Consider the following 56,128-nt stretch of genomic DNA (forward strand, 5'->3'; position numbering starts at 1 on the left):
GTGTGGGGATTACCGACCAGCACATGGGCTTCCACCATCCGCGAGGCTCCTTCAAGAGGTGATCAGGATCGGGTGCATCAGAACTGGGTCCATTTGCCGGGGGTCATGCCCTTCACGGCACGACCCGAGCCTTCGCAGGTCTTGCGCAGGCCTTCCAGCCCACCGGCGCCTGCATCGGCCAGGTAGTAGTGGCGCGAAATCACCACGTCGCCGCCCGGCGTCGTCACGTCGCATTTGGCCAGCGCACCCGGAGCGCAACTGGCCAGCATCGTGACCTTGGGCGGCGCCGCGCCTTCGAAGGGCGCGTGGCTGGCCTGTTCGCACCAGCTCTTGCCGACCTGCGCGGCCATGGCGCCGCCGCTGAAGCTGGCGCATTCGTGGATCTGGATCGGCTTGGGCGCGACGGGCGGCATGGCCGGCAGCGAGCCCTGCTGGTCGCAGGCCATCACCGGTGCCGGCTCGGCGGCCTGTGCGCTGCCGAGGCAGGCGACCAGGCCGGCCATCAGGCTGGCCATCAAGCTGGCGCTAGCGAGGAAGCGGCGGGAAAACATGGGGAACGAAGGGCGGGTGGTCATCGGGCGAATGTCTTTCAAGGTCCTGGGAATGCGGCGAGGCCGCAGCCTCGGACCATGCTAGCCAACATCGCGAGCAGGAGCCGTGCCCGGTGGTGACAGCAGCCGCACCAGCCAGCGCAGGCCCACCCCCATCAGGATCAAGGACAGCACCCACCAGCCCATGCCGATGTCGCCGTCGCTGCCGGGCGGCGGTGGCGTGTTGTCGCTGGCCAGCCAGGTGATCAAGCTGTTGTAGGCGACGTGCAGCAGCAGCCCCGGGCCAACCGAGCGGGTGCGCTCGTACAACCAGCCGGTCAACACGCCCAGCAGCAGGCCGACCATGAACTGGTAGATGTTCAGGTGCGCCACGCCAAACAGCACGGCCGAGCCGACGATGGCCGGCCAGGCGGCGTACTGCGCCAGGAAGCTGCGCAGGATCACGCCGCGGTACAGCAGCTCTTCGAGCACCGGGGCGATCAGGCAGGCCGTCAGCACGGTGGACAGCGAGGTGTCGCTCATGCGCTTGAACAATTCGGTGTCGTGGCTGGACAGCGGCACCAGGCGGACCAGGATGTCGTCCAGCGTCGAGATGCCCATGACCAGCCCCGGCGTCATCAGCAGCAGCGGTGCCGCGGTGACGCCCAGCGTGGCCATCGCCGAGCTCGGGCCGGCATGGAACAGCGCGCCGTAGCCAATGCCCTTGCGGTACAGCAGCACGCTGAACAGCAGCCCGTAGGACAGGATCAGCACCAGCGCCGTGACCTCAGGCTCCGCCAGCCCGAGGTCCTGGCTGGCGCCGTACAAGGCCTCGCCGATCAGGGCCTGCAGCAGCATCAGCACCAGCATCAACCAGACCGCACCGACGGCCGACGGAAAGCGCGCATCCCGCTCGGGCGGCGGTTCCAGCGGGGCGGGCGGGGGCAAGGGTTCAGGCATGAGGATGTGCCAAGCTTATCCGCATCCGGTGCCCGGCGTAGACTGACCGTTTGACCGCTGCCACAGTCTTTTGCGCATGACCAGCCGACTTCTTGCTGCCCATTCGTTGCCTCGCCGCTCCCTTTCAACCCGCTTGCTGCCTGCCGCCGTCGCCTCGCTGCTGGCGCTGGCCAGCCTGGCCGCCGCTGCCGACGAAGGCATGTGGACTTTCGACAGTCCGCCGCTGGCGGCGATCCAGCAGCAGCACGGTGTGGCACTCAGTGCCCGCTGGCTGCAGCAACTGCAGAAGGCGGCGGTCAACTTCGGCGGGGCCTCGGCCTCTTTCGTGTCATCGCAAGGCCTGGTGCTGACCAACCACCACGTGGCGCGCGGCTGCATCGCCCGGCTCTCCACGCCCGAGCGCGACCTGGACGGCCACGGCTTCCTGGCGCGCACGCAGGCCGAGGAACTGCGCTGCCCGGGCACGGTGCTGAAGGTGTTGCAATCCAGCGACGACGTGAGCGACAGCGTGCGCCTGGCCACCTCTGCCGCGGCCGACGACGACGCGACCCGCAACCAGTCCCGCAAGCGCGTCATTGCCAAGCTGGAGCGCGACTGCCAGCAAAACACCCGGCTGCATTGCCAGGTGGTGGCGCTCTATGGCGGCGCGCGCTACGCGCTGTACCGCTACAAGGAATGGGACGATGTGCGCCTGGTCTTCGCGCCGGATGCCCAGGCCGCCAACTTCGGCGGCGACGACGACAACTTCGTCTATCCGCGCTTTGCGCTGGATTTCGCGCTGGCCCGCGTTTACGAAAACGGCAAGCCCGCCAAGCCCAGCGGCGTGCTGAAGCTGGCCAGCAAGCCGCTGGCCGAGGGCGACCTGGTCTTCGTTGCCGGCCACCCCGGCAGCACCGACCGGCTGCGCACGCAGGCCCAGCTGCGCTTTGCCCGTGACGTGGACTACCCTCGCACGCTGGCCCGCCTGGAAGCCCAGCAGGCGCTGCTGCACGCGTACGCCAAGCGCTCGCCCGAGGCCGCGCGCCAGGCGGCGGACGCGATTGCCGGCGTCGAAAACCGCCTGAAGGCCAAACGCGGGGAATACGCGGCCCTGCGCGACCCGGAGGTGATGGCCCGCAAGGAGGCCGAAGAAGCCCGGCTGCGCGCTGCCTGGACCCAGCGCAACCTGCCCGGCGACCCATGGGCCCTGGTCGAAGCCAGCGTCGCCCGCCATGCCGAGCGCTTCGATGAACTGACCGCCACCGAATACACCTACGGCAGCTTGCTGTCGCTGGCCGGCCTGCTGGTGGACCTGGCCCAGCAGCGCCCGCTGCCCGAGGACCAGCGCCTGGCCGCCTGGCGCGACAGCGAGTTGGTGCAGAACGAGCGCAAGCTGCGCGCCAAGGCGCCGTTCTACCCCGAGCTGGAAACCGTGCGCCTGGCCTGGGCGCTGGGCGAGGCGAAGAAGGTGCTGGGCGACAGCCATCCCTTCGTGACCACTGCCCTGGGCAGCGACACGCCCGAGGCCGCCGCGCAGCGGCTGGTGCGCGGCACCCAGCTGGCCGACCCAGCCGTGCGCGAATCGCTGATGCGTGGCGGCCAGGCGGCGATCGAAGCTTCGACCGACCCGATGATCGTGCTGGCCCGCACGCTGGCGCCGCAGAGGCTGGCGCTGGCCCACTTCAAGGAAGAAGCGCTGGACACCCCGGCCGAAAAGGCTGCCGCGATGATCGGCCAGGCCCGCTACGCATTGGGTGGCGCCAACGTCCCGCCGGACGCCACCGGCACGCTGCGCCTGTCCTACGGCACGGTCAAGGGCTACAGCGAACGCGGCATCCGCACCCCGTGGAAGACCACCTGGTCCGGCCTGCTGGACCGCGCCGACAGCTTCGACGACCGCATGCCCTTCACGCTGTCCACTCCGGTGGCCACGGCCCGGGCCAAGCTCAACCCCCGCACTGCGCTCAACTTCGTCAGCACCGCGGACATCATCGGCGGCAACTCCGGCTCGCCCGTGGTCAACGCCAAGGGCGAACTCGTCGGCCTGATCTTCGACGGCAACCTCGCCTCGCTCGGCGGCCGCTACCTCTACCGCGACGAATCGGCCCGCGCCGTGGCGGTCCACATCGATGCCATCCTGCAGGCGCTGGAGACGGTGTATGGCGCGCCGCAGCTGGCGAAGGAAATTCGCGGCGGCAGGTAGCACAGGGCCCAATGCAACAGGGCCCCCGCGCCAATGGCTTGGGGGCCCTGTGCTCACCGCGGGGGCGAGTCCGTCAGGCGCCGGCCGAGGGCCACAGCACCTGCGGGTCAGGTCAATCGCTCAGATGCGATCGATCGCGTCCTTGACCTTTTCCTTGGCGTCGCCAACGGTGGCCTGGGTCTTGCCGGCAACCTGGTCCACGCGGCCTTCGTTCTTCAGGCGATCATTGCCCACGGCCTTGCCGGCGGCTTCCTTGATCTTGCCCTTGACGTCTTCGACACGGCCTTGCACTTGATCCTTGTTCATGATGATCTCCTTTGAGTCGGCGCCGCGGGGTTCGCAGCGCATGGGCTCACTGTGCCGCCGAGGCCGCGAGGCGTCTGTCGTCCCTGGTCTTGCGTGTCTGTAGGCCTGGTCTGGTGCTGGTGAGCTGTCTCAGCTTCCCGCGATGAAGCGGTCCACGCGCGCGGCTTCGGCCACCAGGTCGGCCCGGCCGTCCAGCAGGTCCACCGGCCGGCGATGGCGCAGCCAGGCGTTGGGCGAGGCGAACCACTGGGTCCGGCCCCAGCCGTCCAGTGCCCTGGGCAGCTCGGCCAGGATGCGCTGCACTTCGGGTCGCAGGGAAATGCCGCCGGCGCTGAACTGGAACATTGGCAGCCAGGTCCAGCCTGACCAGTCGAAGCGGACCAGCTCGGCGCTGCCGGCAACGGCAGGCCTCAGCTGGGTTTCCCGTGCCAGGCCGCCGGAGTGCCGGTAGGCGGACAGCAGCGCGATGAACTGGCTGTCCTCGCAAGTGCCGCTGGCGTCTTCCAGCTGCAGGGCCGGCCGCGGCCTGGGGACGGGCAGCGGCGCGCCGCCGAAAGCCAGCAAGGCGTTTGGCATGGCATTCGGAACGTTGACGGCAAGCGATGAGGCGATCACGGCGGGCTCCTGCAATCCAGTCGGTGGGCAGGCCCATGATCGGCGCCGCGCGGCCGGCGCGCACCCCTCAGGCTGCGGGGTGAGAGGCCCTACTTTTGGCTGAGGCCGAAAAACAGGGCCTGCAGGCGTGAAGCCTGCAGGCCAGCGGCAAATGCGCAGGCGCGACCGGGCGTCTTCGTGGTCATGGCGCCCTGGTCACGCTCCCTCTCACATGCCTCCTGGCCTGCGCGATGATGTAGCAGGGCACTCGCGACCTGCCGTCCTGCGCAAGATCGGCCAGGTGCGGTGCAGCATTGAGCTTTGTTACAGCGATGCCGGGGCCTGGTAGGCCATCGCCCAAGGTGCCGACGCGGTCAAGTCCTACGCAGCGGGGGAGGGCGCGGCGCGCATCCTGCTGGGACCGCGCCTTGGCGCCAACAGGAGCAGTCGCCCATGAACAAGATTTCCTTCAAGTCCCATCGCCCGGTCACCCAGGCCGCTGCGGCAGCGCTTGCCTTCGGCGCCTTGGTGGCAATGGCGCCGTTGGCCGGAGCGGCCGGCGCGCCGCCCACGCTGCGTCCCGATGGCGTCGGCCCGGTGCGCGTGGGCATGGACACCTTCCAGATTCGAGCCGCGCTCGGCGAGAAGACCGTCAAGCTGCCCGACAACGCGCCGGACGCGCAGTGCTTCTACCTGCGCGCCCAGCAATACCCCGAGCTGCGCTTCTTGATGGAAGGCGGCACGCTGCGCCGCATCGACACACGTGAGCCCGGCATGAGCACCGCAGACGGCATTCGCCGAGGCGACACGCTGGCCAAGGTGCAGGCGCTGTATGGCGAACGCCTGAAGACCGAATCCAGCAAGACCGGTGGCGGCAAGGACTGGACGCTGACCGTGCAGGACCCGGACGGCGTGCACGCCACCCGCTTCGAGACCCGCGACGGCTACGTCGAGCACATCGTGGCCGGTTTCACCGAGCAGGTGGAGAACCCCGGCTGCGTTTGACAGCCTGAGTTCAGCGCGGCGCCTTGAAGGCCGGCATGTGCTGGCCTAGCCGCGCGCCCATCTCGGCGCCCAGCGCCTGGAGTGCACTCGCAGGGCGCACCATCACCTCGAACTCGGTGATCAGGCCGTCCGCGTTGAAGCGGATCAGGTCCACGCCCTTGAGCTGCTTGTCGCCCACGCGGGCGCTGAATTCCAGCGTCACGTCCAGCCCTTCGTCGCTGGCGAACTGGCGGTGGTATTCGAAGTCCTCGAAGACCTGCACCACGGTGCGCAGCACCAGCTTCAGCGCCGGCGCGCCGGCATAGGGCTGGTGCGCCATCGGCGAGCGGAACACCGCCTGCGGGTGCACGATCTCGTCCAGCCCGCTCAGGTCCTGGGCCGCAACCATGCGGTGCCAATGTGCCAGCGAGCGGGCGGCTGAGGCTTGCAGATGGGCGGGGGCTGTCATGGTTTGTCTCCTGTTGGATTGAAATGCCTCAAATGGCGAGCAAATGGCGAGCAAAGGGCGTTCAAAGGGCGTTCAAAGGGCGGCGCCGAGCTGCGTGCCCTGCAGGATGGCGCGTTTGGCGTCCAGCTCGGCGGCCACGTCGACGCCGCCGATCAGGTGCGGCGTGATGCCGCGCGCCTGCAGCGCCGGCAGCAGCTCGCGCTGCGGCTCCTGGCCGGCGCAGATCACCACCTGGTCCACCGGCAGCAGGCGCGGTTCGCCGTCCATGCGCAGGTGCAGGCCCTCGTCGTCGATGCGCTCGTACTGCACACCCGCCGCCATCTCCACGCCGCGCGCCTTCAGCCCGGCGCGGTGGATCCAGCCGGTGGTCTTGCCCAGTTGCTCGCCCACCTTGCTGGCCTTGCGCTGCAGCAGGTGCACCTGGTGCGCAGGCACGGGCACTTGCGGCGCCTTCAGGCCGCCGGGCCGCGAGTAGGCGGTGTCCACGCCCCATTCGGCATGGAAGCGCTGTGGCGATGGGGCTTCGCCGTCACCTTCGTGCACCAGGTATTCGGCCACGTCGAAGCCGATGCCGCCCGCGCCGATCACCGCGACCCGCTTGCCAATCGACACATGGTCGCGCAACACGTCCAGGTAGCCCAGCGCCTTCGGATGGTCCAGCCCAGCGATGTCCGGCACCCGCGGCGTCACGCCGGTCGCCAGCACCACCTCGTCGAACCCGCCCGCGGCAAGCTGCGCTGCGCTTACGCGGGTGTCCAGCTTCAGCGCCACGTCCTGCAGCTCGATCTGGCGACGGAAGTAGCGCAGCGTCTCGTGGAACTCCTCCTTGCCCGGCACCTGCTTGGCGATGTTGAACTGCCCGCCAATCTCCGGCCCGGCCTCGAACAGCGTGACCGCATGGCCGCGCTCGGCCGCGGTGATGGCGCAGGCCAGCCCGGCCGGCCCGGCGCCGACGATGGCGATGCGCTTCGGCGCTGCCGTCGGCGCGACGATCAGCTCGGTCTCGTGGCAGGCACGCGGGTTGACCAGGCAGGAGGTGATCTTGCCGCCGAAGGTGTGGTCCAGGCAGGCCTGGTTGCAGCCAATGCAGGTGTTGATCTCGTCGGCCCGGCCCTCGCGCGCCTTGCGCACGAAATGCGGGTCTGCCAGCAGCGGGCGGGCCATCGAGACCATGTTGCAGAAGCCGTCGGCCAGCAGCTGTTCGGCCACTTCCGGCGTGTTGATGCGGTTGGTCGCCACCAGCGGGATCTGGACCTGGCCCATCAGCCGCTGCGTGACCCAGGCAAACGCGCCGCGCGGCACCTTGGTGGCGATGGTCGGCACACGGGCCTCGTGCCAGCCGATGCCGGTGTTCAGGATCGTGGCGCCCGCCGCCTCGATGGCCTTGGCAAGCTGGATGACCTCGTCCAGCGAAGAGCCGCCTTCGACCAGGTCCAGCATCGAGAGCCGGTAGACGATGATGAAGTTCGCGCCGACCCGCTCGCGCACGCGGCGCACGATCTCCACCGGGAAGCGCATGCGGCGCTCGTAGCTGCCGCCCCATTCGTCGTCGCGCTGGTTGGTGCAGGCGGCGACGAACTCGTTGATCAGGTAGCCCTCGCTGCCCATGATCTCCACGCCGTCGTAGCCGGCGTGCTGGGCCAGCGCCGCGCAGCGCACGAAGTCGTCAATGGTCGCTGCCACTTCCTCGCCGCTCAGCGCATGCGGCGTGAACGAATTGATCGGCGCCCGCAACGCGCTGGGTGCGACCAGCGTCGGGTGGTAGGCATAGCGCCCGAAATGCAGGATTTGCATCGCGATGCGCCCGCCTGCGGCATGCACCGCTCGCGTGACGAGTCGGTGCTTCTCGGCTTCCTCTTCGGTGGTGAGCATCGAGCCACCGCGCATCGGGCGGCCTCGTTCGTTCGGCGCAATGCCGCCGGTCACCATCAGCCCCACCTCGCCGCGCGCCCGCTCGGCATAAAACGCTGCCATGCGCTCGAATCCCTGTGGCGCTTCCTCCAGGCCCACATGCATCGAGCCCATCAGCACGCGGTTGCGCAGCGAGGTGAAGCCCAGTTCCAGGGGCTGAAGCAGGTGAGGGTAGGCGGTGGTGGTCATGGGCGGCGGCTTTATGCAACGGGTTGCAAACTCGATGGACCGCAATGTAGTGCGCCGCGCCTTTCAATGCAACTGGTTGCATAAATTGGCCAATTCCTCGGCTCGGATGCGGCTTCGGGCAAGATGCCGCCATGTCCCTGCCGCATGCCTTGTTGACCGCGCTGGCCGAGCGCCCCTGCTCGGGCCTGGAACTGGCCCGCCGTTTCGACCGCTCCATCGGCTACTTCTGGCACGCCACGCACCAGCAGATCTACCGCGAACTCGGCCGGCTGGAAGAAGCCGGCTGGGTGTTGTCCACCGCCGTGGCCCAGAGCCGTGGCCGCAAACGCAACTACAAGCTGCTGCCTGCCGGCAAGCGCGAACTCAAGCGCTGGGTCGCCGAGGCGGAAGACCCGAAACCCCAGCGCGACGAGCTGATGGTCAAGCTGCGCGCCGAAGCCGCCATCGGCCCGGCCGGGCTGGCGCCCGAGCTGCGCCGCCGCCTGGCGCTGCACGAGCAGAAGCTGGCGCTGTACCTGGAAATCGAGGCCACGGACTTCGCCGACCCGGACGCCAGCCGCGAGACGCAATTGCAGCACCTGGTGCTGCAGGCCGGCATTGCGCATGAGCGGCAGTGGATCGCCTTGAGCCAGCGTGCCTTGGCCTTGCTGGAGGTCAAGCGTGAAGAACAAGCTTCCTGAAGCCGCGCCCGCAGCGGGCTCGCCAGCCGAGCGGCGCAACAAGCCGCCGGTGCAGATGCCGGCGCCCAGGCCGTCGAAGGAAGAGATTGCGCTGCTGCCGCCCTACCAGGCGTTGCCGCCGAGCCGCATCCTGCTGGTCACCGAGGCCTCGCACCTGGCCTTTGTGGCGGCGGAGGTTGCGCGCGCCGGCATGGTGGGTTTCGACACCGAATCCAAGCCCATCTTCGGCGCAGGCCTGAAGTCCGACGGCCCGCACGTCATCCAGATCGCCACCCTGGACCACGCCTTCATCTTCCAGACCTTCCGCCGCGACACGCTGGCCGTGCTGCAAGAGATCCTGGAGTCGCCACACATCCTGAAGGTCGGCTTCGGCCTGAACTCGGACCGTGGGCCGCTGCAGGAGAAGCTCGGCATCGGACTGCAAAGCTGCATCGACGTCGCCCGCGCATTCCGCCCGCTGGGCTACCGAGAGGCCGTCGGCGTGAAAACCGCAGTCGCCATCGCCCTCGGCCAGCGCCTGCAAAAGTCCAGGAAGGCCACGACCTCCAACTGGGCGCTGCCGCAGCTTGCGCCTCGTCAATTGCAATATGCGGCAGACGATGCGCATGCGGCGCTGGCGGTGTTCATGGCGCTGGGGTGCCCGCAGAACCAGCCCGTGCGCGAAGCGAAGATTGAATAGGCGGCTCGGCAGCGGACGGGCGAGCACGACGGCCGGTCCTGAACCGATCGCCCGGTCAGGCGGCAGTGCGCGGCTTTTCGAGCAACTTGGCCACGTCGTCCGCGGTCTTCTGTTTGAAGTCCAGCCCGCCCAAGGCGGCGATGCTGCCGTCGCATGGTTGCACTCAGGCATCGCCCAAAGTGCGCGGCATGTGGCTCAATCGCAGTGCGCCGAATTCGTTTGACCTATCAGGAGGTTCAACATGCAAAACGTCTACCTGCCACTGCAATTGCCACTGCAGATGGCTCCATCCAGTCTGAGCCAGTCGATACTGCCGAATTGGTCGTTCAATCTGTTCAATGTCAACGTTGGCGCGTCTTCAAATGCCGCCGTCGAGCAAGAGGCACTGCAAACGGTGGGTAGCTACGGCAAGCAGATCGGCCACTTGGCTGAAGCCCTGGAGGTCGTCATTGGCCAGCTCAAGCTGCTCGAAGACCGGGCCCTTTCCCAGAAGGACAAGGATTCCCTTCGGATTTTCCTTGGCGATATCTCGGCCATCAGGAAGATCAAGACATCGTACGCATAGTCGTCTGGTTGGGTGAATGACATGAAGGCCGAGTACGACCTGTCGAAGATGAAGTCGCGTCGCAATCCGTATGCGTCGAAGCTGAAAAGGCCGGTCACACTGCGCCTCTTGCAGGACGTGGTGGGGTACCTCAAAGGTGTGGCTGCGAAGCTGGCACGCCTTCTCGGAGCCTGACCAATCTCTATCCCAGGGATCGCCTTGCCTAGAACCGCAAGATCGAGATCAGGTGGCCGGGCGCAGCGATGCGAGGCACGGCTGGATTCTTGGGACTCGGTTCGGGTTCGGTCAGGCGCTCGCGTCGATCTGCTCGACGCATCGGTGGTTCAAGCCAGCCTCGGCGGATGCCCTTTCGCTGAAATTTTGACTTCATGAATAAAAAACGTCTTGCCACTGCATCGGCCGCCTGGGGCCTCGCTATGTTTGTGGTCTATTGGTTCATGGCTGGATCGAAGGCCAACGCCCTTCTCCTGGCACTGGTGTTCTTGCTGTGCATGGTGGGCGGTGCTGTTTGGGGTGTCGGGATATACGCATTCAACAAACTGATCGTTCGCTATTCCGGACTACACGGGCAGCAGACCCGGCGAGCAATACAAACGCCCGCGCAGCGCAGACTTCAATTTGCTTCCATCGGGTTCAGCGTCCTGCCGGTGTTGTATGGGGTGTTCAACGACCCATTTCTTTGGCCGGCGCTGGCCGCTGCAGTGGGCCCTTCGCTCACCATGCTTCCGTTGGCTTCACGACCCGCGAGTTCGAGCCAAGTATGGGTTCGCTGTGGATGCGGCTTTCTATTGGGATTTATAGCCGCAGTCGCCACGCATTGGCTTGTAGTTGGGGGGGCGATCGGCATCTCTTCGTTGAAGCCGTGCGTGATTGCAGCGTTGTGCGCTGGGTCCTGGTCTTTCTCGTACGTGCTTTCCGCCAGAGCACGATCTGTCTAAGGTGCGCTCACCTCGGATCGACAACCCGGTTGCTGTCGCGTCGCCTGCGTGCACTAGCGTCGCTGTTCGGCTCCGCCGAGCTGGGTCGCTGACCCATTCACGGCTGGTGGTTACGCCTCCGTGTTCACCGCCTCAACCTTGCGGTGATCCAGCGCCTCCGCCGGCCCCGGCCGGCCCAGCAGGTAGCCCTGCAACTCATCGCACCCCAGGCTCTGCAGCATCGCCATCTGCGGCTCGGTTTCGACGCCTTCGGCGTTGACGCGCATGCCCATTGCGTGGGCGAGGGAGACGATGGAGCGGACGATGAGGGCGACCTTGGCGTCGTGGACCAGGCTGCTGGTGAAGGCGCGGTCGATCTTGATCTTGTCGAAGGGGAAGCGCCAGAGGTAGGCGAGGCTGGAATAGCCGGTGCCGAAGTCGTCCATCGCGATGCGCACGCCCATGGCCGACAGCCCGCCCAGCGTGCGCAGCACTTCGTCGGTGCCGCTCATCAGCAGGGATTCGGTGATCTCCAGTTCCAGCCGGGCTGCGGACAGGCCGGCCACTTCCAGTGCCCGCTCGACGACGCGCACCAGGTCGTGCGTGGGCCGGAACTGCGCAGCCGAGAGGTTCACGGCCACGTGCAGTGGTGCCGGCCAGCTGGCGGCTTCGAGGCAGGCGCGTTGCAGGGCCCAGGCGCCCAGCGCCTCGATCTGGCCGGTCTGCTCGGCCAGTGGAATGAATTCGGCCGGCGGCACCATGCCGCGCTGCGGATGGCGCCAGCGCATCAGCGCTTCGTAGCCGAGCAGGGTTGTGCCGTCATTGGCCCACAGCGGCTGGTAGTGCAGCGACAGGTGGCCGTCTGCGAGTGCCGAGCGCAGGTCCTGCGCCAGCGAGCGGCGCTCGGCCAGTTCGCGGTCCAGCGCGGGGTCATAGAAGCTGAAACAGTTGCGGCCGCCGGTCTTGGCGCGGTACATGGCGACGTCGGCCTTGTGCAGCAGTTCGTCCACCGCCTGGGCGTCCACGCCAAAGCGCGCTGCGCCGACGCTGGCGCCGCAGAGCAGCGTGTGGCCGCTGAGCTCGAAGGGCAGGGCGATGGCATCGACCACGCGCTGGGCCAGCCGGCCCACGTCTTCCGGGCTGTTGACGGCGCTTTGCAGGATCGCGAATTCGTCGCCGCCCAGGCGGGCCACCAGGTCGCCATGGCGGACCAGCGCTGCCAGCCGCGCGGCGGCCTGGCGCAGCACTTCGTCGCCCGCGGCATGGCCGCGCGCGTCGTTGATTTCCTTGAAGTGGTCCAGGTCGATGCACAGCACCGCGAAGCCCGCCCCGCCCTTGCCGTGGCGCCAGCCGGCCTGTTCCAGCGCCTGCTGGAAGCTGGCCCGGTTCAGTGCGCCGGAGAGCGGGTCGTGTTCGGCCAGGTAGCGCATGCGCTGCTGGGTGCGGCGGCGTTCGGCCAGGCGCTGCCAGGCCTGCGCGCCCATCGCGCCGCCTATGGCCAGCAGCAGCGCCACGACGATGGCCGAGACCTTGGCAAACGCGGCGCGGATGCGGGCCGCATGCCCGGTCTGGTCCACATAGACCTCGACCACGCCCAGCACCCGGTCGCCTGCCATCACCGGCACATAGGCTTCGCTGTAGACCGGTGGGTGGGCGGTTTCGCCTGCCCCTGGCGCATCGTCGTCATCTTCGTCATCGGCACCGTGCAGCTCGATGAAATTGCGCCCGCCCAGCACGATGGCGCTGACATGCGTGTTCGGATGTTCCTGGCCCAGCGCCTGGCCGCCCTGGCCCACGCGGGGTTCCTGCGCCGCGAGGTCTTCCGAGCTCAGCAGCGCCCGGCCATCGCGGTCGAACAGCTGGAAGCGGAACACGTCGCCCATGTGATGCAGCCGGCGCAGCTCGGTGAGGGTTTCGGGTTCCAGGCTGCCTTGGTCGAACAGCAGGCTCAGCTTGGGCACGGCCCCGGCGATGAAGCCGGCATATTGCAGCGCGGCGTGTTCGGCTTCGTCGACCAGCAGGCGCCCAGCGGTGCGGCTCATCAGCATGGCTGCGCCGCCGATCGCGGCGACAAAGGCGACGGACCAGATCAGCGCACGAAGGACTCGGGACGACAGCAGGGATTTCATGGGCATTGCAACGCACCGCGGTGACCTGGTTGGCCGCTGGCACTGTGACGCTATCGGCTGCCGCAGGCGGGGCTTGAGTGCGCTGCTGCCATGCGCGGGATGCGTGGCTTCCTTTATCGCGGGCCAGCGGCACTGCAGCACAATTCGCGGCGGCCGAGCCGGCCTTTCACGAAAACCGGAAGTCGTTGAATGTTTCACAACTGGGTGGTGGCGCATGGCGCTTGACCACGAGCCCGGGCGGGTCATGCCGGCCGGGGCGATCACGCTGGGGGTCGAGGAAGAGCTGCAGGTGGTCGGGCCCGACGGCGGGCTGGCGGCGCACGACGTGGCGAGCGGCCAGCGCGATTTCCCGGAGCCGCTGGGCAGCTCCTGCGGCGAGATCCACCGCTGCGTGCTGGAAATGCAGACCCCCGTCTGCGGCTCGCCGGACGAGATCGTGGCCGCGCTGGCGGTGCTGCGGCAGACGGCGGCGGCACGTGCCCGGGCCCAGGGCCAGCGCGTGCTGGCCGCGGCCCTGCACCCGTTTTCGCGCTGGCAGGCCCAGGCGCTGCACGAGGACCCGCTGCACCATCCGCACTACGTGCACCTGCTGCAGGAATACGGCGACATTGCCCGCAGCGCGATGTCGTTTGCGCTGCATGTGCACCTGGGCGTCGGCCAACCCGAGTGGCGCATGCCGGTGATGAACCGATTGCGCCACGTGCTGCCCGAGCTGCTGGCGCTGTCGGCCAGCGCGCCGCTGTTCGAGGGGCGGGACACAGGGCTGCAGACCTGGCGCCACAGCCTGCTGGGCCGCTACCCGCGCATGGGCGTGCCCGAGGTCTGGGCCAGCGAGGCTGACTACTGGGCCCATGTGCGGCGGCTGCAGGCGGTGGGCAGCGTGGAGCAGGGCCACGGCCTGTGGGAAGACCTGCGCATTCATCACCGCTACGCCACGCTGGAAGTGCGCGTGTGCGACGCGGTGCACGGGCTGGACCGGGTCTGGCTGATCGTGGCGCTGCTGCAGGCCGAGGTGGCCACGCTGCAGGCCGAGCTGGCGGCGGGGCAATGCGTGCCGCCGCTGCCGCGCGCGCTGATCGAGGACAACAAATGGCGCGCCCGCCGCCACGGCCAGCAGGCCCGGTTGGTGGACTGGCACAGCGAGGAGCCGCTGCCCTTTGCGCAGGGCATGGCGCGCTGGCTGGCCCGGCTGGCGCCCGCAGCCGCAGCGCTGGGCTTCGGCCGGCGCCTGCCGCTGGCCATGGCTGATGCGCTGCGCCAGGGCACGCCGGCCGACCAGCAGCGCCGCTGGCTGGCCGAAACTGGCGGCGAACTGCCGGCCTTGGTGGACAGGCTGGTGCACGAGACTGCGCAGCCGCTGTCGCGCTGGCTGCTGGCCGAGCCCGGAGGTGCCGCATGACGCCCATGCAGCGCCTGGACGGGATCTTCGATTCGCCGCCAGCCGGCCAGCGCGAGCGCCTGCAGGCCGCCTGGCTGGCCAGCGGCCTGGCCGATGCGCGCGCGCCGCTGCCCTTGCACAGCATGGGCGAAGCGCCGCTGGTGATGTCCGAGCGCCTGAACGCCGAGCTCGGCCAGCGGCTGCGCGGGCTGTGCAGCTGGCTGCAAGCGCGGGTGGAGGCCGGCGCCTGGGCCGATGACGCGCGGTGGCCAGGCATCACCCAGCCCGACGTGCTGGCGGCCGACCTGGCCGTGGTGCAGGCGCCCGGCGCGCCCGGTGGCTGGGCATTGCGCTGGGTCGAGTTCCAGGCCTTCCATTCGGTGACGGTGACGGCCCAGGCGCTGCACCTGGCCTGGCAGGCGCTGCATCCTGGGCTGTTGCAAGGCCTGCAGCCGCACGAGCTGCCGGCCGGGCAGGCGAGCTGGCACCAGGCCATGCACGACTGGCTGGCGCCGCTGCCCGGCGGCGTGCTGCTGGAGCATGCGCCGCTGGCCCAGACCACGGCGTTTGACCTGCTGCCGACTGCGGCGCTGCTGGGCCTGACGCTGGCCGAGCCGCATCAGCTGCGCAGCGAACAAGGTGTGCTGCAGCGCCAGGTGGGCGATGAATGGGTGGACGTGCCGCAGGTGCTGAACCGGTTGATCCTGCACGAGGACCCGCAGGGCGAGGCCACGGCGCGGCTGCTGGCCCAGGCCCGCGCGGTGCGCTGGCGGGGCCATCCGGCCTGGTTTGACCGCATCCACAAAGGTTTGTTGCCCCAGCTGCCGCTGCCGGCCGAGGAGCGCTGCGCGCCGCTGGCGCAGTGGCGAGCCTTGGGCCGGCCGGCGCAGGCGCTGGTGCTGAAGTCGGCGCGCTCCTGGGGTGGCACCGGCGTGCGGCTGCAGGTGGATGCGGCCGAGCTGGATGCGCTGGCTGCCACGGCGGACGCACCGCACTGGATCGTGCAGCCGCGCTACCAGGCTTTCCCGTTGGCCACCGCTCGTGATGGCGCGCCGCTGTACGGCGAGCTGCGCTGCATGCTGGCGCTGCCGCCCGACGGGCCGCCGTGGATTGCGGCGCGGCTGGCGCGCCTGAGCCGGGGCGGCATGGCCTCGGCGCGCAGCTGGTCCGGTCTGCCTGGCGAGGGGCTGGCGCCGGTGTACGCGCCGCCCGGCTCGCCAAGGACTTTCCAGGCGGACAACCGTCCGCCTCACGCCTTCAAGGCTTCTTGCGTTCCTTCGGAATGATGGGCACGGCCGGTGGCGGTGCCACGGTGCCGGAAGGCTTTGGCGCCGGCGCGTCTTTCTTCGGCTTCTTGGTTTCCTTGTTGCTGCGCTGGGATTTCATGGGCTTTCCTCAAAGGTCTAAGTTCGCTCATCATGCCCTGGGTCTGGCCGGTTTCTGGCGCGGGCGCTGATTTCAGCGCCCGTGACGACGCCGCAGCCGGCCGTGCCAGAAGGGCCTGGCCTTGCCGGCCTGGGTCAAGGCCTCTTGCGCCGCCCGCACAGCCTCGGCATGGCCGGCGCTGAGCCAGCCGACGGCGAACCAGGCCTCCGGTTGCGCCGCCGCCGCTTCGCGGTAGGCGGCTTGCGCTGCCATCTGGTCGGTCAGCCTGCCCAGGCAGTCCTGGGCGGGTGCCAGCACTTCGAAGTAACGGCTGACCTCTGAGCGGCGGAACAGCGGCGCGGTGAATTCGGCCAGGTAGCGCAGGCGCTTGAGCCGCTTGCGGGCGCGGTGCTGGTGTTCGGGCGGCAGTGTCCCGAAATGCCTGGCGTCGCGGCGCAGCTGGCGTTGCAGCTGGTCCAGCCGCTCGGCCAGCACGGGCAGCGGCGGGCCGTCGCAGGCCTCGGGGGTGACCGGTGGCGCCTGCATCGCCAGTGCCTGCGCGGCCAGCAGCACCTGCTGGAAATCGCTGGCCTGCAGCAGCGAAGGCAGCGGCGGGTCCTCGCTTGGCGGCTGCAGGCGACTCAGCGGCGGCGCACCCGCAGCGATCAAGGCCTTGCGGGTCTGCGTCTCCAGCACTTGCTGGTCGCGCAGCCGGCCCAGCGCGCCGAAGACGCCGGCCAGCGGCGCTTCCCAGCCGGGGTCCAGCCCGGCGTCCAGCGGCGCCATTTCGCGCAGCACGGTGCGCAGCCGGCGCAGCCCCACGCGCAGCTGATGCACATGGTCCGGGTCGCCTGCGCCGTTTCCATCGCGGCCCGCCAATGCGCTGAGGTTGGGCAGCACTTGTGCCAGGCAGGCCGCGACGGCGGCGCGCGCGAAGGCCGCGGCGCCGAGTTTTTCGTCAAGCTCAGGCGGCTGCGCCTTGACCGGCGGCGCGCTGGTTTTGCCCAGCGACAGCCAGTGCCCGCGCTCGGCCTTGGAGACGCTGTCCAGCCACAGGCCGTGCTGGGCGACCCAGTCGGCCGCCAGCGCGAACAGCCCGGCCAGCGGCCCGGCCTTCCACTCGAATTCGATCTCCCACAGGGCATGGCGGGCCGGGCCTGCCTGCAGCTCGCCCCGGTCCAGCGCCGCTTCGACGACCAGGCCGCCAGGCCCTTTCATCAAGCGCACTTCGCGGGTCACGTCGGTGCGGAAGACTTCGACCAATGTGGCGTGCTTTGCCGGCGCCAAGGCCTTCAGCAAGCGCTGGTGCGCAGGCGTTCCGCCGTGGCGCGCGGGGTCTGGCGCTGGCATGGCCTCGGCGGCGCCAAGCGCCACGTTGTCTTCCAGTCGCAGCGGGCGGTGGCCGCTGCCGGCTTTCAGCGTCTGCACCCAGCCGCCGGGCTCGTGGCGCAGCCGCAGGGCCATGCCGTGGCGGGCCAGCAGCCGGTCTTCGGTGTCGAAGTAGACGGCGAGCAGCCGCTGCTCGGCGACGTGGCCGCGCCGGAAGGCCTGTTGCAGCCCGCGCCGCCGCGCTTCGGGCACCTGGAACTTCAGTTCGATCTCATGCATGCGGGCTGGCCGGCAAGTGGGGTGCCGGCCAGCGGCCAAGTATGGCCGCGTTTGCCAGGCGTCGTTTGCGCCATCGCATGCAGGCGCCGCGCGGGCAGCTCAATGGACCTGCGTTCTGAAAGCACTCGGCGACACGCCCTTCCAGCCCTGGTACGCCCGGATGAAGGAGTTGGGTTCCTGGAAACCCAGCAGGAAGGAGATCTCCCCCAGCGAGAGTTTCGATTGCTTCAGGTAGTGGTCGGCCAGTTCGGTGCGGGTGGCCGCCAGGATGTCCTGGAAGCCCTCGGCTTCGGCGGTCAACTTGCGCTGCAAGGTCCGCTTGCTCACCGCCAGCCGGTCGGCCACCGCCTCGATGCTGGCCTCGCCACTGGGCAGCGCCTCCAGCAGCACGGCGCGAACCCGCTGCGCGGTGCTGGCGCTGGCGTCCAGGTCGGCGAGCTTCTGGTTCAGCCTGCCTTCGAAGAAGTCCCACATCGCGGCGTTGAAGGTCAGGAAGGGCTTGGCCGCGTCGGTCGCCGAGAAGTGGATTTCGGTTTGATCGGCCCGGCGCAAGGCGCAACCAAAGTAGGCGGCATAAGGCGCGACATCCCGGGGCAGTTCGGCCAGCTGGACGACCCGCGGCACGATGCGCTCGCGCGTGCCGAAGCGGATCAGCTGGCAGAAGAACACCAGCTCGGTCAGGCTGAGCGAGCGCGGCATTTGGCCTTCGGCGCCATAGCAGGCCAGGCTCAGGCGCGTGAGGTCCCTGCCCTGGTCCACGTCCAGCAGCAGCGGGCCGATCAAGGGCTTGTAGCTGCTCAGGCGCCTGGCGGCCACGTTGAAGTTCGGGCTGCAGAGGCTGGCAAAGATCGGCGCGTCAAAGGCTTCGGCCTTGAAATGCTCGGCCAGCAGCAAGCCCACCTCGCGGTTGCCCGCAGCCCGCTCGATGCCGTGCCAGAAGCGAAAGTACTCGGCCGGAGACAAGGCAGCGTCGCCGCGATGGAGCAGGTCGGCCGGCAGCCCCGCGTGGGCCAGCACGGCGGCAGGATCGATCCGCATGTCGCTCAGCATCAGCTTCCAGCTGCTGGCGACGACGAACCGGCTGGCGCGTTTCATCGCGTGCCGCCTGAGTGCAACCCGGCGGGCATGTCATTTCCCTTCTCCATTGCCTGGCGGGACATCTTGAGCACCACCTTGCGCGGCAGCAGCGGCACGATCCAGTTCAGCATGAACCGCAGCCGGCCCTCGTTGAACGCGACCAGCTCGCCGCGTTGCATCGCGTCGTAGCCGCATTGCGCCACCGATTGCGCCGACTTCGCCTGCTTCCACAGGTCAACGCCCTGCAGGTTGCCGGCTGCCACGAACCCGGTGGCCACGGCGCCGGGGCACAGCGCGGTGGCCGTCACGCCATGGGCGGCCACCTCTTCGGCGATCGCCTGCGTGAACGAGGTCACGTAGGCCTTGGTAGCGTAGTACACCGCCTGCAGCGGGCCGGGCATGAATGAGGCGGTGGACGACACGTTGAGGATGCGGCCGCGCTGGCGCTGGACCATGCCCTTGAGGAATGCGTGTGTCAGCTCGGTCAGCGCGGCCATGTTGACCTGCATCATCGCTTGCGCGTCGGCCAGGCGCTGTTCGTGGAACAGGCCGTGGCCGCCAAAGCCGGCGTTGTTGACCAGCACATCGATCACCAGGCCCTGGGCCTGCGTCTGCTCGAAGATGCGTTGCGCCGCACCTGGCTTGGCGAGGTCTTCGGCGATCACGGTCGCCGAGATGCCGTGCGCGGCCTCCAACGCCAGTTTCAGCGCGTCGAGCTTGTCGCGGGACCTTGCGACCAGCACCAGGTCGCCGCCTTGCCGTGCATGGATCTTCGCGAGTTCCAGCCCGATGCCGCTGGATGCGCCGGTGATCAGCGCGGTGTTGGATGGCTTGTTCATGATGTCCTCAAGGAGTGGGTTTCGATGAGGTGATCGTAGGAATTCGGATCGCGCCACGCACTGGCAAACGACGACAGCCTGCCATCCGATCGTGCCATCACGCATCGCGTCCACGCTTGGCATTCAGGCGTCCGGCAGCGGGCAGCCTTCTGGCCAACGATAGGCCAGCACCGTGTCGACGGGGTAGCTGTGCGCTCGTACGGCGCCGAGCTGGTTGCCACCCAGCAGCCACACCTCGCGGTCGTCGTGCGCCAGGTAGAAGCCCACGTGGCCCTTCCAGCTGGCCGGGTCTTCGCGCCACAGCACCGCGATGCAGCCAGGCACCGGCTGCGCGAGCGCCACGCCCCAGTCCAGCCACGAGCGCGCCAGCGCCGAGCCGGTGCCGCGCAAGCCGGCTTGCGCCAGTGTCCAGTGCAGGAAGGAGCTGCACCACGAGACCTTGTCGTCGTAGCCTTCGATGTTGGTGCCGGCGTGGTACGCGGTGATGCGCGGGTTGGACTGGCCCGCTGGCGCGGCGCACACGCCCAGTTCGGCGCGGGCGGCCGTCAGCCAGGCGGGTTCTGGCGAGGAGGGAGCAATGAGCGGCATCGGTTCGGGCTTGCCCAACGCCAGTCGATCACTGGCGCCGCAGCGGGACCTGCAGGTGGATGGGCCGATTCTCTTCCTTGGCGAAGCCGCGGCCGTCGGTGTGGCGTGCGCCCCCGAACAGCAGGTCGCCGTCGCTTGTGGAGAATGCAGAAGCGGGCGAAGCCGCCGCTTCGCCGTTTCTTGCACCCAGGTCGCACCGTGAACCTTCCGAACTCGCCATTCCTTCTCCGGCCATTTGTGGCCGCCGACGCGCCCACGTTCACCGCTGCCGTCCGCGAATCCACCGCCACCGTTGGCCGGTGGATGCCTTGGGCGCATGCGGGCTATGCGGACGCCGACGCGCTGGCCTGGTTTGCGCACTGCGAGCAGGTGCGGGCAGACGGCTCGGGCCACGAGTTCGGCATCTTCGACGCTGCATCCGGCACGTTGGTCGGCGGCTGCGGGTTGAACCAGTTCAACACCGTCAACGGCTTCTACAACCTGGGCTACTGGGTGCGCGAGTCGTGGCAGCGTCGCGGCGCCGCTTCCGCCGCCGTCCAGGCCCTGTCGCGCTTCGCATTTGACGAGCTGCGCCTGGGCCGCGTGGAGATCGTTGTTGCCGAGGACAACGCGCCCAGCCTGGCGGTGGCGGAACGCGCCGGCGCGCTGCGGGAATGCCTGGCGCGCAACCGGCTCAAGCTGAACGGGCGGTTTGCGAACGCGTTTGTGTTGTCGCTGGTGCCGGGCGCTCCCAACACAATCGGCGGCCCCTTGTCGCCGAACACAGCATTGACATGAACCCAGTCCTGCTCCAGGCCGAACAGCTCGGTTTTTCCATTGCCGGCCAGCCGCTGTTGAAGTCGCTGGACTTCGCCATGCGACCCGGCCTGAGCCTGGTGCGCGGCGGCGATGGGCGTGGCAAGACGACGCTGCTGCGCCTGCTGGCCGGTGAGCTTCAGCCTGGCAGCGGCCGCCTGCACCGCCAGGCCCAGGGCCTGAGCTTCGAGCGCCCGGCAGACGAGGCGCACGACCCGGTGCCGGCCCGCGCCTGGCTGGCCGCGCGGCACGAAGTGTTCGCTGCAAGCTGGCAAGCCGCGCTGGCCGACGCCCTGGTCGCCGACTTCGGCCTGGCCGAGCACCTGGACAAGCCGATGCACATGCTGTCCACCGGCAGCCGCCGCAAGGTCGGCCTGGTGGCCGCCGCAGCCAGTGGCGCGCAGCTGACCTTGCTGCACACGCCGTTTGCCGCGCTGGACGCCCGCTCCAGCCGCCGCCTGGTGGCACTGCTGGCCGAAGCGGCCACCGACACCCGGCGCGCCTGGGTGCTGGCCGACTACGCGCTCCCTGCGGCACTGGCCGACCTGCCGCTGGCGGCGCTGGTCGACCTGGGCGATTGAGCTTCAGCCTGCCGCTGGCCGGGACAGCCAGTTCAGCAGGTTCGCATACAGCTCCTCGGGCTTGACCGGTTTGCTCAGGTGGTCGTCCATGCCGGCGGCCAGGCAGGCGTCGCGGTCTTCGGTGAAGGCGTTGGCCGTCATCGCGATGATGGGGGCCTGGTAGCCGCGGCTGCGCAGTTCCCGGGTGGCGTCCAGGCCGTCCATCCGCGGCATCTGCACGTCCATCAGGATCAGCGCGTAGGGCTGGTCGACCGCCCGGTCCAGCGCCATCTGCACGGTGCGCACGCCGTCTGCGGCCACGTCGACGGCCAGGCCGACCGATTCCAGCAGCGCCTTGGCAACCTCCTGGTTGACCAGGCCGTCTTCGGCCAGCAGCACTCGCCTGCCGGCATGCAGTTGGCGCAGGCTGGCCTCGGGCCCGCCAGGGGCTGCGGGCTGTCGAGGGGGCGTGGGGTGGGCCCGGCCCAGCACCCGCAGCAAGCTGTCGTGCAGCGCAGAGGCGGTGACGGGTTTGACCAGCACGCTGCTGAACCTGGCTTCGCGCACCTCGCGCTGCAGGGCGGCATCGGCGTCGGCCGTGACCAGCACCGCCGGGGGCAGGCCGGCCCCGAGCCGCTGGCGCAACAGCGCCAGGGTCTGCACGCCGTCCAGCGGGGCCATGCGCCAGTCGATCAGCAGCAGCTCGAAAGGCTCGCCGCGGCGCGCGGCTTCGTCGACGCAGGCCAGCGCTTCTTCGCCTGAAGCCGCCGTGGTGACCAGCAAGCCGAGCCGGCGCAGCTGTCCGGAGAGTGCTGCCAGGGCCTCGGGCAGGTCATCGACCAGCAGGGCGCGGCGCCCGGCCAGCTGTGGCGCGTGACGGGTCGACGGCGCTGCCACGCGCAGCCAGGCGCTGAACCAGAACTCGCTGCCCTGGCCGGGCGTGCTGCGCACGCCGGCGTCGCCACCCATCAGCCTGGCCAGCCGCTGCGTCAGCGCCAGGCCCAGGCCGGTGCCGCCGTGCCGGCGGGTGGTCGAACTGTCGGCCTGCTCGAAGGCGAGGAACAGCGCGCCGATGCGCTCCGGCGCAATGCCGATGCCGGTGTCCCGCACGCTGAACTTCATCAACGCGTGGTCGCCTTTGCGGGCCAGTACTTCGCCGCCCAGGCGAACAAAGCCCTGCGCGGTGAACTTCACTGCGTTGCCGACCAGGTTCAGCAGCGCCTGCGAAAAGCGCGTCGGGTCGCCGACCAGCCGGTCGGGCAGGTGATCGGTGTCGACGATCAGCTCCAGGCCCTTGGCCTGCGCATGGTCGGCCACCATCTCGAAGCTGCGGCTCAGCACCGCGTCCAGCGAGAACTCGATGTCTTCGAGCTGCAGGCGGTTGGCCTCGATCTTGGAGAGGTCGAGGATGTCGTTGATGACCTGCAGCAGGTGCTGCGCCGAGTGCGCGATCTTGCCCAGCCGGTCGCGCTGGGCGGGTTCCTGGGCCTCGCGCTGCACCAGGTGGGTCAGCCCGACGATGGCGTTCAGCGGCGTGCGGATCTCGTGGCTCATGTTCGCCAGGAACTCGCTCTTCGAGCGGTTTGCGGCCTCGGCGCGGTCGCGCGCGGTGGCCAGCTCGCCAACGGCCTGCGCCAGCGCCTGGGTGCGCGTGTCGACCATCTGCTGCAGCCGGTGCCGGTGGTCCTGCAGCTCGGCGACCAGCGCCCGGTGCTCGGTGATGTCGTGATTGATGCCGATCATGCGGGCCGGGCGGCCGTCCGCATGCCGGTAGAGCTGCCCCTGGCCGGCCAGCCAGCGCGTCTGGCCGTCATGGCGGACGATGCGGAATTCGTCTTGCCAGGGGCTGGTGGGTACCTCGGGCTGAGGCTCGAACAAGGGCTTCAGCCGCAGTTGCAGCCGGCCCCGGTCATCCGGGTGGACGAGGCGGAAGAAACAGTCGGTGGGAACAGGTCCTTCGCCCGGTGGCAGGCCCAGCAGCTGGTACATCTGCGGGTTCCAGATCGACAGTTGGGTGTCGATGTTCCATTCCCACAGCCCCATCTGGCCGGCTTCCAGCGCCAGGTGCAGGCGTTGTTCGCTGGCTTGCAGCACGCGGGCCTGGGCCAGTGCCGCTTCGCGCTCCAGCGCGGCCTGGTGCATCTGGTCGGCCTCGCGCCGCATGCGGGCCAGCGCCAGGTGGGCCTTGACGCGGGCCAGCAGCTCGCGGGCCGAGAAGGGCTTGGTCAGGTAATCGTCGGCCCCGGCCTGCATGCCTTCGACCCGCGCTTCCTCGCCGGCCCGGGCCGACAGCAGGATCAGCGGGATCGCCGCGGTGCGCGGTTCGGCGCGCAGCGCGGCCAGCAGCTCGAAGCCGTCCAGCCCGGGCATCATCACGTCGGACAGGATCAGATCTGGCGGCAGGGCCAGCGCGGCGGCCAGCGCGGCGCTGCCGTCACCCACGGCTTGCACCGTGTAGTGCTCGGCCAGCAGGCGGCGAAGGTAGTCGCGCATGTCGGCGTTGTCGTCGGCCAGCAGCACGCGGGCTTGCAGTTCCAGCGAAGCCGGCAACGGTTGCGAGCGGTCAATGACCGGGGCGTCCGGGGCGACCGGGGCGACTGATGCGTCCGGGGCCGCAGGCGCGTCCGGCAGCCAGCGCATGGCCTCTTCGACAAACGGCGCAGCGTCCAGCGCGGTCGAGGCCAGGGGCTGTGCGGCGCCAGTGCGCTCGGCGGACGGGTGGGTGTTGCCCAGCGGCACGCGCACGGTGAAGGTCGAGCCGCGGCCAGGCTGGCTTTGCACCGCGACCTCGCCGCCATGCTGGCGCGCCAGCTCACGCACCAGCGCCAGGCCGATGCCGGTGCCCTCGAAGCTGCGGCCGTGGGCGCCACGCACCCGGTGAAAGCGCTCGAAGACCCGCGGCAGCTCGTCTGGCGCAATGCCGATGCCGCTGTCCGCCACTGTCAGCACCGCCATGCCGTCCTGCGCCACGAGGCCGACGCGGATCTGCCCGGCGTGTGTGAACTTGAAGGCGTTGGACAGCAGGTTCAGGACGATTTTTTCCCACATCTCGCGGTCCACCTGCACGGCGGCCGGCAGTGGCGCGCAGTCGACCTGCAGCGCCAGGCCGGCGCGCTCGACGGTGGCGCGGAACACGCTGGCCAGGTCAGTGGTCAGCGCGGCCAGGTCGGTGGGCTCGAAGCTGGCCTGCAGCCGGCCGGCTTCGATGCGCGAGAAGTCCAGCAGGCTGTTGACCAGGCGCAGCAGCCGCAAGGCATTGCGGTGCACCAGGGCCAGCGTGGCCTGGTCCGCAAGCTTGCGCCCGCCGGGCTGGGCCAGCAGGTCTTCCAGCGGGCCCAGCATCAGCGTCAGCGGGGTGCGGAACTCGTGGCTGACGTTGCTGAAAAACGCAGTCTTGGCGCGGTCGATCTCTGCCAGCGCCTCGGCGCGCCGCCGCGCCTCTTCGTAGGCCAGCGCATTCGCCAGCGCGGCGGTGATGGTGGCGGCGAACTGCTCGCACAGCCCGCGGTAGACCTCGTTGTGCGGCAGCCGGGGGCTCAGTGCCGCCACCAGCACCGCCATCGGCCGGCCCGCGCCGGGCGGCGAGATGGGCAGCAGCAGCGCGCTCTGCGGCGGCTCGTCATAGGGCCCGGCGGGCACACCGCGCAGCCGGGCCGGCACGTCGTCGACCTGCAGTGGCTGGCCTTCGGGCAGCAGCCGGGCCAGCGGCCAGGGCGCGTCCGGGTCGTCCAGCAGCAGCACCGTGGGCGTGGCCGGGGTGCCGGCGACCACACCGGTCGTGCCATGCAGGCGTGCACTGTCACCGGCCTCGTCCAGCTCGTACAGCAGCGCAAACGGCAGGTCGAAGCTGTGCTCGGCCAGGACCTCGATGGCGCAGGCGAAGACTTCGGCCATGCTGTGGCCGTCGCCGGTGCGGGCGGTCAGGTCGCGCAGTGCGCGGGCGCGGCGCTCCCCCAGCATGCGGGCGGTGGTTTCGGTGACCGGGTGGAACAGCCCGCCAATCTGGCCGGATTCGTCGCGGATCGGGCTGAACGAGAAGGTGAAGAAGGTCTCCTCCAGGTAGCCGTTGCGGTCCAGGAACATGCGCTGGTTTTCGAGGAACGAGGTCTCGCCCTGCAGCGCGCGATCAAAGGCCTCGCCGACGACCGGCCAGGCCGAGGCCCAGCAGGCGCGGAAGTCCTGGCCCATCGAGTGCGGATGCTTGCCGCCGCAGATCGGCCAGTAGCCATCGTTGTAGATCTGGACGTGCTGCGGGCCCCAGGCCAGCGAGATCGGGAAGTTCGATGCCAGGCACAGGCCGACGGTCGTGCGCAGGCTTTGCGGCCAGGTCTCGGGCGGGCCCAGCGGCGTGGCCGACCAGTCCATGCTGCGGACCAACTTGCCCATTTCGCCGCCATCGCCGAGAAAGGCCAGCGGGTCCTGTTGTTGTGCTGTCCGCATGTGCGTCCGGTCGATTCGAGGTTGGCCGAACGACCGCGGTTGGCACGGGCCGCGGTTCGACAGCCGCTTTCAGGTTGCGTGATCCCTACTGCCGAAGTCACTGCGTCAGGCCACACAGCACCGAAGTGGTGTCGATGGACACCGCCTGTATGTACCCGAATTCGACGGCCCTGCCAACTCCTTAAAATGCCCCATGAGCTTGCAAGACGCCGACGAGGCCGCCGAGGGCACCACGCCCGACACCATCCACCAACCTGGCCTGTGGCGCGACAACGGCTGGACGGCCAAGGTCCTCAAAAGTGAGGAGGGCGACGGCTGGGCCGTGGCCATGATCAAGGACGGCGAGCCCGAGCCGGCGCTGATCGGCCCGTGGACCATGGGCCGCGACAAGCGCAACCCCAAGCCGCTGGACACCGCTGCCTTCAACGTGCTGGTGAAGACCGCCTCCGAGGTGATCCGCCGCCACGAGCAGCACCTGCACGCGATCAACCACCAGAACGTGGTGGTGGAGGTCAACGGCGAGCGCATCACCGTGACGCTGGACTTGGTGGCCGACGAATACGAACCGCACGCCATCCTGGCCGCGCAGGACGCCTACGGCGAGCCTCTGGCCAGCGTCAAGGTGGCGGCGAACTTCAAGCTCAAGGCCGCCAGCGCGGTCGCCTGGATCGAGAGCGACTACGCCAAGCCGGGCAGCTCGCGCAGCAGGTAAGGCGCCGTCGCCGAACCTTCGGCCCGCGCGACTTCGGCTGGCGGGCCGGCCACGACAATGCGGCCGCCCGCGCTGCCCGCGCCCGGGCCTACGTCGATCACCCAGTCACTGGCCGCCACCACGCGCATCTCGTGCTCGACCAGCACGACGGTGTTGCCCGCGTCCACCAGTCCCTGCAGCTGCGCCATCAGCTTGTCCACGTCCGACGGGTGCAGCCCGGTGGTCGGCTCGTCCAGCACATACAGCGTGTCGCCGCGCTGGCTGCGCTGCAGCTCGGTGGCCAGCTTGATGCGCTGCGCCTCGCCGCCGGACAGCTCGGTGGCCGGCTGGCCCAGGCGCAGGTAGCCCAGGCCGATGTCGCGCAGCAGCGTGAGCGGGCGCGCGAGCGCTGGCTGGTCCGCGAAGAAGGCCAGCGCCTGGTCCACCGTCATGCCCAGCACCTCGGCAATGTGGCGCTCGCGGTAGCGCACCTGCAGCGTGGCCTCGTTGTAGCGTGCGCCGTGGCAGGTCGGGCAGGGCGCGTAGACGCTGGGCAGGAACAGCAGCTCCACGCTGACGAAGCCTTCGCCCTCGCAGGTCTCGCAGCGGCCCTTGGCGACATTGAACGAGAAGCGGCCGGCATCGAACTGGCGCTTCTTCGCTGCAGGTGTCGCCGCGAACAGCTTGCGCACCTGGTCGAACAGGCCGGTGTAGGTGGCCAGGTTGGAGCGCGGCGTGCGGCCGATGGGCTTCTGGTCCACCTGCACCAGCCGGCGGATTTTCTCGGCACCTTCGGCGATGCAGCCAGTGGTGACGGCCAGCGGCGGTTCGTCCAGCAGCTCGGCCGAATCTTCGGATACAGGTGCCTCTTCCTGGCCCAGGTGGCGGCTCACCAGTTCCACCAGCGCCTGGCTGACCAGGCTGGACTTGCCTGAGCCCGAGATGCCGGTGACGGCGGTCATCGCGCCCAGCGGAAAGGCCACTTCCACCGCCTGAAGGTTGTTGCGGCCAACGCCGGCCAGCTTCAGCCAGCCGCTGGGCCTGCGCCCGGCCCGGGTGGGCGCCGCGCGGTGGCCGAAGAGGTAGGGCGCGGTTCGCGAAGACGTGACGGTTTCCAGCCCGGCCGGAGGTCCGCTGTACAGCACCTGGCCGCCCAGCTCTCCGGCATCCGGCCCCACGTCCACCAGCCAGTCCGCCTGCCGCATCAGCCCCACGTCATGCTCGACGACAAACAGCGAATTGCCGGCCGCCTTCAGCTGCCGCAGCGCGGTCAGCAGCGCTTCGCCGTCCGCAGGGTGCAGGCCGGCGGTCGGCTCGTCCAGCACATAGACCACGCCGAACAGGTTGGAGCGGATCTGCGTGGCCAGCCGCAAGCGCTGCAGCTCGCCGGAAGACAGCGTGGGCGTGCTGCGGTCCGGCGACAGGTAGCCCAGGCCCAGCTCGGTCAGCGTGTGCACGCGGCTCAGCACGTCCTGCGCGATGCGCTGCGCGGCCAGCCGCTTTTCCTCGGAGTCCCCCGCGGTGCGGCGCACGTCCGGCGTGGCGGTGTGTGCAGCACCGCCAGCGGCCACGCGGCGCGCGTTGTCGGCCTTGGCCGCACTGCGGCTCAGCACCTTGCCTTGCGCTGCGAGCGCGCCTTCGGCGTGCGCGGCTGCCGGTGCCAGCACCTCGGCCAGCTGCGCCAGCGGCAGCTGCATCAGCTCGCCAATGTCCCGCCCGGCAAATTTCACCGAAAGTGCCTCGGGCTTGAGCCGCTTGCCGGCGCATGCGGGGCACAGCCCGCCCACCAGGAAACGCGCCACGCGGCGCTTCATCAGCGCGCTCTGCGTGGTGGCAAAGGTGTGCAGCACGTATTTGCGCACGCCCATGAAGGTGCCCTGGTAGCTGGGCTCCAGCTTGCGCTTCAGCGCAGCCTTGGTTTCGGCGGGCGTGAAGCCGGCATAGACCGGCACCGTGGGCTGCTCCTCGGTGTAGAGGATCCAGTCCTTGAGCTTGCGCGGCAGATCGCGCCATGGCCTGTCCACGTCGTGGCCGAGGGTGACCAGGATGTCGCGCAGGTTCTGCCCGTGCCAGGCCGGTGGCCACGCGGCAATGGCACGCTCGCGGATCGTCAGCGTGTCGTCCGGCACCATGCTTTTTTCGGTCACGTCATAGACATGGCCCAGGCCGTGGCAGGTGGGGCAGGCGCCCTGCGGCGTGTTGGGCGAGAAGTCTTCCGCGTACAGCATGGGCTGCCCAGGCGGGTAGCTGCCGGCACGCGAATACAGCATGCGCAGCAGGCTGGCCAGCGTGGTCACGCTGCCGACGGACGAGCGCGTGCTCGGCGTGCCGCGCTGCTGCTGCAACGCCACGGCCGGCGGCAGCCCGTCGATCGAATCGACCGCCGGCACGCCGACCTGGTCGATCAAGCGCCGCGCATAGGGCGCCACCGACTCGAAATAGCGCCGCTGCGCCTCGGCATACAAGGTCCCGAAGGCCAGCGAAGACTTGCCCGAACCCGACACCCCGCTGAACACCACCAATGCGTCCCGTGGGATGTCCACGTCGACGTTCTTCAGGTTGTGTTCGCGGGCGCCGCGCACGCGGACGAAGGCAGAGGGGGCGCGTGGGGGCTGGTTCGCGGTCGAGGCTTTGGTCACGGGTTCAAGCGGTGGGCTGTCGCGGTCCGTCATGCTGGCGTTTCGGGGTGCTGGCGCCCGAGGGCACGGTGTTGCAGGTAGATTCTCGGCTTCGATTTCAACTGTGCGCGCCTCGCATCGTCATGCCTCTGCTCATTGTCTTGCTGGCCCTCGTGGGCCTGAACATCTGGATCACGCGCCGGATCATCGGCCTGGGCGATGCCATGGACCACAAGGGCATGCACATTGCGATGGTGTGGATGGTGCCATTCATGGGGGCCCTGATGGGCCATGCCCAGGCCCGGGCACACGAGCAGGCAGCTCGCGCCGAGCTTCCGGTGCGCACTGGCGTGCTGGACGCGCCGCCAGCGCTGCTCGAGGCGCCGGGCGCCGAGAACTGGGTGATGGCCCATGGCCTGCAGCTGGTGCATGGCCATCCGCTGATGGATTGGCGCGCGTTCGAGGCCTGGCTGGGGCCGCTGCCGCCTGCCCTGCAGCCAGGCCTGCGGCTGGCTGCGCACCGCGCCTGGCTGCTGCACATGCGGGATGCCCTGGGCGCGCATGTCTCGCTGCGAGAGAGCGTGGCCGCGTGGGTGCTGTCCTCGCTGGAGCCCGCCAGTGCTGACGCCGTGGCGGCCTACGTGGCCAGGACGCGAGGGCGCATCGAGCGCGTGCTGGGCCCGCTGGCGCGCTTTCCCGCCGGGATGAAAAGCATCGTGCTGGTGCTGGACCACGAAGACGATTACTACCACTACGTGGCCGCGCATGACCCAGGAGAAGGCGAAGCCGCTTTCAGTGGCGGCATGTTCATCGACGCTGGCTGCCCGCACTTCGTGCTGTGCCGTGCTGAGCTTCGCGACATCGAGCCGGTGATCGCGCATGAGCTGACCCACAGCGCGCTCGCTCATCTGCGCCTGCCGGTGTGGCTGGACGAAGGGCTTGCCGTCAACACCGAGCACCGGGTGGCCGGCGCCCGGCCAAGCCTGCACACGCCGCATGCCTTGCACGCCATGCATGTGCGCTTCTGGAACGAAGAGACCATCCAGCAGTTCTGGACCGGGGAGTCCTTCCGCAGGACCGATGACGGCAACCTGCTGTCCTACGACCTGGCGCGCCTGGTGGTCTCGCAGTTGTCCAGCCAGTGGAGCCTGTTCCAGGCTTTCGTGGCGGATGCCCGGCGAGCAGATGCGGGCGAGGCGGCCGCGGCCCGGCATTTCGAGCTGTCCCTGGGACGCTACGTTGGCGCACTTTTCGGTCACCAGGATGCAGATGCCTGGTCGCCATCGGCCTTGGCCGGCAGCTGAAACAAGGCGGGCTTGTGTCGCCAAGAACAATCGGGGGAGTGGATGATGGTGAATGAAGCATCGGCCGGGCAGGGCTCGGCAGTGCCTGAAGAGACAAACGCACCACCGCTCGTCGCCGTGGCGCCGAAGGAGCCCTTGCTGCCCCGTGGCGCACTCGGCGCCTGGTGGGCACAAGGCTTGCGCGCGGCCTTGCTGCTGCGGGCCAACGGCGAGGGCCTGCCGCTGTCAGCGGGCGTCCTGTTGCTGCTGTGGCTGGTCGGGCTGGGCGCGGAACTGGGGCTGGCGCGCCTGTTCATCGACGGCCCGGCGCGCTTCTACTGGCCGGCGCTGCTGATGAATCCGTGGATGGCCTTGGTGGTGTCTGCGCTGGTGGCCTGGCTGGCGGTGCGCGACCCTGCGGCCGAGCCGGGCCAGGTGCTGCGGCAGGCGGGCGCGCGCCTGGCCTTGCTCTGTGCCTTGATGTTGCCGCTGGTGCTGGGCAGCGCGCTGGTCTTGGTGCCGCTGATCCGTGGCATGGACAGCCAGGACGAGCAGGCCGTGGCGCTGGTGCAGTGGGTCAGCTGGATCTGGATGGGCTGGGTCTTCGCGGCGCAGGGCCGGCTGCTGTGGCGGGGTGGCACGGCCAATGGGCTTTCACGCTTTGCGGCGGTGCTGTTGCTGGTCGGCTCGCAACTGCTGCTGCAGTTCTACCAGCCGGTGCACTTCTGGTACCCGCAGCGCCCGCCCGCGGAGACCGAGGCTGACAAGGAGCCCCCGTTCAGCCTCACGCAGGAAGTCTTCGAGGCGCAGGACGATGTGCTGGCGAACGCGCTGGACGCGGTGCCGCCCCAGCACCCCGGCAAGGTCGAGGTCTACGCCATCACCTTCGCGCCGAATGCCGACGAGGAAGTGTTCCGCCGCGAGAGCCACATGGTGGCCGAGGTCATGCAGAAGCGTTATGGCGCGGCGCCGCTGGAACTGATCAACCAGCGCGAGGAAACACCTGACTGGCCCTGGGCCACGCCGATCAACCTGGAGCGCGCGATCCAGCGTGCGGGCGAGCAGATGGACGTGGACGAAGACGTGCTGTTCATCCACCTGACCTCGCACGGCGGCCGCGACGGCGAACTCGCGACCTCGTTCTGGCCGCTGGACGTGGACTCGGTGACGCCGCAGGACCTCAAGTCCTGGCTGAACGAAGCCGGCATCAAGCACGCGGTGATCTCGATCTCCGCCTGCTTCTCCGGCAGCTGGATCGCGCCGCTGGCGGACGACGACACGCTGGTGATGACGGCAGCCGACGCCGACCACACCTCCTACGGCTGCGGCCGCCGCTCGCCGCTGACCTTCTTCGGCCGCGCGATGTACGACGAAAACATCCGCGCCGGCATGCCGTTCGAAGCAGCGCATGCGAAGGCGCGCGAGGTCATTGCGCAGCGCGAGAAGGAAGCCGGCAAGGACGACGGCTATTCGAATCCGCAGATTGCGATGGGGGCGAGGATGCGGGAGAAGTTGGCGGAGCTGGAGAAGCAGCAGGCGGGTGGGCGCTGAGCGATGCGTATCTTTGCCAGCACGCTAGCGCAGTGGCCTACCGGCCTGCGCCCGTCACCTCCGGTTTTCCAGGTGCTGCTCGGCGCCGTCGATCGGCCTCAGCCACGGTTCGCGGCGCTTGATCCACAGCTCGTAGCTCGGCACCAGAGGGGTGGGGGCTTGCGACAGGATGCCGAGCTTGATCTCGGCCTCTTCGTCGTCCACTGAGAACAGCCGCGCGCCACAGCGGGGGCAGAAGTGGCGGCCTCGGAATTCGGACGTGTCACCCGCGTGTTCGAAGCGTTGGACGGGCCAGATGCCGTAGAAGGTGAAAGCCGAGCCGCTTTCCTTGCGGCAGTCCATGCAATGGCAGATGCCCACACGCAGCGGTTCACCGCGAACAGTGAGCTGTACCTGCCCGCAAAGGCATTGTCCTGACAGCAGGTTCATGGCGGCTTCCTTTCTTGTTGGTGGGCCACCGCAGATGAGACAGGGTGGCTGGCCGTTTGTTCCATGGCGCCGAGGAGGGCGGGTGCCCTCCGCCGTGATCGCTGCAGGGACTCACACCGCGCCGTGCGCCTCCACATACAGCGCATAGACCGAGTGGCTGCTGGTCATGTAGAGGCGGTTGCGCTTGGGGCCGCCGAAGACCAGGTTGGGGCAGCGTTCGGGCAGGCGGATGAAGCCGATGGCCTTGCCTTCGGGGTTGAAGACCATCACGCCGTCCAGGTCCTCCGAGCGGCCCTTCAGCGGGTAGACCTTGCGGCCCGGCAGCAGCGGGTTGTCGACCGGTTCGGCGGCCAGCGCGCCGTTGCTGCCCCAGCCGCACCAGAGGTTGCCGTCGCGGTCGACCTTGAAGCCGTCGAGCGCGCCCTGGTCGGCCGCGTCGATGAACTTCATCTTGCCGCTCAGGGAGCCATCGGGGTTCACGTCGTAGCGCCAGATGCTGCGGTTCGGCGTGCCCTTCCATTCGACGACGTAGAGCTTCTTCTCGTCTGGCGAGAAGGCCAGGCCGTTGGGGTTGACCAGGTCGGTCAGCACGGCGCTCAGCTTGCCGTCGGTGCCCAGGCGATAGACGTTGGTCGTCGCCTGCTCGGGCTTGGCCTTGCTGCCTTCCCATTCGCCGTTGATGCCGAACAGCGGGTCGGTGAACCAGATGCTGTCGTCGGACTTGACGACGATGTCGTTGGGCGCATTCAGGCGCTTGCCTTCGAAGCTGTCGGCCAGCACCGTGACCTTGCCGTCGCGCTCGGTGCGGGTGATGCGGCGGGTCACCGAATGCTCGCAGGTGACGAGCCGGCCCTGGCGGTCACACACATTGCCGTTGGCGAAGTTCGAAGGATTGCGGAAGACGCTGAAGCTGCCGTCCTTCTCGTCGTACTTCATGATCCGGTTGTTCGGAATGTCGCTGACCAGCAACCAGCCTTTCTCCGGGAAATACGCCGGCCCTTCGGCCCAGCGCAGGCCGGTGCCGATCTGCTCCAGCGTGCTGCTGTAGAGCCGGTACTTGGCAAAGCTCGGGTCCAGCACCATCACGGCAGGGTCCGGGTAGCGCTGGTTGGGCTTGAAGTCGAAGGACTGGGCCAGCGCGCTGCCGGTTGCGGCGGCGAATGCGGTTCCTGCCGCGGCTTGCAGCAGGCTGCGGCGGGGCAGGGTTGCACGGGTGTCGTCTTGCATGAGAGGTCTCCGATGTCATTAGTGTTATGACATCGTACAAGTCGAATGCGCGTTGGGCTACCCGGTAGATGACCGTGATTCCACGGATGCGGGACGGGCGGAATCGGTGGTCATCGTATGACTTGTTCAGCGTCCGTCCAGCTGCTCGGCCAAGGCCTTTGCCAGGCTGGGCGCGTGGCCGAGCACGCGCTTGAAGGCGCGGCTGAAGGAGGCTTCGGAGTCGTAGCCCAGCCGGTCGGCGGCCACGGTGATGCGCATGCCGTCCTGCGCGATCCAGCGGCGGGCCTGGAACATCTTGATCTTGGCGACGTAGCGGGCCGGGCTTTCGCCGACCGAGTCCTTGAAGGCCTGGGCAAAGCGCGAGCGCGAGGTGCCCATCACATGGGCCAGCGCGGGCACGCTCCAGTCGCGCTCGGGCGCGGTGTGGATGGCGGCCAGCACCTTGCCCACGCCGGGGCAGCGCAGCGCGGCGATCCAGCCTGTCGGGTTGCTGCAGGCGCATTCGACCCAGGCGCGGATGATGCTGGCGGCCAGCACGTCGGCCATGCGCGCCAGGATGCCACAGGCGCCGATGCGGTTCAGCGCCACTTCGCGCTCCATCGCCTCCAGCAACACTGGCACGGTCGGGTCGCGCTGGGCCAGGTCGCCGGCGCGGATCACGTCCGGCATCATGGCCAGCAGCGGGTGCAAGGGGTCCAGGTTGAACTGCATGCTGCCGCAGAACATCACATGGCTGGGCGGCCCGGCTTCGTCGGCGGCGTCGCGCACGAGGTAGAGCTGGTCGACCACCGTGTCGCGTCCCAGCGAATCGATGTCCAGGGCCTGCACTTCGGGCGCACTGGCCAGCACATGGGCGCTGCCGCGCGGCAGCAGCACCGCGTCGCCAGCGTTCAGCTGCACCCAGTCTTCGGCCCCCGCGCGCAGCCAGCAACTGTCGCTGGCGACGAAGTGGAAGCGCGCCGTGGGTTGCTTCGGGAATGAGATCGCCCAAGGGGCGTGCATCAGGCAGCGGCCGTACTCCACGCCTTCCAGCCTCAGGCCCAGCAGGATCTGCGTCAGCGGGTCCGGGCCGGACGTCGGGGCCGGGGCCGTGGCGGTGGGCGGGCTGGAGAAACGGTCAAGCATTTGGGCTGTTCCGGCATGGAAAGCACTGGATGCTAGGCCTAAGCTGATCAACCTCAGGACCCACAAGGCTTCGCATTCCGTGTCATCCAATTCCTGCTCCGCGTGCCTGGCTGCCGCCAGCGAGCTTCCCGCCGCGCCCCCCGCAGCACCCGAACAAGACGCCGCGCGGTGGCCCGCCGTGGCCTCGCTCTCGCTGGGCGTGTTCGGCCTGGTCACCGCCGAGTTCCTGCCTGCCAGCCTGCTCACCGCGATGGCGGCCGACCTGCATGTCTCGGTTGGCGCTGCCGGGCAGGCGGTCACGGCCACCGCGCTGGTCGGCGCCGTGGCCGCACCGGCCGTGCCGCTGCTGACGCGGCGCCTGGACCGCCGTTGGGTGCTGCTGGCGCTCACCGCCTTGCTGCTGCTGTCCAACGTGCTGGCGTCCACCGCGCAATCGCTGGGCGTGCTGCTGGCCGGGCGGGTGGTGCTGGGCATTGCCCTGGGCGGCTTCTGGTCCATGGCCGCGGCGCTGACCATGCGGCTGGTGCCCGCGCCGCTGTTTCCGCGCGCCATGTCACTGGTGTTGACCGGCGTGTCCATTGCCACGGTGTGCGCGGCGCCGGTGGGCGCATGGATGGGCGAGCTGTGGGGCTGGCGCAGCGCCTTCGTCGCGGCCGGGGCGGTTGGCGTGCTGGCGTTTGCAGTGCAGCTGATCACGCTGCCGGCCCTGCCGCCGCATGGCGAGTCCAGCCTGCGGGCCATGGGCGAGCTGTTCACGCGGCCGGCCGTGCGCTTTGCATTGCTGGCAGTGCTGCTGGTGATCTCGGGCCACTTCGCCGGTTTCACCTACATCCGCGCCGTGATGGAGCAGGTGACGCGGCTGCCGGTGGAGGCGATCTCGGCCGTGCTGCTGGGCTATGGCATTGGCGGCTTCTTCGGCAACTTCGCGGGTGGCTGGTTGGCCGGGCGCAGCGAGCGCCACGCGATCGCGGCTGGCGGTGCGCTGATCGTGCTGCTGGCCGCGAGCCTGCTGGTGGCCGGCAGCTCGCCTGTCGTCACCGCCGTCGCCGTCAGTCTGTGGGGCTTTGCCTTCGGCGCCTTCCCGGTCGGCTTCCAGACCTGGATCGTGCGCGCCGCGCCGGACCAGGCTGAGGCGGCAGGCGGCCTGATCGTGGCCGCTTTCCAGATCGCCATCGCGTCGGGCGCCATCGGAGGCGGCTTGCTGGTGGACCATGTGGGCGCGCTGGGCGCACCGGCCTTCGCCGTGGTCGCCGTCACGCTGGGCACCTTGCTCACCTGGCGCTGGGGACCGCGGGTGGTGCCGGCACCCGCTTGAAGCCATCCATGAAAAACGCCCCGCCGATGACGGCGGGGCGTTTGCGATGGGGGCCTTCAGGTTGATGCAGGGGCGGTCGCCAGCCCCCGCTTCAGTTCACTGTGCGCCCAGCCGCGTGCGGGCCTGGGTTTTGCGCTGCGTGGCTGCGCTGGCGGTGCTGCGCGCTGCAGGGCGGATCTTCAGGGGGCTGGCGGTGCTGCCGACCTTGGTCAGGCCGGCGGTGCCGCTGCGGTAGGCGTACAGGTCGGTGCTGGTGTTGCTGCTGCGGACCAGCACGGCGGGCTGGCCGAGTTGCAGGGCGCGGTCGAAGGCGTTGGGCTCCATCGACCAGGCGGGGTCGTTCGGCGCCGGGTCCGCATAGCTTGTCAGCGTGCGCGTGGCACCCTGGGCGACGAGGACGCGCGGTGCGGCGGTGCTGCCCTGGTTGGGGCCTTGCACCAGCATCACCGCTCCCACGTTCGAGCCGAAGACTTCGGCCGGCGTGCCCAGCGCCGGGGCGATCTCGTCGTAAGTGTCGGTGAAGGGCAGCACTTCGGGGCTGCTGCCATCCGAGCCGACGACCAGCGTGTTCGCCGTCGCGAAGTCGTTGCTGTAGAGCGGCATGTACAGCGTTTCGGCCGAGGCGACCATGTAGCCCTGCGTCTCGCCACCGGACAAGGCGCGCAGCACGGTGACGGCGCCGCTGGCCTTGGCCACGCTGACCAGCTGGCCCGCGGCGGTGGACAGGTAGTCGTCAGTGGCGGGGGTGGACAGCACCACCGCGGCGACCGTGGTCGGCGTCAGGCGCAGCTGCGTCAGCCGGCCGCTCATCGTCGCCAGCGTGCTGGTGCTCAGGTCGGCGTTGAATCTCACGATGCGCGTGGTGACGCCATCGGTGATGCCGATGTAGGCCGTGGTGCCGTCGCTGGCATTGCGCGTGATGAACTCGCCGGACGACAGCGTGGTCACCGGCACCCGCACGGACGGCTTCTTCAGGTTGACCGCCCACACCTGGCCGACATCGCTGAACAGCCACAGGTCCGGTTGGGCCGGCATGGTGTCGCGGTAGCGGAAGCTGCCGTCACCGGCAATGGTGTAGAGGTCCGCCTTGGGCTTCAGGTCGGCGTCCAGCAGCCTGATCTGGTTGCCCTCGAGCACGACCAGGCCGAGGAAGGCGCCGGAGGCATCCGACACTCGGGCCATGGGCTTGCCGATGGCGACGGGCGCATCGGTGGCGCTCATGTCCATGCGCACGGCCTTGGCGCTCTCCGTCGTCGCGGCGGTGCGGCATTTGCCGTCCGCGGCCGGCGTCGGCATGAACAGCCAGCCCCTGGACGGCACCGCTGCATCCTGGCCTTGCGGCGTGATGTACTGCAGCGAGCAGACCTCTTGCGTGGCCAGCGTGGACAGCTGGCGCGAGCTGACGCTGCCGTCCGTCGCGCCCAGGTGGTCGATCACGTAGTAGTGGTCGTTCTTGGCATAGAAGTCGAAGCGCTTGCGCAGCGCGCTGACCTTGCCGTCCTTCAGGCTGTACTCGATGCTGTGCTGGTAGTTGGTCAGCGGGTAGGCGCCGGTGGCGGGCTCGATGGCCAGGGCGGCTGCCGTCGGCGTGTCGGTGCTGACAGCCACGATGGCCGCCGGTGTGCGGCTGCGGTTGGTGTCGGCGAAATGCAGGACGGTCGAGGCCGCGTAGTTGTCGATCGAGGCCAGGATGTGGCCACCGCTGGCGGCCACCTGCAGCACCACGCTCAAGCTGGCCGATGCGCTGGCCAGCGAAGTGCCGCCGCCGGAAACCAGCACCGAGTAGACCTCGCCGTTGTTGGCGTAGGCCACGGCACCGGTCTGGTAGCTCGCAGCGGTGGCACCGTCGATGGCCACGCCGTTGCGGCGCCATTGGTAGCTCAGGTCCGAGGCACCGGCCGCGGTGACGCTGAAGCTGGCAGTCTGGCCAACGGCCACGCTGGCGCTGGCCGGCTGGGCCGAGATGCTCAGGGTGGGCGTTTCAACCGGCGGCTGCGGTGTCACCGGCGGGGTGCCGGTGCCCGAATCCACCGGCGTCACCGTCAGGCTGGCGGGCTCGCTGGTCACGGTGCCGGCGGCATTGGTCACGGCCACGCGGAAGGCCGCGCCATTGTCGCTGGCCTGCAGGTTGCTCACCAGCAGGTGCGGCCCGGTGGCGCCGGCAATTGCCGCGCCATTCTTGAGCCACTGGTAGCGCAGCGGGCCCTGGCCGGCTGCCACCACGTCAAAGACCGCAAAGCCGGCCTGCTGGGCGGACTGGGCCGAGGGCGATTGCACCAGCGTCGGCAGTGCGACAGCGGTGGAGACGACCAGGCAGTTTTCGAGGTTGATGGCCGAGGCCGAGGGGCCGACCCGCAGGCCGTCGGAACTGCCTACGCTGCTGTCGGCGGTGAGCAGGGCCAGGCCGCCGTTGCGCACGCTGAGGCTGAAGCTGCCGTCCGCTGCGGTCACGGCGGTGGTGCGGCCGACGTAGTCGATGCCGCCGGCCACCACGTTCGCGCCGGCCAGGCGTGCACCGGTGCCGTCCTGCACGCAGCCGGTCACGGCCACGGTGGTCACCGCGCGTGCCACCATCCAGTAGGTGAAGTGCGACACGGTGCCCTGGTAATACTGGTTCGGTGCGTCACCCACCAGCACGGCCGCGCCTTCTTCCACCCACAGGCCGGTGGCCTCGTTGAAGTAGAACAGTGCGGCATTGGCCGGAGGCGTGTTGCCTACCACGGCGGGTATGCGAAGTTCCGCTGGCTTGCCGGCGGCGAGCTGCAGCGGCTGGCCGGCAGCGTCGCTCAGGTTCACGCTCACGGCGCCCAGGCTTTCGAGCGTGCGCGCGGGGTCGCTGCCCACGGCGGCGGCCACGAAAGTGCCCGGCAGGTTGGCGGCGTTCGCACCGCCGTCGATGGCCGTGACCGAGACCGTGGCGGTGCCGGTGAAAGTGGTGCCATCGGCAGCGGTGAGGCTGGCCGCTTGCAGGCTGACCTGGGCGGGAGACACGGTCGAGGCGACGGTCGCTGGCTGCGAGGCGTCCACTGCAGCGCTGGTGTCGATCGGCGTCAGGCGCGCATCGAGCGACACCGTCGTCTGGTCGGCCACGGCGACCACGGCCACGCTGGGTGCATAGCCGGTGCGGGTGAAGCGAACCGAGGCAGTGGCCGATTCCGGCACCTGCGTGAGCTGGTAGTGCCCGTCGTCGGCCGTGGTGGCGCTGCGGTCTGCGCTTTGCACCGTGACACCCGGTAGCACCAGGCCGCTGCTGGCATCGACCAGCACGCCGCTGACGGTGCCGACCTTGGCCACGGCAGGAGGCGGCGAGGTCGACGCGGTGTCGTCGCTGCCGCAGGCCGTCAGGGTCAGCGCGGCACAAGCGCCCAGCGACACCGCAAGCCGGTAAATCCAGTTCGAGATCATGTATTCCCTCTTGACGGCACACGCCGCTTTGAGCGGTGAACGTTAGTGGCCCGACCCTCGCGTGAGCGGCAGAGAAGGCGGCCAAACCACGGCCATTCATTTGCCGGGCGACGACGCGACAGCGGCGAAGCAAAGCCGGCCAGCACGGCACCTGCGGTGGCAGGCTCATCCGGTAAGCCAGTGGCTGCGACCGTTGATCGAGAACGCGCCATGCCTCCCCTAATTTGAGTTGTGCAGCGGACACCCAGGCGCTGCTACCGTCGCGCTCGCCAGCGATGGCCAGCGCGGCGGAGACACCGCGCTGCACACGTCTTACAACCAAAGTCAGAGAGGCTCGTCATGTCGATTCCCTTCACGTTCTCTTCCGCGCTGCTGAGCGCCGCGCTGCTCGCCACCGCATTGCCTGCCGCAGCCGAGAGCTTCGTCACGTTCCAGGTGCCGGGTGCCACCAGCTTCTCGGTGGCCCAGATCAACAACAGCGGCGTGGTCGCCGGCTCGTACACCTCGAGCGGCGGCCAGTCGCGCGGCTTCGTGCGCAGCGCGTCCGGCGAGATCACCGGGTTCGACGTCAATGGACTGAGCACCACGGCGATGTCCATCAGCGACGACGGCACCGTGGCCGGCTATTACACCGACGGGGGCGGCCTGAAGGCCTTCACGCGCAGCCCTGCGGGGGTCATCACGTCCCTGGTCACGCCGGGCTCCTTCAGCGTGGCCTACGCCATCAACAACCTTGGCAGCACTTCGGGCTTCTACCGCAACGAGCAGAACGATGACTTCGCCAACCGCGGCTTCGTGGCCACCGCCAACGGCGGCTTCACCAGCATCAGCATGCCCGCCGGCATGAGCGGCTCGGTGGCCAGTGCGCTGAACGATGGCGGCGACAGCGCCGGCAATTTCGAGGTGCTCTACCTCAACACCTTGCTGAAGTACGTTGGCTTCGTGCAGACGGCCAGCGGCGTGTTGACCAGCTTCGAGGCTGGCACCGTGAGCGACCCGGCCGGCATCCCGCAGACCGAAGTGGCAGGCCTGAACAACGCCGGCACCGCGGCCGGCGTGTTCAGGACCGTGGTGTGCCCGTTCAACTGCGCCACCAAGTCCTCGCAAGGCTATGTGCGCAGCGCAGGCGGCCAGATCACGCTGTTCAAGGTGGGCGCCACCCGCAGCCTCATGAACGTGGCGGGCATCAACAATGCGGGCCAGATCGTGGGTGACTACACCGCCTCGCGCGGCGCCAGCGGTTTTGTGCGCGCCGCAGACGGTGCGGTCACGACCTTCAAGGTGCCGAAGATGCTCTACACATCGCCCAGCAGCATCAATGACCAGGGCGTCGTCGCCGGAACCTGCTTGAAGTCCGGCAGCAGCACCTACCTCGGCTTCCTGCGTTTGCCCTGACGCGCGACAGCCCGCCACGCGTGCGCTTGCCGCGCGGATGGCGGTGCTATCGTGCCCGCCATGACATGGTGGATGCGAGTGCGGCCCTGGCTGGGCCGCCGTTGGGTGCAGCTTGGCGGAGGTCTGTTGGCCCTGTACCTGCTGCTGGGCTGGCTGGCCGTCGGGCCCTTGTTGAAATGGGCGGCGCCGAAGTGGTTGTCCGGGCGAGGCGGCTACACGCTGGCCATCGAGCAGGCGCACTTCAATCCGCTGGCCTTGTCGCTGGAGCTGCAAGGCCTGTCGCTGAAGACGCCGCAAGGCCAGCCGCTGCTGGGCCTGGGCCGGCTCTACGTGAACTTCCAGGCCAGCAGCTTGTTCCGCCGCGCCTGGACCTTCAACGAGCTGCTGATCGAGCAGCCCACGGTGGCGGTGACGCTGCTGGCCGACGGGCGACTGAACTGGCAGCTGTTCGTGGACGCGCTGGCCGACAAGGCTCAGCCTGCGCCGCCACCCGATCCAACGGCCGAGCCGCCCCGCTTGTTGGTGCAACGGCTCGCACTCAGCGATGGCCGCATCGACTTTTCCGACCAGCAGGTGAGCGGTGGTTTCAGCACCCAGCTCGCGCCGCTGGCACTGGAACTCGATGATGTTTCGACCTTGCCGAATGCGCAAGGCGAACACGAAGTCACCGCGCACGTGGGCCTGGGTGCCGACCTGCACTGGCAAGGCCGCTTCGGCCTGAATCCGCTGGTCTCCAGTGGCGAGTTTTCCATCCAGGGCCTGCCGCTGGGCCGGCTCTGGCCCTATCTGCAGCAGCGGCTGAAGATGGCACCGCCCGAGGGCCAGGCTTCGCTGTCCTTGCACTACGAAGCGGCCTATGCGCAGCGCCAGCTGTCGCTGAAGCTGGCGCAGGTGAATGCCAAGCTGGCCGAGGTGGCGCTGCGCGGCACTGGCCAGACCGAGCCGGCCGTGGCGCTGGGCGCGTTGACGCTGAGCGGCGGTACGCTGGACCTGGCGAGCCGCCACATCGGCGTCGAAAGCCTGGCACTGCAAGGCGGTGCGTTGCACCTGGTGCGCGCGGTGGATGGCCGGCTGGACCTGCAGGACTGGTTTGCTGCCGCGCCGGCGGCCGCTGCACCTCCGGCGCCTGCCCCTGCGGCTTCGGCGCCTGCCGAGCCATGGACACTCCAGCTCGCCAGGGCCAGCGTTGAAGGCCTGGGCCTGCGCCTCGAAGACCGCGGCCTGGCCACGCCGTTGATGGCCGAGCTGGGCGAGTTGAAGCTGGGCTTCCAGGCCGAGGCCAGCACTGCCGGCGATGGCCAGTTCAAGCTGCAAGGCCTGCAGCTCTCGGCCCGCGAGCTGGCGCTGCGCTCGGGTGCTGCCGAGCCCTGGTTCAAGCTGGCCGGTGCCACGCTGAGCGATGGACAGCTGGATTTGGCCGAGCGCACGCTGGGCATCGGCCGGGTGGCCTTTGCCGGCGGGCAGCTGGTGGCCCTGCGTGATGCGCAGGGCGAGCTTTCCCTTCTCACGGCCTTCAAGCCCGCGGCGGCCAAGGCTGCGGTGGCCGCACCAGCACCAGCGGCCAGTGCGCCGGCCTGGCACTACCGCATTGACCAGGTGGCCGCGAGCGATTGGCAGGCCACGCTGCGCGACGAGGCGGTGCCCGGTACCCAGCCGCTGGTGCTGGAGGGCATCCAGGGCCAGGTCGAGCAATTGAGCGACGATCCCAAGGCCAGGCTGCCGGTGCAACTCGCGCTGGCGGTGCAGGGCAACGGCGGGCGCCTCAGCATCAACGGGCAGGTGCAGCCCGCGAGCCAAGCGGCAGACCTGCGCGTGTCGCTGCGCGGGCTGGCGCTGGCACCGGCCAAGCCTTACCTGGCCCAGCAGGCGGCGATCACGCTGCTGGGCGGGCTGCTCGATGCCGAAGGCCGGCTGCGCCTCTCGCAAGGCCAGCCGCGGTATGAAGGCAAGCTGGCGCTGCGCGAGCTGCGCATTGACGAGACCGTCAGCGGCGAGCGTTTCCTGGCCTGGCGCCAACTGAACGCACCGCGCCTGGTCGTGACGCCGCAGTCGCTGGAAGCCGGTGACGTGGACCTGGACGGCCTGAACACCAAGCTGGTGATCTTCAAGGATCGCTCGATCAACCTGACCAAGGTCTTGCGGCCACAGGCCGTGGCAGCTGCGGCACCCGCCGCTTCGGCGGCCAGCGCCATGGCCGCCACCAAGGTGGCGAGTCCCGCCGCCGCGCCGGCCTTCCTGGTCGACGTGAGCCGCGTGCGGGTGCGCGACAGCGAGCTGGACTTTGCGGACCTGTCGCTGGCGCTGCCGTTTGCCGCGCGCATCCACGGCCTGCAAGGCCAGCTGGCGGGGCTGTCCACGCGGCCCGGCCGCTCGGCGCAGATCGAGCTGGGCGGGCAGGTCGACGAATACGGCCTGGCCCGTGCAAGCGGCCAGGTCGAGCTTGGCAACCCGACGAATGCGATGGACATCGGCGTGGTCTTCAAGAACGTCGAGATGACTTCGCTCACGCCTTACGCCGCGACCTTCGCCGGCCGGCGCATCGCCTCGGGCAAGCTGTCGCTGGACCTGGCGTACAAGATAGCCAAGCGCCAGCTCAGGGGCGAGAACCAGGTCGTGATGGACAAGCTCACCTTGGGCGAGAAGGTTGACAGCCCGACCGCCGTGAACCTGCCGCTGGACCTGGCGCTGGCGCTGCTGCAGGACAGCGACGGCCGCATCGACCTGGGCCTGCCCATTTCCGGCAGCCTGGACGACCCGCAGTTCAGCTACGGCGGCATCGTCTGGAAGGCCATCGTCAACGTGCTGACCAAGGTCGTCACTGCGCCGTTCCGCGCCATCGGCGCGCTGTTCGGCGGCGGCGACGACGAAGCCGCACCCCGCATCGCCTTCGACCCCGGCCACGCCGAGCTGCCGCCGCCCGAGCGCGAGAAGCTGGACCAGCTCGCCCAGGCCCTGGCCAAGCGCCCGGGCCTGGCCGTGAAGATCAGCGCCGGCTACAGCCTGCAGGCCGACACCGCCGCGCTGCAGGACCTCTGGCTGCGCCAGGCCGTGGCGGCCCAGCGCAAGCAGGAAGTGGCCCCCGGCGAACTGCCAGGCGCCGTGAACCTCACCCAGCCCGAGGTCCGCCAGGCACTGGAAGCGATCTACACCCAGCGCCTGGGCGGGCCCGCCCTGGAGGCCTTGCGACAGCAGATCAAGGCTGCCGCTGCCAAGCCAGCCGAGCCCGCCAGGACAGCAGAGGCCAAGCCGCCAGAGTTCCCGCTGCATGCCGCGCTGCAGCAGCAATTGATGGCGCAGAGCGCCGTCACCGAGGACCAGCTCACGGCACTGGCCACGTCACGCGCAGAGGCCGTCAGCAGTCGGCTGATTTCACGCAATGTCCCGCAGGACCGCCTGCTGCTGGTTGCGCCCAAACGACTGGACGCTGAGCAAGCGTCGCAGGTCGAGCTGGGATTGAGCGTCAAGGCGAGCCCTGCGGTGGAGGCCGCGTCATCCGCCGCTGCCCGTTGAGCCTGCGCTACACGCTCAGTGCCTGCTGCAGGTGATCGACCAGCGCCCGCTGCGGCGCGGTCAGCACCGCACCTGAAGCCGCAACCAGTGCCAGCTCTGTTGGCGCCAGTTCGGGCAGGCCTTCGCACAGCCGGTGCTCGGGCAGCAGCGCGGTGGTGGGCAAAACGCTGATCGCCAGGCCCGAGGCGACTGCGGCCTGGATGCCGGTGAGGCTGTGGCTGCCAAAGGCCTGGCGCCAGCGGCGGCGCGCCTTGTCCAGGCCGCGCAGCGCGCGCTGGCGGTAGACGCAACCTTGCGGGAACAGCGCCAGCGGGATGGGCTCGCCGGGGGGCAGCGCAAAGCCCTGGCCTTGCACCCAGACCAGGGTTTCAGGCCAGGCGGCCAGGCACTCGCCTTCGCCCGGTGAGCGCTTGACCAGTGCCAGATCCAGCTCGCCCTGCGCGAGTTTGTGTTTCAGGTCCGTGCTCATGCCGCTGATGGTTGCCAGGCGCAGGCCGGGCTGCTGCGCGCTGAAGCCCGAGAGCAGGGCGGACATGCGGCGCGCGTCGAAATCTTCCGGCACGCCCACGCGCACCGGCAGCACGGCGCCTTCGCTCGCGAACACGTCCTCGGCCTCCTGGGCCAGTGCCAGCAGGCGGCGGGCGTAGTTCGTCAGCAACTCGCCCTGGGCGGTGGGCGTGATCTGCGTGCCGGTGCGGTCGCGCAGCAGCAGCGGCCGGCCCACGCGCTCTTCCAGCTTGCGGATCTGCTGGCTGACGGTGGACTGGGTGCGGTGCACCCGCTCACCAGCCCGCGTGAAGCTGCGCTCGTCCACCACGCAGACGAGGGTCTGCAGCAACTCCAGGTCCAGCACCTCGGCACTCCTTCCACTTTGAAGGTGTCATTAGACATTCAACTGAGGTGTTGCATCAAATCGAATTTCCAAATTACAGGATGGCTGCCTACGATGCCACCCATTCCTTGTCTTGCACTGCAGAAAGCCCATCGCCATGTCCCTTTCCGGCTCCCGTCCCCGCTGGCTCACCTTCGACTGCTACGGCACCCTCATCCAGTGGGACGAGGGCCTGCAGGCGGCCGTGCGCGAGCTGCTGGCCGCCAAGCAGGCCGACCATGTCTCGCCCGAAAGACTGATCCAGGTGTATGACCACCACGAACACGCGCTGGAGCAGACGCCACCGCACCGCTCGTTCCGCGAGGTGGCCGGCCAGGGCTTGCAGATGGCCTTGCGCGAGCTGGGCCTGCCGGTGGGCGACGGTGACATGGCCTCGCTGGCCAAACGCATCTCGGCGATGCCGCCGTTTCCCGAGGTGGTGACCACGCTGGCGCGGCTGAAGGCGGCGGGCTGGCGGCTGTGCATCGTCTCCAACACCGACGACGACATCATTGCCGGCAACGTGGTGCAGCTGGGCGGCCACATCGACCGCGTCATCACCGCGCAGCAGGCGGGCGCCTACAAGCCCAACCGCCGGCTGTTCGACCATGCGCATGAGGCGCTGGGCGTGACGAAGGACGAGGTGCTGCACATCTGCGCCAGCCCGCACCTGGACCATGCGGCGGCACGGGACATCGGTTTCCGCTGCGTGTGGATCGACCGCGGCACCGGCCGCCGGCTGCTGCCCGACTACGCGCCTGACGCGACGCTGCCCACGCTGGCTGGCGTGCCGGAATTGCTGGCAGCGGCGGGCTGGTGAACAGGCATCATCTCGCCATGGCCCACACCCTTGCCGCATCCGTTGCCCCGTCTGCCGAACTGCCCGAGCTGGACAACGAAGCGATCCACCAGGCCCGCATCGAACTGGCCGCCTGTTTCCAGCTGGCCGCTCAGCACGGGCTGGAGGAGGGCATCTGCAATCACTTTTCAGCCTTGCTGCCGGGCAGTGACACGCTGTTCCTGGTCAATCCTTATGGCTTGGCCTTTGCCGAGGTCACCGCTTCCAGCCTGCTGATCTGCCATGTGGACGGGCAGGTGCTGGCCGGCCAAGGGCAGCCCGAGGCCACGGCCTTCTACATCCACGCCCGGCTGCATCGCCAGCAGCCACGCATACGCGCCGCGTTCCACACCCACATGCCGCATGCGACGGCATTGAGCATGCTGCAGGGCGAGCCGCTGCGCTGGGCAGGCCAGACCGCGTTGAAGTTCCTGGGCCGCACCGCCGTGGACCCGCACTACAACGGCCTGGCGCTGGACAACACCGAGGGCGACCGCATTGCCAAAGCCATCGGCACTGCCGACATCGTGTTCCTGAAGAACCACGGCGTGCTGGTCTGCGGCGCCAGCGTGGCAGAGGCCTGGGACGACCTTTACTACCTGGAGCGCGCGGCCCAGGTGCAACTGCTGGCGATGAGCACCGGCGAGCCGCTTCAGCTCATTCCAGGCGAGATCGCCCAACGCACTGCAGCGCAGATGCGGCTGGGCGATGCCGACAGTGCCCGCGCGCACCTGGCCAGCGGCTTGCGCCGGCTGCGTGCTGCGGGCAATCCGTTCGAGCGCTGAGTTCAGCGACCTGCGGCTTCAGCGGGCCACGCCGTAGACCGACAGCGCCGGCAGCGTGGCCGAGGCGGCCTTGATCCAGCTGCCGCTGGTGCCGTAGGTGGCGTAGCCGCCGGTCGTGCCGTTGGCGTTGTTCAGCCAGATGGCGCTGACGTCGCTGCCTGCCGTGGTGACCGTGCCGACCCAGTACTGCACGCCGGCCGTCAGTGCGATGGTTTCGGCCGTGGTGACCTGCACATAACTGCAGCAGGGGTAGATCGCGCCTTTCTCGGTCTTCCAGTCGAAAGGCGTCACATCGGTCCAGGTGAACAGCGGCGCGCCCGGCACGCCATTCGCGTCGGCATACACCACGATGTTCAGCGTGCTGCGGTTGCCGGCGCCCAGGGCCACCGGCAGCACCATCTTGGTCAGGTTGGCGTTGATGGCGGGCGTGAACGGCACCGCGGCGTTCTGCAGCGGGTCGCTCGCGCTGTCGCCGGCGATGCTCAGCCCGGCGTCGGCCTTGTACATCGCGACGTTCGACGTGATCGTCGAGTACAGGACCTGGGTGTCGGCCTTGGCCTGGGACTTCGCATCCGCCGTCGGTGCGACCGACTGTGCGGGACCGACTCGGCGGATGATGGGCTCGGCGCTGGCCGAGGTGGCTGTGGTCGCTGCGGCGAGCGCGAGCAACGACAGCAGCGCTGTCAGGGTTTGCGGGATTCGCATGGGAAAACCTTTGTCGGATGACGGAAAGCGGGGAGGGTGAAGGCGGGGACGAGTGCGAAGACGCGCTTGCTCACTCGGTCGGCACGCCGTAGACGCCCACGGCCGGCAGCAGCACTTCGCTCTGGCTCTGCCACACGCCGCCGCCGTCCAGGTAGGCATCGGTGCCGGTCAGGCCGCGCGAGTTGAAGTACCACATCGCGGTGATGCGGCTCTTGGGCGTGGTCGCGACGACGATCCAGTACTTCTTGCCTTCCACCAGCGGCACTTCGCCGGCTGCAGCGCTCGGGGCGACATAGGTGCAGCACTGGCGCGCGGTGTTGTCGGCGTTCAGCGTGTTCTGGATCGGCATGTCCTGCCAGGTGTAGATCGCTTCGCCGGGCAGGCCCTTGGCGTCTGCGTTGATCGAGATGAGCAGGGTGCTGGCGTCTTTGACGCTGTCCTGCGAGAGCGGCACGATGACCTGCGTCACGCTGATGTTGGACTTGGCCTTGAACGGCACCGCGAAGTGCTGCTGCGGCCCGCGCGAGCCCGGCACGCCCTGCATGTGCCACAGCGGCCCCAAGATGGCCGGGCCCCAGCCGTAGTCATAGACGTTGGTCGCGTCCGTGTTCAGCGTGCTGTAGATCTTGGTGGTCCCGGGTGGCGCGGCGGTCGGGGTCCGGGCTGGGCCTGATTGTTTGACGATTGCTTCGGCTGCAACATGGCTTGTGGCGATGGCCAGCAGCGACAGGGCAACCCATTGTTTGAGTCTCATGGAACACCTTGTGAAGAAGGGGGAGTGAGGTCCGTCGTGCCGGCTTGTGACCGTTGCGCGCCGGCTTCTGCAAGGGTCGGTCATACAACAACCGGCCCCGCCGAAGTGAGCCGCAGTGTGCGTGGCATGCCCCGAAACAGGGCCTCGGCTGCGCCATGAAAGGGCAACGGAAAAGCCATGGTTGCCCGGTAAAAAGGTGTGTCGGGGTGGAAATTCGGCGGACTTATTGAATTTTTCTAGCTTTGCCTGTTGACGGTTGTATGACGTCAGTCAGGCATTGTTTTTGCGCTGTGTCATCACATCGCCGGCCATGCACCGCGCCAGCCTGACCCGCTCATCCAGCGGGTTTTGGCCAGCGCGGAGCGATTGCTCCCAACCCGGGAGCGCGGTGCGTTCCAAGGAATCGTGTTCATGCAAGAAGCTGGGTTGTCCCAAGCGCTCGCCGGGTCCATCTGGACCTTTGGCGAGGTCGAGTTCGATGAAGTGCGCTGGTGCTTGCGCGTGGCCGGCGCACCGGTCGCCCTGGAGCCCAAGCCGCTGCGCATCCTCAGCATGCTGCTGCGCCGCGCCGGCGAGGTCGTCACCCGGGATGACCTGCTGGCCGAGCTGTGGCCCGGCACGCCGGTGGTCGACAAGGCCGTCACCAATGCGGTGGGCAAGCTGCGCCAGGCGCTGGGGCCGGACGGCGTGAACTGCATCTCCACCGTGCCCAAGCTGGGCTACCGGCTGATGGCTGAGGTGCAGCGCCAGGGGGCCGTCGCAGAAGCCAGGCCGTCTGTGGCCGAAGAACCCGCCGAGGCGCCGCACACGGACGCACCCGTGGCCGTGGCGCCGGAGGTTCCGCAGGACATGCCGGCCGCGGCCCGGCCCTACAACCCGCCGCGCGCGGCTCGCTGGCGCGATGCGCTGCGGCAGGGCGAGCAGCTGCGGCGGGTGTCCGCAGGCCTGGCGCTGCTGCTGATGGGCCTGGGCTTTTGCGGCGCGCTGGGCTGGGAGGCCAGGCAAGCCCAGCGCACGGCAGACGCCGAACGCCGCATCACGCATGCCCTGCAGCTGCGCCTGCTGGGCGCGATGGCCCAGGCCGGCCTGGTGGACGAGGCGCAGCGCGAGGTCGAAGCGCTGCGGGCACGCCTGCCGGAAGACGATGCCGACATCCAGGCCGAGGCCTCGCGGGTGCAGCAGCGCGTGCTGGCGCTGCGCTCGCAGGGGGCCGCAGCGGCCACGGTTCCCGCGCTCGGGCGCTTGAGCGCAGCGGACCTGTTCATCCCCCCGCCGCCGGCCCGGCAGCGGGACAGCGAGACCTTGCTGCAGGCCGCGCGTTAGCCCTTCTGCCGTGCGGGCCGCGCAGGCAGTTTCAGCACAATGGTGGGCCTCAACGACAAAGGTCCGCCATGTCTGAAAGCGCCATGTTTGCCGGCGGCCCGGCCAATCGGTCCATGCCGGACGCTGCGGTGATGCCAGTGCTGCTCTACCCGGACGTCCCGGCCGCCGCGCAGTGGCTGTGCCAGGCTTTCGGGTTCGCCGAGCGCTTGCGCATTGGCAGCCACCGGGTGCAACTGCAGGTGGGTGATGGCGCGATCGTCGTGGCACAGGCCGCGCGGCCGGACCTGGCGCCGGCCGGCTTCGGGCACTCGGTGATGGTCCGGGTGCGGGATGCCCACCGGCACTGCGCCGCCGCGCGCGCGGCAGGCGCCGTCATCATTGGCGAGCCCACCGACCAGCCCTATGGCGAGCGCCAGTATTCGGCGCTCGACCCCGCAGGCCACGCCTGGACCTTCTCCCAGTCCTTGCGCGACGTGGACCCTGCGAGCTGGGGCGGCGAGCTGGTCAGCGCTGCGAGCTGATCAACGCGCCCCTTTGCCTCAGGGCTTGGCGGCGTCCACGCTGGCCTGCGTGAAGGTCGGGTAGCCGGACGGCTTGTAGGTGTTGAGGTTGCCGAGGAAGTTGCTGTCCTTCAGCGGGATGGTGGCCGAGCCGTAGTCGAAGCTGTTGAGCTTGCTGCGCATCGTGGCGTTGTCGATGCCGTCGCCGTGCAGTTCGTACCAGCTGGTGATGGTGGGCGTGACGAACTGGCCGTAGGGGTTCTCGGCCGGCTCGGTGGCGCTGGCAAAGCGCATCGCATGGGTCAGGCCGCCATCCTTGTGATAGATGATCTTCACATGGTTGCCCTGCATCGCGATCTCGGCGACCGGCTTGTTGTAGAGGTCGCCGTGGGCGCTGTAGCCGCCGTGGGTGACGATGCCGTTCGTCGTCCAGACGGCCGCGTGTTCCCAGTCGTGGCGGTGGCCGCCACCGAGTGCGGTGGTCTGGTCCTTCTCGAAGTACAGCGCGTAGAAGTGGCCGCAGTAGGTGTTGCCGCCGGTGGTGAGGCAGGCGTGGCGGTGCAGCGTGTTCGAGCTGTCCAGGAAGTTGCTGGAGCGGCAGTTGCCGGTGATGCTGCCGGTGGGCTTGAGGCCACCGTTCTGCACGCCGGCGCGGCTGATGCCAGCGCTGGGCAGGCAGCCGTCGGTGTCGAAGTCGAACACCGGGTAGGTGGCCAGCACGTTCTCGGTGCTGGGCAGGGCTTCGTCGAGCTTGGCGAAGTCATCGGCCAGCGCGGCCTGCGCGAGCACGAACAAGGGGGCGAGGCACAGCGCGGCCCAGGGGCGATTCGTGGACATGGAAAGTCTCCCAACGGTGGATGTGAAGGGGCACCGGCCATCGTGCACGGCCGGGCTCGACGCGATGTCGGAGCCCAGCCAGTGTCCTGAGCCGGTTTGAAACTCACGTGACGGTTGGTTGACGGTGCCGGACCGCCTGCGCCGCGAACATCAGCGCGCGGCGAGTCCCTTGGCACGCACGGCCGCCACCTCGCGTTCCGAGACGGCGCTGGCCCGGTTGCCCCAGCCCTGGCGCAGGAAGGTGGCCAGCGTGGCCAGTTCGCTGTCGCTCAGGCGCTGCGCGAAGCTGGGCATGACCAGCACCGATGGGGCTTTGTCGGTGGACGGGGTGCGGGCGCCGGCCAGGATCACCTGGATCAGCCCGTGCGGGTTCTTTGCGTTGATCACGGTGGCGCCGTCCAGCTGCGGGAAGATGCGCGTGGCGCCCTGGCCGGTGACGAAGTGGCAGGCGGCGCAGTTGTCCAGGTACAGCCGCTCGCCTAGGCTCAGGTCTTTCGCGGCGGTGAGCTTCTGGATGGTCTCGGCCTTGCCTTGCGGCGTGACGCCGGCGGCCTTGTCCGGCCCCGGCGGCAGGGCCTTCAGGTAGGCCGCGATGGCCTGCAGGTCCGGGTCCTGCAGGTAGGCGGTGCTGTGCTGCACGACCTGGGTCATCTCGCCGGCGACGGCGGCGCTTCGGTTGCGGCCGGTCTGCAGGTAGTCGACGATGTCCTGGCTGTTCCAGCGCGGCATGCCACGCAGCGAGGGCGTGGGCCAGCCGTTGAGCTCGCCGCCGGCCAGGAAGGCGGTGTCCGCGCTGCCGCTGGCCTTCTCGTTCATCGCGAAACCGCGCGGCGTGTGGCAGCTGCTGCAATGACCCAGGCCTTCGACCAGGTAGGCTCCGAGCTTGACCTGCTCGTTCCAGTCCGGCTGCGGCTGGAAGGACTTGCCGGAGAGGAACAGGAAGTTCCACAGCGACATGCCCCAGCGCAGGTTGAACGGGAAGGCCATGTTGGTGGCCGGCGGCACCGCGCTGCTGGGCTTCACGCCGTTCATGAAGTAGGCGTAGAGGGCGTGCGTGTCGGCGTCCGAGACCTTGGCGTAGTTCGGGTACGGCATCGCAGGGTAGAGGTGCGTGCCGTCGGCCCGCAGGCCCTTGCGCATGGCGTCGGCAAACTGCTGCTCGGTGTAGTTGCCGATGCCGTGCTGCTTGTCGGGCGTGATGTTGGTCGAGTAGATGACGCCGTGGCCGCTGTCGATCGCCAGGCCGCCGCTGAAGGCCGGTTTGCCCGGCGCGCTGTGGCAGGCCACGCAGTCGCCCACGCGGGCCAGGTACTCGCCGCGCTTGACCAGGGCCGGGTCGACTTCGGCCTGCGCAGTCTGCAGGGCCGCCAGGCACAGCGCGGCCGCGCCGATGAGCCGCGGAAGGAAGGTGTTCTGGTTCTTCATGCTCATGCCTGCACCAACGGCCCGGGGTTCTTCAGGTACTGCTTCTTGATGGCCTCGGCGGCGAACAGCGTGATGGCGCCGATGGTGGCCGTCGGATTGGCCTGGAAGTTCTGCGGGAAGGCGTTGCCGCCTGGCACGAAGACGTTGTGCACGTCCCAGGACTGCAGGTAGCGGTTCAGCGCCGAGTCCCGGGGCGAGGTGCCCATGATCGCGCCGCCCACGTTGTGGGTGGAGACGTACTTGGTGATGTCCCAGTGCGAATCCAGCGCCAGGAAGTTCTCGGACAGCGCGTCCGGCTTCATCTCCTTGGCGATCTTCAGCACGATCTCGCGCAGGTAGCGCTGCAGCTTCAGCTCGTTCTGGCGCCAGTCGAAGGTCATGCGCAGCAGCGGCATGCCCCAGGGGTCCTTGTAGGTCGGGTCCAGGTCCAGGAAGTGGCCGCGGTAGGACATGCAGGTGGTCGTGATGCCGATGGTCATCGAGCGGCCATACCAGTCCATCATGGCCTCCTTCCAGCCCTTGCCCCAGCCGGGCGTGCCGGGCGGCAGCGCGGTGCCGATGGGCGCGCCGGTGGACTGCGAGCTGTGGATCTTGGCGCCGCCGATGAAGCCCTGTTTCGGGCCGTCCTCGAAGTTGCCGGGCGAGATGTCGTTGAACATCTCGCCGGTGGCACCGGCGGTGGCAAACGGATTGAAGTGCTTGTCCTTGAAGAACAGCGTGGCGTTGCCGTTGCTGAGGAAGGCGTAGTTGCGGCCGATGGTGCCGGTCTCGCTCACCGGGTCGTAGGGCTTGCCGATGCCCGAGAGCAGCATCAGCCGCACGTTGGCGAACTGGAAGCTGGCAAGGATGACGATCTTCGCCGGCTGGAAGACCTCGCGCTTTTGCTCGTCGATGTAGGTCACGCCACGCGCGGTCTTCTTGTCCTCGTGCAGGTCCACGCGGATGACGTTGGCGTTGACCCGGTAGTCGAAGTTGGGCAGGCGCTTGAGCACGTCCAGCACGGCCGTCTGCGGGGAGGCCTTGGAGGCGTTCAGGCAGGGGTACTTGCTGCAGTAGCCGCAGTAGTTGCAAGGCGCGATCTGCGCGCCATAGGGGTTGGTCCAGGGCTGCGAGACATTGGCCGAGGGGTTGGGGAAGGGGTGGTAGCCCATGCCGCGCGCCGTCTCGGCGAACATCGAGCAGTTCAGCGTGTCCTGCAGCGCCGGCAGCGGATAGGGGTTGGAGCGCGGGCCCTCGAAGGGGTCGCCGCCTGGCTGGACCTGGCCCTTCAGGTTGCCGGTGGTGCCGGACAGGCCGCAGACCTTGTCGAAGAAGTCGTAGTGCGGCTCGATTTCTTCCCACGTGAACGGGAAGTCCTTGATGCGCATTTCCGGGTCCAGGCTGCCACGCTTGTAGGCCTGGTCGGCATAGGTCTTGAGCTTCAGGTCGGTGGGCGTGGGGCGGATCAGCACGCCCGTCCAGTGCAGGCCCGAGCCACCCACGCCGGTGCCGGGCGCGAAGGCGCCCCACTTGCGCGTGGGCAGCGCCGTCTGCGTGGTGTCGTAGCGCACCGTCAGCGCGGCATCGCGCGGCGTGGCGAAGACCTTGTTGCGCGTGGCGTAGGCGTACTGGTCAGCCGGCTTGGGATAGGCAAAGTCCTCGGGCGGGCGATCCGGGCCGCGCTCCAGCGCGCGGACCTTCAGGCCTTCCTTCGCGAGTTCGATGGCCATGAGCGAGCCGGCCCAGCCAAGGCCGACGATGACGACGTCGACTTCGTCGTTGGTGATTTGGGGCATGGGGTTGGGGGTATGTGACAGCCTGCGGGCGCTGCCTGGGAATGACGATGAAGGCGGGCGGCGGAAGGCGGGTCAGGCGCGCTTGCCGCTGACGCTCACGGGACCCAGCGGGTAGGGCACGTTGTGCTGGTCCACCCATTCGACGTACTGACCGCGCGCGCCGGGGAAGCCAATGGCGACCCAGGCCAACATGTCCTTGTTGCCGCCGTACATCGGGTCCGCCAGGTAGCCGTTCTTGGTGTCGTCCAGCAGCTGGCCGAAGAACTGCGAGGCCTTCAGCACCGGCTCGCCGAGCGCGGCAAAGTCCACGCCGTTTTTCTGCAGCGCGGTGAGCAGCGCGTCGCGCGCCTTGGCGTCCAGCTGCTCGAAGGGCTTGCCGTGCTGGGCCTGGCTGTGCTGCTGGGCCAGCTTGATGCCGATGCGGTAGACGTCCTGCGGCGCGTACGGCAGCTGGAAGCCCAGCGTGGCGACCGCATCGTTCTTGTACGGCCCCTGCAGGTAGATGTCGGCCCCCAGGCCGGTCTGCAACTGCTGGTCGATGAAGACCGGCACGTTGGTCTCGATCGCGCCCGGGCCCTTGCCCTCGGCCGGGATCAGCCGGTCACAGGCGGCGAGGATGAACTGCCACTCGGCAGCGGAGAAGAACACCGGCTTGTACTGGCTCAGCGAGGTGGCTTCCAGGCCTTCGGCTCGGGCGCCGTACAGCGGGATGGCGGCGACGGGCACTGCAGCGGCCGAGGCCATCAACACGGTCCGGCGGGTGGGCTTGAATGGGGTGGACATGGGCGGCGATAAGGCGAGTCCAGCCGGCGTGCTGCCGGTGTCCTGGCCCGCCAGCCGAACCCTGTTGTTCGGCGAGTTGTACGATAACTCTCTCGCCGAAATGACTCAGGGTTTCCACTTAACCCTGAGCAAAGTTGTCAGGCTTCGGTGATTCGCCAGGTTGCCGCCAACGGCCTGGGGATAGGGTGATTTTCATAGCTAAATGTGAACCGGTTTCGGCTGCCGATGCTGCTGTCAATCGGCCATGCGAGAGGCTTCTGAGGCATCCATCGGGAGGGCTTCAGACCAGGTCCATTGGGTTTGGTGTGTGCGTTTTCGGCCATGTTGTACGATGACTTGGGTGATGGGTCGCGAGGCGCCCGGCATGAAAAAGGCCCGGTGGGCGAACCCACCGGGCCTGTGCGGCGTCAGCCTGGTCGGCTTACCAGCCGATGTCCTTCAGCAGTTCCAGCGTCAGGTCCTTCGGGGCCGAGACCTTGAAGGTCGGCAGGTCGTCGTTGATCGCCGGTTCCATCAGCAGGTTGCGCGTCGCCGAGGTGTCCCAGTGCGAGACGGACGAGCCGCCCTGGAACGGGTTGGGCGTGAACAGCATGACCCGGCCGGCCGCGTCGGCACCGGCGTAGCGGGTCTTGTCGATGCCCAGCACCGCGGTGATCTTGTCGGTGGCCAGCACGTTGCCGGTCAGCGCGGTCTTCAGCGTGGCGCCGTCGGCCTGGGTGATCATGACCGAAGGAATGACCACCGTGTCATCGCTGCCCGGCAGGCCGGTGGGCGGGCCGCCGGCCACGTTGTTGACGACGATCACGCCGATGGCGCCTGCGTCCTGCGCGTTCTTCACCTTGACGGAGAAGTTGCAGGTGCCGCGGTCCAGCAGTGCCACCCTGCCGGCCACCAGCGCAGCATTGGCCGAGCTCAGCGGGTCGCAGGCCAGGCCGATCACGCCGTCTGCCTGGTCGATGACACGCGCCATGCCGCCCTTGAGCACCGTGCTGCTCAGCGGCGGGCCAAACGCGGCCGGGCCGACCTGGTAGACACCGGCCACGTCCGGGAACTGCTTGGACTTGACCGTCAGCATCGGCGTGCCCTTCTTGAGCACCGAAGGCATGTCCGCGACGACGTTCGCACCGGTCCACACCAGCCCGCGCGGGTTGATGGCCGACGCGCGGCGCTCGGCAGCGCTCATCTCCAGCCAGGTCTTGCCGGCGGTGTTGTCGAACATCATGCTTTCCCACACGGTG

General features: G+C 68.9%; 47 protein-coding genes (2 of these 47 cut by a window edge). 20 read left to right on the forward strand and 27 right to left on the reverse strand.

Features of this window, described 5'->3' with window-relative positions:
* The 3 genes in view from LRH25_RS09620 to LRH25_RS09630 are tightly spaced (at most 57 nt apart) and all read right to left on the reverse strand, a layout consistent with a single transcriptional unit that may run on beyond the window.
* Positions 1-38, reverse strand: the beginning of a protein-coding gene (locus LRH25_RS09620) for a hypothetical protein (RefSeq protein WP_141289424.1). The gene continues 412 nt to the left of window position 1, outside the view; only the first 38 of its 450 coding nucleotides appear in the window; its start codon is at positions 36-38; the stop codon falls past the left edge of the window.
* A gap of 39 nt (positions 39-77) precedes the next feature.
* Complete coding sequence (locus LRH25_RS09625) at positions 78-575, reverse strand: hypothetical protein (RefSeq protein WP_141289425.1); 498 nt, start codon at positions 573-575, stop codon at positions 78-80.
* 57 nt (positions 576-632) lie between these two features.
* Entirely contained in the window at positions 633-1,490 is an 858-nt protein-coding gene (locus LRH25_RS09630) for a CPBP family intramembrane glutamic endopeptidase (RefSeq protein WP_141289426.1), read from the reverse strand.
* 133 nt (positions 1,491-1,623) lie between these two features.
* Between LRH25_RS09630 and LRH25_RS09635 the strand changes: the two genes are divergently transcribed.
* On the forward strand, positions 1,624-3,672 hold the full coding sequence (locus tag LRH25_RS09635; protein WP_231011052.1) for a S46 family peptidase: 2,049 nt from the start codon (positions 1,624-1,626) through the stop codon (positions 3,670-3,672).
* Positions 3,673-3,792: 120 nt separating this feature from the next.
* Here LRH25_RS09635 and LRH25_RS09640 read toward each other — a convergent pair whose 3' ends face one another.
* Both LRH25_RS09640 and LRH25_RS09645 read right to left on the reverse strand, forming a co-directional pair.
* Positions 3,793-3,978: a CsbD family protein gene (locus tag LRH25_RS09640; RefSeq protein ID WP_141290231.1), complete on the reverse strand. Its 186-nt coding sequence runs from the start codon at positions 3,976-3,978 to the stop codon at positions 3,793-3,795.
* A 129-nt stretch (positions 3,979-4,107) separates the two neighbouring features.
* Positions 4,108-4,593: a hypothetical protein gene (locus tag LRH25_RS09645; RefSeq protein WP_141290230.1), complete on the reverse strand. Its 486-nt coding sequence runs from the start codon at positions 4,591-4,593 to the stop codon at positions 4,108-4,110.
* A gap of 432 nt (positions 4,594-5,025) precedes the next feature.
* On the opposite strand from LRH25_RS09645, the gene LRH25_RS09650 reads away from it, so the two are divergent.
* Entirely contained in the window at positions 5,026-5,577 is a 552-nt protein-coding gene (locus LRH25_RS09650; RefSeq protein WP_141290229.1) for a hypothetical protein, read from the forward strand.
* 10 nt (positions 5,578-5,587) lie between these two features.
* Here LRH25_RS09650 and LRH25_RS09655 read toward each other — a convergent pair whose 3' ends face one another.
* On the reverse strand, positions 5,588-6,025 hold the full coding sequence (locus LRH25_RS09655) for a nuclear transport factor 2 family protein (RefSeq protein WP_141290228.1): 438 nt from the start codon (positions 6,023-6,025) through the stop codon (positions 5,588-5,590).
* A gap of 72 nt (positions 6,026-6,097) precedes the next feature.
* On the reverse strand, positions 6,098-8,125 hold the full coding sequence (locus LRH25_RS09660) for an FAD-dependent oxidoreductase (protein ID WP_231011053.1): 2,028 nt from the start codon (positions 8,123-8,125) through the stop codon (positions 6,098-6,100).
* 131 nt (positions 8,126-8,256) lie between these two features.
* On the opposite strand from LRH25_RS09660, the gene LRH25_RS09665 reads away from it, so the two are divergent.
* The 4 genes from LRH25_RS09665 (at position 8,257) to LRH25_RS09680 (ending at position 10,223) form a co-directional block, all read left to right on the forward strand.
* Entirely contained in the window at positions 8,257-8,805 is a 549-nt protein-coding gene (locus LRH25_RS09665) for a PadR family transcriptional regulator (protein WP_141289280.1), read from the forward strand.
* On the forward strand, positions 8,786-9,484 hold the full coding sequence (locus tag LRH25_RS09670) for a 3'-5' exonuclease (RefSeq protein ID WP_231011054.1): 699 nt from the start codon (positions 8,786-8,788) through the stop codon (positions 9,482-9,484). The genes LRH25_RS09665 and LRH25_RS09670 overlap by 20 nt, the downstream gene beginning before the upstream one ends.
* A 241-nt stretch (positions 9,485-9,725) precedes the next feature.
* Positions 9,726-10,049, forward strand: a complete 324-nt coding sequence (locus LRH25_RS09675) for a hypothetical protein (RefSeq protein ID WP_141289279.1) — start codon at positions 9,726-9,728, stop codon at positions 10,047-10,049.
* A gap of 21 nt (positions 10,050-10,070) precedes the next feature.
* Entirely contained in the window at positions 10,071-10,223 is a 153-nt protein-coding gene (locus LRH25_RS09680; protein WP_211361464.1) for a hypothetical protein, read from the forward strand.
* An 874-nt stretch (positions 10,224-11,097) separates the two neighbouring features.
* Here LRH25_RS09680 and LRH25_RS09685 read toward each other — a convergent pair.
* Positions 11,098-13,095 (reverse strand): putative bifunctional diguanylate cyclase/phosphodiesterase, encoded by a 1,998-nt coding sequence (locus LRH25_RS09685; protein WP_231011055.1) that lies wholly within the window; start codon positions 13,093-13,095, stop codon positions 11,098-11,100.
* A gap of 214 nt (positions 13,096-13,309) precedes the next feature.
* Between LRH25_RS09685 and LRH25_RS09690 the strand changes: the two genes are divergently transcribed.
* The gene (locus LRH25_RS09690; RefSeq protein WP_231011056.1) at positions 13,310-14,494 is read left to right on the forward strand and encodes a carboxylate-amine ligase; all 1,185 of its coding nucleotides are present in this window, start codon (positions 13,310-13,312) and stop codon (positions 14,492-14,494) included.
* On the forward strand, positions 14,491-15,759 hold the full coding sequence (locus LRH25_RS09695) for a hypothetical protein (protein ID WP_231011057.1): 1,269 nt from the start codon (positions 14,491-14,493) through the stop codon (positions 15,757-15,759). Before LRH25_RS09690 ends, LRH25_RS09695 begins: the two co-directional genes overlap by 4 nt.
* On the opposite strand, the gene LRH25_RS32750 is transcribed toward LRH25_RS09695, so the two are convergent.
* The 5 genes from LRH25_RS32750 to LRH25_RS09715 all read right to left on the reverse strand — a co-directional run bounded on the left by LRH25_RS32750 (position 15,731) and on the right by LRH25_RS09715 (position 19,950).
* The gene (locus LRH25_RS32750) at positions 15,731-15,859 is read right to left on the reverse strand and encodes a hypothetical protein (RefSeq protein WP_259373956.1); all 129 of its coding nucleotides are present in this window, start codon (positions 15,857-15,859) and stop codon (positions 15,731-15,733) included. The genes LRH25_RS09695 and LRH25_RS32750 overlap by 29 nt on opposite strands.
* A 72-nt stretch (positions 15,860-15,931) precedes the next feature.
* Entirely contained in the window at positions 15,932-17,446 is a 1,515-nt protein-coding gene (locus LRH25_RS09700; RefSeq protein WP_231011058.1) for a CYTH and CHAD domain-containing protein, read from the reverse strand.
* A 99-nt stretch (positions 17,447-17,545) separates the two neighbouring features.
* Positions 17,546-18,541, reverse strand: coding sequence for an AraC family transcriptional regulator (locus tag LRH25_RS09705; protein ID WP_141290236.1), 996 nt, complete (start codon positions 18,539-18,541; stop codon positions 17,546-17,548).
* Positions 18,538-19,362, reverse strand: a complete 825-nt coding sequence (locus LRH25_RS09710; RefSeq protein WP_141290235.1) for an SDR family NAD(P)-dependent oxidoreductase — start codon at positions 19,360-19,362, stop codon at positions 18,538-18,540. Before LRH25_RS09710 ends, LRH25_RS09705 begins: the two co-directional genes overlap by 4 nt.
* A gap of 123 nt (positions 19,363-19,485) precedes the next feature.
* Positions 19,486-19,950, reverse strand: coding sequence for a TIGR02594 family protein (locus tag LRH25_RS09715; RefSeq protein WP_141290234.1), 465 nt, complete (start codon positions 19,948-19,950; stop codon positions 19,486-19,488).
* A gap of 198 nt (positions 19,951-20,148) precedes the next feature.
* Between LRH25_RS09715 and LRH25_RS09720 the strand changes: the two genes are divergently transcribed.
* Entirely contained in the window at positions 20,149-20,727 is a 579-nt protein-coding gene (locus tag LRH25_RS09720) for a GNAT family N-acetyltransferase (RefSeq protein ID WP_231011059.1), read from the forward strand.
* Positions 20,724-21,326: an ABC transporter ATP-binding protein gene (locus LRH25_RS09725; protein ID WP_231011060.1), complete on the forward strand. Its 603-nt coding sequence runs from the start codon at positions 20,724-20,726 to the stop codon at positions 21,324-21,326. Before LRH25_RS09720 ends, LRH25_RS09725 begins: the two co-directional genes overlap by 4 nt.
* Positions 21,327-21,329: 3 nt before the next feature.
* Here the strand turns inward: LRH25_RS09725 and LRH25_RS33045 are convergent, their stop codons facing one another.
* Positions 21,330-25,691: a response regulator gene (locus LRH25_RS33045; RefSeq protein ID WP_310742419.1), complete on the reverse strand. Its 4,362-nt coding sequence runs from the start codon at positions 25,689-25,691 to the stop codon at positions 21,330-21,332.
* A 247-nt stretch (positions 25,692-25,938) separates the two neighbouring features.
* Between LRH25_RS33045 and LRH25_RS09740 the strand changes: the two genes are divergently transcribed.
* Complete coding sequence (locus LRH25_RS09740) at positions 25,939-26,457, forward strand: hypothetical protein (RefSeq protein ID WP_141291920.1); 519 nt, start codon at positions 25,939-25,941, stop codon at positions 26,455-26,457.
* Here LRH25_RS09740 and LRH25_RS09745 read toward each other — a convergent pair.
* The gene (locus LRH25_RS09745) at positions 26,424-29,108 is read right to left on the reverse strand and encodes an excinuclease ABC subunit UvrA (RefSeq protein WP_259373957.1); all 2,685 of its coding nucleotides are present in this window, start codon (positions 29,106-29,108) and stop codon (positions 26,424-26,426) included. The genes LRH25_RS09740 and LRH25_RS09745 overlap by 34 nt on opposite strands.
* Before the next feature lie 89 nt (positions 29,109-29,197).
* Here LRH25_RS09745 and LRH25_RS09750 point away from each other — a divergent pair, with 89 nt between their 5' ends.
* Together LRH25_RS09750 and LRH25_RS33050 are read left to right on the forward strand one after the other, a co-directional pair.
* Complete coding sequence (locus LRH25_RS09750; RefSeq protein WP_231011062.1) at positions 29,198-30,358, forward strand: hypothetical protein; 1,161 nt, start codon at positions 29,198-29,200, stop codon at positions 30,356-30,358.
* Between the two features lie 117 nt (positions 30,359-30,475).
* Positions 30,476-31,888, forward strand: a complete 1,413-nt coding sequence (locus tag LRH25_RS33050) for a C13 family peptidase (protein ID WP_170200983.1) — start codon at positions 30,476-30,478, stop codon at positions 31,886-31,888.
* Positions 31,889-31,942: 54 nt separating this feature from the next.
* Here LRH25_RS33050 and LRH25_RS09760 read toward each other — a convergent pair whose 3' ends face one another.
* From LRH25_RS09760 to LRH25_RS09770, 3 genes are all read right to left on the reverse strand, one after another.
* A complete protein-coding gene (locus LRH25_RS09760) occupies positions 31,943-32,317 on the reverse strand; it encodes a GFA family protein (protein ID WP_141289528.1) in 375 nt (124 codons plus the stop codon).
* Positions 32,318-32,428: 111 nt separating this feature from the next.
* The gene (locus LRH25_RS09765) at positions 32,429-33,544 is read right to left on the reverse strand and encodes an SMP-30/gluconolactonase/LRE family protein (RefSeq protein WP_141289529.1); all 1,116 of its coding nucleotides are present in this window, start codon (positions 33,542-33,544) and stop codon (positions 32,429-32,431) included.
* A 126-nt stretch (positions 33,545-33,670) separates the two neighbouring features.
* Positions 33,671-34,669, reverse strand: a complete 999-nt coding sequence (locus LRH25_RS09770) for an AraC family transcriptional regulator (RefSeq protein ID WP_141289530.1) — start codon at positions 34,667-34,669, stop codon at positions 33,671-33,673.
* Between the two features lie 79 nt (positions 34,670-34,748).
* Between LRH25_RS09770 and LRH25_RS09775 the strand changes: the two genes are divergently transcribed.
* Positions 34,749-35,984 (forward strand): MFS transporter, encoded by a 1,236-nt coding sequence (locus LRH25_RS09775; protein ID WP_231011063.1) that lies wholly within the window; start codon positions 34,749-34,751, stop codon positions 35,982-35,984.
* A 96-nt stretch (positions 35,985-36,080) separates the two neighbouring features.
* On the opposite strand, the gene LRH25_RS09780 is transcribed toward LRH25_RS09775, so the two are convergent.
* The gene (locus LRH25_RS09780) at positions 36,081-39,389 is read right to left on the reverse strand and encodes a carboxypeptidase regulatory-like domain-containing protein (RefSeq protein ID WP_231011064.1); all 3,309 of its coding nucleotides are present in this window, start codon (positions 39,387-39,389) and stop codon (positions 36,081-36,083) included.
* Between the two features lie 339 nt (positions 39,390-39,728).
* On the opposite strand from LRH25_RS09780, the gene LRH25_RS09785 reads away from it, so the two are divergent.
* Positions 39,729-40,784, forward strand: coding sequence for a hypothetical protein (locus tag LRH25_RS09785; protein ID WP_141290688.1), 1,056 nt, complete (start codon positions 39,729-39,731; stop codon positions 40,782-40,784).
* 60 nt (positions 40,785-40,844) lie between these two features.
* The gene (locus LRH25_RS09790) at positions 40,845-44,294 is read left to right on the forward strand and encodes a DUF748 domain-containing protein (RefSeq protein ID WP_231011065.1); all 3,450 of its coding nucleotides are present in this window, start codon (positions 40,845-40,847) and stop codon (positions 44,292-44,294) included.
* Between the two features lie 7 nt (positions 44,295-44,301).
* On the opposite strand, the gene LRH25_RS09795 is transcribed toward LRH25_RS09790, so the two are convergent.
* Entirely contained in the window at positions 44,302-45,147 is an 846-nt protein-coding gene (locus LRH25_RS09795; protein WP_141289518.1) for a LysR family transcriptional regulator, read from the reverse strand.
* A gap of 136 nt (positions 45,148-45,283) precedes the next feature.
* On the opposite strand from LRH25_RS09795, the gene LRH25_RS09800 reads away from it, so the two are divergent.
* Together LRH25_RS09800 and LRH25_RS09805 are read left to right on the forward strand one after the other, a co-directional pair.
* Positions 45,284-45,985 (forward strand): haloacid dehalogenase type II, encoded by a 702-nt coding sequence (locus tag LRH25_RS09800; protein WP_141289517.1) that lies wholly within the window; start codon positions 45,284-45,286, stop codon positions 45,983-45,985.
* Positions 45,986-46,002: 17 nt separating this feature from the next.
* Complete coding sequence (locus LRH25_RS09805) at positions 46,003-46,788, forward strand: aldolase (protein WP_141289516.1); 786 nt, start codon at positions 46,003-46,005, stop codon at positions 46,786-46,788.
* An 18-nt stretch (positions 46,789-46,806) separates the two neighbouring features.
* On the opposite strand, the gene LRH25_RS09810 is transcribed toward LRH25_RS09805, so the two are convergent.
* Both LRH25_RS09810 and LRH25_RS09815 read right to left on the reverse strand, forming a co-directional pair.
* Positions 46,807-47,493, reverse strand: coding sequence for a hypothetical protein (locus LRH25_RS09810; RefSeq protein WP_141289515.1), 687 nt, complete (start codon positions 47,491-47,493; stop codon positions 46,807-46,809).
* Between the two features lie 70 nt (positions 47,494-47,563).
* Positions 47,564-48,247 carry a hypothetical protein gene (locus LRH25_RS09815; RefSeq protein WP_141289514.1) on the reverse strand — a complete coding sequence of 228 codons (684 nt, stop codon included), beginning with the start codon at positions 48,245-48,247 and terminating at the stop codon, positions 47,564-47,566.
* A gap of 411 nt (positions 48,248-48,658) precedes the next feature.
* Here LRH25_RS09815 and LRH25_RS09820 point away from each other — a divergent pair, with 411 nt between their 5' ends.
* Both LRH25_RS09820 and LRH25_RS09825 read left to right on the forward strand, forming a co-directional pair.
* Positions 48,659-49,570, forward strand: coding sequence for a winged helix-turn-helix domain-containing protein (locus tag LRH25_RS09820; protein ID WP_231011066.1), 912 nt, complete (start codon positions 48,659-48,661; stop codon positions 49,568-49,570).
* Positions 49,571-49,638: 68 nt separating this feature from the next.
* Positions 49,639-50,091 carry a VOC family protein gene (locus LRH25_RS09825; RefSeq protein ID WP_231011067.1) on the forward strand — a complete coding sequence of 151 codons (453 nt, stop codon included), beginning with the start codon at positions 49,639-49,641 and terminating at the stop codon, positions 50,089-50,091.
* An 18-nt stretch (positions 50,092-50,109) separates the two neighbouring features.
* Here the strand turns inward: LRH25_RS09825 and LRH25_RS09830 are convergent, their stop codons facing one another.
* The 5 genes from LRH25_RS09830 to LRH25_RS33055 all read right to left on the reverse strand — a co-directional run.
* Positions 50,110-50,907, reverse strand: coding sequence for an NPP1 family protein (locus LRH25_RS09830; protein WP_141287673.1), 798 nt, complete (start codon positions 50,905-50,907; stop codon positions 50,110-50,112).
* Between the two features lie 150 nt (positions 50,908-51,057).
* A complete protein-coding gene (locus tag LRH25_RS09835; protein WP_231011068.1) occupies positions 51,058-52,338 on the reverse strand; it encodes a c-type cytochrome in 1,281 nt (426 codons plus the stop codon).
* The gene (locus tag LRH25_RS09840) at positions 52,335-54,107 is read right to left on the reverse strand and encodes a GMC family oxidoreductase (protein ID WP_141287675.1); all 1,773 of its coding nucleotides are present in this window, start codon (positions 54,105-54,107) and stop codon (positions 52,335-52,337) included. Before LRH25_RS09840 ends, LRH25_RS09835 begins: the two co-directional genes overlap by 4 nt.
* A 72-nt stretch (positions 54,108-54,179) precedes the next feature.
* On the reverse strand, positions 54,180-54,890 hold the full coding sequence (locus LRH25_RS09845; RefSeq protein ID WP_141287676.1) for a gluconate 2-dehydrogenase subunit 3 family protein: 711 nt from the start codon (positions 54,888-54,890) through the stop codon (positions 54,180-54,182).
* Between the two features lie 421 nt (positions 54,891-55,311).
* Positions 55,312-56,128: the 3' portion of a PA domain-containing protein gene (locus LRH25_RS33055; protein ID WP_310733323.1), read on the reverse strand. 635 nt of this gene lie beyond the right edge of the window; only the last 817 of its 1,452 coding nucleotides appear in the window; the start codon falls outside the window, past its right edge — the gene reads right to left on this strand; it ends in the stop codon at positions 55,312-55,314.

The organism is Ideonella azotifigens, from assembly GCF_021043325.1.
Taxonomy (GTDB): domain Bacteria; phylum Pseudomonadota; class Gammaproteobacteria; order Burkholderiales; family Burkholderiaceae_C; genus Ideonella; species Ideonella azotifigens.

What these genes read in the sequence shown, in the direction of transcription:
- LRH25_RS09830 (WP_141287673.1), bottom strand. Translation starts at nt 50,907, where the DNA reads ATGTCCACGAATCGCCCCTGGGCCGCGCTGTGCCTCGCCCCCTTGTTC.
- LRH25_RS09810 (WP_141289515.1), bottom strand. Translation starts at nt 47,493, where the DNA reads ATGCGAATCCCGCAAACCCTGACAGCGCTGCTGTCGTTGCTCGCGCTC.
- LRH25_RS09660 (WP_231011053.1), bottom strand. Translation starts at nt 8,125, where the DNA reads ATGACCACCACCGCCTACCCTCACCTGCTTCAGCCCCTGGAACTGGGC.
- LRH25_RS09655 (WP_141290228.1), bottom strand. Translation starts at nt 6,025, where the DNA reads ATGACAGCCCCCGCCCATCTGCAAGCCTCAGCCGCCCGCTCGCTGGCA.
- LRH25_RS09740 (WP_141291920.1), top strand. Translation starts at nt 25,939, where the DNA reads ATGAGCTTGCAAGACGCCGACGAGGCCGCCGAGGGCACCACGCCCGAC.
- LRH25_RS09725 (WP_231011060.1), top strand. Translation starts at nt 20,724, where the DNA reads ATGAACCCAGTCCTGCTCCAGGCCGAACAGCTCGGTTTTTCCATTGCC.
- LRH25_RS09770 (WP_141289530.1), bottom strand. Translation starts at nt 34,669, where the DNA reads ATGCTTGACCGTTTCTCCAGCCCGCCCACCGCCACGGCCCCGGCCCCG.
- LRH25_RS09695 (WP_231011057.1), top strand. Translation starts at nt 14,491, where the DNA reads ATGACGCCCATGCAGCGCCTGGACGGGATCTTCGATTCGCCGCCAGCC.
- LRH25_RS09820 (WP_231011066.1), top strand. Translation starts at nt 48,659, where the DNA reads ATGCAAGAAGCTGGGTTGTCCCAAGCGCTCGCCGGGTCCATCTGGACC.
- LRH25_RS09780 (WP_231011064.1), bottom strand. Translation starts at nt 39,389, where the DNA reads ATGATCTCGAACTGGATTTACCGGCTTGCGGTGTCGCTGGGCGCTTGT.
- LRH25_RS32750 (WP_259373956.1), bottom strand. Translation starts at nt 15,859, where the DNA reads ATGAAATCCCAGCGCAGCAACAAGGAAACCAAGAAGCCGAAGAAAGAC.
- LRH25_RS33045 (WP_310742419.1), bottom strand. Translation starts at nt 25,691, where the DNA reads ATGGGCAAGTTGGTCCGCAGCATGGACTGGTCGGCCACGCCGCTGGGC.
- LRH25_RS09745 (WP_259373957.1), bottom strand. Translation starts at nt 29,108, where the DNA reads ATGACGGACCGCGACAGCCCACCGCTTGAACCCGTGACCAAAGCCTCG.
- LRH25_RS09840 (WP_141287675.1), bottom strand. Translation starts at nt 54,107, where the DNA reads ATGCCCCAAATCACCAACGACGAAGTCGACGTCGTCATCGTCGGCCTT.
- LRH25_RS09785 (WP_141290688.1), top strand. Translation starts at nt 39,729, where the DNA reads ATGTCGATTCCCTTCACGTTCTCTTCCGCGCTGCTGAGCGCCGCGCTG.
- LRH25_RS09800 (WP_141289517.1), top strand. Translation starts at nt 45,284, where the DNA reads ATGTCCCTTTCCGGCTCCCGTCCCCGCTGGCTCACCTTCGACTGCTAC.
- LRH25_RS09765 (WP_141289529.1), bottom strand. Translation starts at nt 33,544, where the DNA reads ATGCAAGACGACACCCGTGCAACCCTGCCCCGCCGCAGCCTGCTGCAA.
- LRH25_RS09705 (WP_141290236.1), bottom strand. Translation starts at nt 18,541, where the DNA reads ATGAAACGCGCCAGCCGGTTCGTCGTCGCCAGCAGCTGGAAGCTGATG.
- LRH25_RS09640 (WP_141290231.1), bottom strand. Translation starts at nt 3,978, where the DNA reads ATGAACAAGGATCAAGTGCAAGGCCGTGTCGAAGACGTCAAGGGCAAG.
- LRH25_RS09690 (WP_231011056.1), top strand. Translation starts at nt 13,310, where the DNA reads ATGGCGCTTGACCACGAGCCCGGGCGGGTCATGCCGGCCGGGGCGATC.
- LRH25_RS09750 (WP_231011062.1), top strand. Translation starts at nt 29,198, where the DNA reads ATGCCTCTGCTCATTGTCTTGCTGGCCCTCGTGGGCCTGAACATCTGG.
- LRH25_RS09790 (WP_231011065.1), top strand. Translation starts at nt 40,845, where the DNA reads ATGACATGGTGGATGCGAGTGCGGCCCTGGCTGGGCCGCCGTTGGGTG.
- LRH25_RS09625 (WP_141289425.1), bottom strand. Translation starts at nt 575, where the DNA reads ATGACCACCCGCCCTTCGTTCCCCATGTTTTCCCGCCGCTTCCTCGCT.
- LRH25_RS09700 (WP_231011058.1), bottom strand. Translation starts at nt 17,446, where the DNA reads ATGCATGAGATCGAACTGAAGTTCCAGGTGCCCGAAGCGCGGCGGCGC.
- LRH25_RS09805 (WP_141289516.1), top strand. Translation starts at nt 46,003, where the DNA reads ATGGCCCACACCCTTGCCGCATCCGTTGCCCCGTCTGCCGAACTGCCC.
- LRH25_RS09825 (WP_231011067.1), top strand. Translation starts at nt 49,639, where the DNA reads ATGTCTGAAAGCGCCATGTTTGCCGGCGGCCCGGCCAATCGGTCCATG.
- LRH25_RS09685 (WP_231011055.1), bottom strand. Translation starts at nt 13,095, where the DNA reads ATGAAATCCCTGCTGTCGTCCCGAGTCCTTCGTGCGCTGATCTGGTCC.
- LRH25_RS09845 (WP_141287676.1), bottom strand. Translation starts at nt 54,890, where the DNA reads ATGTCCACCCCATTCAAGCCCACCCGCCGGACCGTGTTGATGGCCTCG.
- LRH25_RS09715 (WP_141290234.1), bottom strand. Translation starts at nt 19,950, where the DNA reads ATGCCGCTCATTGCTCCCTCCTCGCCAGAACCCGCCTGGCTGACGGCC.
- LRH25_RS09815 (WP_141289514.1), bottom strand. Translation starts at nt 48,247, where the DNA reads ATGAGACTCAAACAATGGGTTGCCCTGTCGCTGCTGGCCATCGCCACA.
- LRH25_RS09710 (WP_141290235.1), bottom strand. Translation starts at nt 19,362, where the DNA reads ATGAACAAGCCATCCAACACCGCGCTGATCACCGGCGCATCCAGCGGC.
- LRH25_RS09630 (WP_141289426.1), bottom strand. Translation starts at nt 1,490, where the DNA reads ATGCCTGAACCCTTGCCCCCGCCCGCCCCGCTGGAACCGCCGCCCGAG.
- LRH25_RS09680 (WP_211361464.1), top strand. Translation starts at nt 10,071, where the DNA reads ATGAAGGCCGAGTACGACCTGTCGAAGATGAAGTCGCGTCGCAATCCG.
- LRH25_RS09665 (WP_141289280.1), top strand. Translation starts at nt 8,257, where the DNA reads ATGTCCCTGCCGCATGCCTTGTTGACCGCGCTGGCCGAGCGCCCCTGC.
- LRH25_RS09675 (WP_141289279.1), top strand. Translation starts at nt 9,726, where the DNA reads ATGCAAAACGTCTACCTGCCACTGCAATTGCCACTGCAGATGGCTCCA.
- LRH25_RS09835 (WP_231011068.1), bottom strand. Translation starts at nt 52,338, where the DNA reads ATGAGCATGAAGAACCAGAACACCTTCCTTCCGCGGCTCATCGGCGCG.
- LRH25_RS09650 (WP_141290229.1), top strand. Translation starts at nt 5,026, where the DNA reads ATGAACAAGATTTCCTTCAAGTCCCATCGCCCGGTCACCCAGGCCGCT.
- LRH25_RS09760 (WP_141289528.1), bottom strand. Translation starts at nt 32,317, where the DNA reads ATGAACCTGCTGTCAGGACAATGCCTTTGCGGGCAGGTACAGCTCACT.